This is a genomic window from Bacillota bacterium (genome assembly GCA_013178415.1).
GTDB lineage: Bacteria > Bacillota > SHA-98 > Ch115 > Ch115 > Ch115.
Genome location: JABLXA010000004.1, coordinates 115,343 through 173,013, shown reverse-complemented (window position 1 = coordinate 173,013; position 57,671 = coordinate 115,343). Strand labels below are relative to the sequence as shown.

The following is a 57,671-nucleotide window of genomic DNA, read 5'->3' as shown; positions in this document are numbered from 1 at the left end:
GAATGACGGGGCGCCGTTTTGGGGCACGACCGAAATAGACCTGGCAACGCGATTTCCAGGCATCTTGTAAAGATCTTTGCCATCAAGAAGACAGGTCCCCACCTTCGGTCGTAGAGCCCGGCTCATCGCACGGAGCAAGGTCGACTTCCCTGAACCATTCGGGCCGATTATACCTGTAACTGTATGAGACTTGATAGACAGGGAAACGTCCATCAAGGCTGGGTGCTCGTCGTAAGTGCATTCAATACCATCAACCGTAAGTAACATTGGCTTTTCGCCTCCGCAACAAATAGAGAAAGAATGGGCCTCCGGCCATGGAGGTTATTATGCCTACCGGTATCTCTGTCGGCGCGATCAGAACCCTGGCCAGCGTGTCCGCCAGCACAAGAAAGGCTGCGCCTGCTAGGATCGAGCCAGGCAATAACACCCTGTGATCCGGCCCTATTAGCAGCCTCATCACATGCGGGACCACAAGACCAACGAAGCCGATGATTCCGCTTGCCGCTACCGCAGCCGCCGTAACCATGGAGGCAACTATGATCAGCACCTTTTTCAAAAATTCTGTGTCAAGGCCGAGCTGCAGAGCACTCTCCTCCCCCAGGGCCAGCACGTTGAGATCTCTGGAAAAGAACCACATGATTCCGAAACCTGTTAATGCCCAGGGCAAGACCATATACACATCTCCCCAAGTCCTGCTTGAGAGACTTCCCATCAACCAGAATATCATTTCATGAAGAGCCCTTCCCGCCACTGTCATGAGGAAAGAGACCACTGCCCAGAAGAATGAACCAACCACCACGCCCGCCAAGAGAAAGGTATCTGTTGGAATATGGCCCCTCGCCCTGGACAAAGCTAAGACCGTATATACTGCAGCCATTCCGCCAAAAAAGGCGAAAATAGGTATTATAGCCCCGCTCATGACCCTGGCCACCCCGGCCTTTAATAGGAGAACCGGCAAACCCGTAATAATAGCCAGCACTGCGCCCAATGCGGCGCCGCTGGATACTCCTGTAATATATGGATCTGCCAGGGGATTTCTAAGCAGGCCTTGAAATGTCACCCCTGCCGCTGATAAGGATGCGCCTACAATAGCCCCGAGCGCTGTACGTGGCAGCCGCACCTCTATAATGATTGTCTGCCAGGCGAGGGGCACGGGACTGGTCCCATGCCCCAGTATCTTCGAGACAAGCAATGATATCACCGTTTTCGGAGGGATCATGACCGACCCGGTCACGATTGAAACAAGCCCGGCAGCAAAAAGACAGGCGCCGAGAATGATTGTGACAAACAGCAGCTTTACTGTGACGCTCGGATATCTCTCAGGCATCTAGCTACCTCCTCAAGGCCATCCACCAGCCTTGGACCCGGTCTTACCAGGATGTCAGGGTTGATCTCATATACCCTGCGATTCTTCACCGCAGAAATGTTCCTCCAGGTCGCCCTTCCCATGACTTCCTCGAGGTTGTTGCCTGTAAGCAAGATGACTTCCGGGTCCCGCTGTATCACCAATTCCTCACTGAATTGAGGCCACGGGTTCTTAGCATCAAATGCAATATTCTCCCCGCCAGCGAGACGGATGATTTCATCGATGAAAGTCCCGGGCCCGGCGGTCATAAGGGGTTTATTCCAGATTTCCACAAAGACCCTGACCTTCTTGGACCTGGCCTGTTTTGAGACTGAAGATTCAACCCGATTCTTCCTTTGGCGAAATGTATCAACAACTTCCTTCACCTTGTTCGGATCGGCCCCGGAAGCTCGGCCGATAAGCTCCATCGCCCTTGCGACATCATCGAGGGTCTGGGGATCCACAGCGACTACCGTGATTCCAAGCCGCTCGAGCTTTTCAATGGCAGTTTTTTGCAGGCTCGCTACAGCAAATACCACATCCGGTGATAGGGCTACAATCTTTTCGAAATTGAGCTCAGCGCCGCCCACCTTCTCCTTTTGCTTTGCCTGAGAAGGATAATCGCATGCTGTAGTAACCCCCACAATTTTATCTGAAACCCCTAGCGCGTACAGAATTTCAGTATTACTCGGGGCGATAGAGACGATTCTTTTTGGTGGAGCGGAGATCTTGACTTTACGCCCTAAATCATCCGTTATGGTACATGGAAAAGACTGTGGTTCCGAATCTGCAATAGCCTGTACACCTTGGATGGACCAAATCACGGGGACAATCGCCAAAATCAATATCAAAGCGAACCACAATAGCTTTAGTGTAAATCTGTCCGCATGAATATCTCCAAATCCGTGCTTCATAAAACGACGCATTGAAGCTTCACACCCTTTCTTTTTCACTACACTACTCAAGTTGATCAGAAAACGACAGCCTGCCATGTTTCTCCCCCCAGTCTCAAACGAGACGCCGGAGCTGGTCTAACAAGAAAGTCCTCTGACCTTCGTTGAAGATCAGAGGACTTGACATGCGGCCTTAACGCGCTCGGTCAAATCACCGGCGCCTCACTGCCACCCCCTTTCCACCGAAGGTTATCTGGCAAACGAGATGGGCAGGTCTCCTGGCTCCCGGATCATCGCCTGGATCATCATTGGAGGATCCACCTTCCCCGTCTTCCCTCATAGTCAAAAGAAGTGACGGCAGAAAGGCTCCCCGGATACAGTGGCGGGACCGCTGGCTTACAGGTTGCTCCTGCTGCCTATTCCCTGGTCGCCCACCCCGATATGATGCCGTTATTCATCAATCACGAATAATGTATTTTCAAATCTAGCTTGACCACATCCCCTGGCATTACGAGATAATCAGGAAGGTCTCGTTTGAGCCGCGAAACCACCTTTGATAGGGATTCGTCATCTAGGGCGGAAAGATGCACACCACTTGAATCCACTGCAATCTGAACATTTCTGGCGGCAATTGGGCCTCCGCCCTTGCCGCTAGCCTTTGAATATGAAGAAAGCTCCCAATTGAAGACGCCGCCCGTGGCGGATCTCTTCGCGCTGACTCCTCTCTGGGCTGACAAATATTCCATAAGAGTCTTGGGACTCCGCTTGCCCTTAAGCTTGATATTGCAAAGGATCAAGTGCGGTTCCCCGGAGGGATGGCTGAAAATATGAGAATAGCCTGCCCCATCCAGGAAAAAGACCCTTACCTCATCGGCAAACCATGCCCTGTCAGCGTCATCGTAAAGTTCAATGACATCCCATATAAAATCAGCCATCTTCCTCAATTTGTGCCATGGTATGCCCATGACGACGGGAAGAAAGCTTCCGAGGTCCCCCTTTGTAAGATCGCCGCCGCGAAGGCGCGCCACATCATAAAGGGATGCCACGGCCCATGTGATTGGATTTTCTATCAATGGCAGCGGAATATCGCAATATCTCAAGAAAAGATTCCATAACGTCATCGTTTCGCGAAATACATCTACTCCTGGCTTGATCAAACCTGAGATGGAAATGATCGCCCTCTCTACAGGATCAAACCAATGATCGGGGTTGGCAAGGGGTTCCTCAGGAAATTCCCCGGAATGCTGATCGAGTACCTCATATATGCGAAGCATTCTCTTGGCTTTATCAGAATAGACTGATCCGGGTGGCGCAACCTCCAGGAGTCTTTTAAGGTGCTTCGCCGCCTTATCGGCCCTATCTATCCTCACATAGGCGTCAGCGACTTGCAGGCGTGCCCCAAGGAGCCGGGGTTCCATCTCCAGCGCCGCGTCAAGGATACGGATGGCTTGCGGATAATTGCCCTCTTTCATCACATAGTTGCCCCATTCAGCTATCTCCCGGGGCGATCTCCCTGCCATATCCCCATCTATGAGGATAGCTTGCCTTGCAACTCTTTCAAATTCCTCAACCGATATGCGCTTTGGCTCTGGACTATCGACGGCAAAGAAGCCCTTTTCCTTAATTAATTCAAATCGTTGGGCCAGCTCGATAACCTGGCCCTTTCTGGCCAGCCACCTTCTTACCAGCACTGTCTCGGACCTTCGCCCACCTGACCTGCCCTGCCGATTTTTCACGCCAGGACTTCCTGTCTCATCTGACCCCCCAGCGCTGGCGACTATTTGACTGACCGCGGCAGGCAGTCGGGCAGCCTCAATCCTGATAGCCGACGGTCCATCTTCCTCGTCAAAGAGCAGATCATTGTCCTCAGGGGTTGCCCTCATATCCTGAGGAGTTTCCTTCAATTTGGCTATGAACTCCTGAATCGAACCGACCTTTGACCTGGCTTGAGCGCTCATAAGGTGGAATGCTAAATGGAAGTCACCTGTGAACAATGCACGATCAAAGATCAGGGCCACATCTACAGGGCCCATCGTATCCCCAATTAGACTCCTCAGGAGCTTTGCTATTTGGGCCGGCGAAAAATCAACTGGTTCAGTGAGAAGCCAGGCAAACCGCCGGAATTCCCGGTTACTGACGGCCTCCCCGGGGTGATTCCCCAGTCTTGCGGCAGACTGAATGAGATAAAGAGCCTCCTCGAGGGAGATCTCTTTGATGCCACTTCCCTCCGCCATCTCCCCATCCCCTGAAAGAGAATCCTCAAACTCCTTCTTGGACATGACGGGGAGTTGGGCAAAATCAATGATCCCGGTCGCCCCTAGCCAATACATGTACTCCAACTGAAGTGACACGACACTGAGCCTTTCCGCGGATTTCTCCCATGCGAGAAATAGAGTCACAAACCCATCTTCTCGGGTCTGAGAAGCGTATGCTTTATAGAAACGCCCTAATCCCGACGAGGCGCGGATTGAAACCACATTTACCGGCTCATGCCCCTTGTCTGGATGACTCTCTCCGCTTTTGTTTCCGTGTTTTGAGTCCTCCCCGCTGGCCGGCGGTCCTGAGGCCGGCACGGGAAATCTGACTATCTTGTTTTCGCCCATAAACAGACTTCCGCCTTCCACCCAAACTACCAGGCATCTGTAAATCAATTTCCCCTACTTCAGAATGGTTATTCGCTTAAAAATCCTGATTTCCTTCTGCCTGGGAAGACTCGCGCAAGTTATATGCTTCAGTATTTGGCATAATACCCTGAGCTGAATTTCAGTAGTTTATATATATTATGACGCATATCCCCGTCGCAGCGTATACTTTCCATACAATAATCGTTGATGATGGAGATGATGGGTAGACTCAGGATTTGAGATGCGGATAGGCAAAAGGGCTGATATCGACATCCGATATCGAGATCTGATATCGACGTTCTTGACGTTCATGCTGTAATACAGTATGATGTAAACGAGGTGGAGAATATGGAGAAATACAAATATAGAACTCAGCTTTATCTTGATGAAGCCCAATACTTATTTCTCAAGGAGAGCGCAGCGAAATATGGCAAAAGTATTGCAGAGGTAGTTAGGACTCTCATTGATAGGGAAATGGGGGCCGAGGATGCAGTTGCAGAAAAAGACCCGTTGTTTCATCTCGCCTCCACTGCCGTAAAGACTGGCCGCATTGATGGATCTACCGAGCACGATCGGTATATCTACCGGTCCGGAAAGCCTGATCGGTGCAGCCTAGTGCAGAATGGAGACTCAGACAGATGAAACGTACTATGGACTGGTTGTTTATTGATACATCGGCATTTATCGCCCTGCATGACGCGGGCGATCGCTATCATGAAGCCGCAAAGGGCTTTTTTACCCCTGAACAGATCAGGAGTCTCGGGGTCCGCTTGATAACCACGAACTTCGTCTTCGCCGAGGTATATTCCTATTTTTGCAGAAATCATACTGATGCTATAGCGGTAGGCGAATATATTAGGGGGAGCAGGATTCTTCATTATCTTCGCGCGGAACCGGCCGACGAAGAGGCCGCATGGCAAATAGCCAAGAGATACCATGACAAGGATTTTAGTTTCGTCGACTGCCTGAGTTTTGCCGTGATGTCCAGGATCGGATGCGACAAGGCGTTCACATTCGATTCTCACTTCGGGCAAATGGGTTTCAAGGTATTCCCGGTCTCCATACGTTAAGTCATACACACCTATTGCTGGGCCGCGCTATGCCATATTGCTGGGGCACGTATCGTTCCTTAGGTTCCTTATACATCTCCACCCAGCCTGGCGCCATAAGGGGGCGGCGCTTCCTTCCCAGCTTTGAAGACCGCAGCGCCTGGCGCCGCATAAAGGAGTGATATCCCATTTTTGAGGAGAAAACCATGTCGATAACCCTCACCACAAGATGGCTGGGGAAGGATCTCGCATATTTTGATAGTGTCACGTCCACAAACCAGATCGCTTCCGAGATGGCAAGTCGCGGCGCGCCGCACGGCGCTGTGGTGCTGGCGGATGCTCAGACCGCAGGCAGAGGGAGATATGGAAGGAAGTGGGTATCACCTAACGGGAAAGGTTTGTGGTTCTCCGTGATCCTTCGTCCTCAGATAGATGCCAGGGTGAGCCATCAGATACCAATGCTTGCCGCAATCTCAGTCGCCAGTGCCTTACGAGGGGAGCTATGCCTTCCGGCGGAGATCAAATGGCCCAATGACATCATGCTATATGGCCGCAAGATATGTGGTATCCTGGCGGAGACAAGGAATGGAACTGGATCTATTGAATTCATCGTGCTGGGCATAGGCGTCAACGTCAACCAGGACGGTGACGATTTCCCTCCCGATCTAAAAGAAAGCGCCGGGTCCTTGCTCATGGCGGCAGGGCATCCTTTTGACAGGATCTCGGTACTTCAGAGCATACTGACCAGACTGGAAACCTGGTACGATATCTGGCAAGAAAGAGGATTTTCGCCGATTCATCGAGAATGGAAGATTATGTGCCCTCTGCTTGGGAAGACCGTCAAGCTAATAGACAAAAAGGAAGAGATCATTGGGGAGGCCTTTGACGTTGATCATGAGGGCGCATTATTGATCAAAATGGGGGATGGCAGCATCCGCAGGTTCAGGTACGGCGAGGTAAGCCTGAGGGGAGGACCATAAATTGGGAGAGACAGAGCCAAAGGGCAAACATAAACCATCAAATGATCGTGTCCGCGAAATGATAATAGCGGCGCTATTCGCTGCGGTGATCGTGGTCTTATCGCAAATCTCTGTCGCAATACCAGTTTCACCGGTGCCCATCACGGGGCAGATGCTCGGAGTATTTCTGGCCGGAGGCATCCTGGGCTCAAGGCTCGGATCTTTATCTCTGCTGATCTATGTCCTCCTCGGCGCAATAGGCCTGCCAGTATTCGCGGGAGCGCATGGAGGAATCACCGTCTTGGTCGGACCTACAGGCGGTTACATATGGGGTTTCATACTAGGATCATATGTGCTCGGCTCCATTGTGAAACGCTGTTCGCCCACCGGTGACACTCCCGGGGCAAGGAAAGTGGCCTACATCAGCACCGCCTTGGGCATGTTGGCCTGTCTTGCCATAGTTTATCTCATAGGGACGATTCAATTGGCTATCGTAGTGGGAATAGGTCTCATGAGAGCCTTGGTGATCGGGGTTTTGCCATTCATTCCGCTTGATATTGCCAAGCTCTTGATCGCCACGGTCTTGAGCGTCAGCGTTCGCGGCATCCTGGTTCGCCAGCGACTCCTTTAGAGCTTTGCGGAACGTCAAGGGACTATGGCAGATCATCTGGACGGGAGGCCAGGAACAATATCCTGGCTATTCCACCCCAGTCAAATCAAATGCCGGGATAAAGCTTTCATCTGAGGCAGATTCCTCTTGGATATACCCATTATCGAGCCCGATGGCTAGCGCGTAGTCGACTACCTCGTCATATTCGGCCTTGGACAGCTTTCGGTTGATTTCAGGATGCTCGCTCGCCCGGTACATTGGAACATACTGGGACATAAGGCTTATATAAACGCCCGATGGCAGATTGGCTTTGATCCAATCTAGCACCCGCTTGGACTCCTCGACCATGCCAGGTAGGACCAGGTGCCGCACGATCAATCCTTTCCTTATGAGCCCGTCAGAGTCTAAGATTGGGGTGCCAACCTGTCTCGCCATCTCCAGGATAGCGCTAGTTGCGTGCCTAAAGTAATGGGGCGCGCTGGAATATCTAATGGCCACCTCGTCATGATAGTATTTGAGGTCCGGCAAATAGACATCGACAAGGTCGGTCAAGGAAGCCAGGGCATCGGGCTCCTCGTAAGCATTGCTATTATACACAACCGGGATCGTGAGCCCATTCTCTTTGGCTGCGATCAAGGCGCACTTCACTTGAGTGATATACTGGGTTGGGGACACCAGATTGATATTATGCGCCCCATCTGCTTGAAGCCGCAGGAAAATGCACGCCAGTTCCTCAGCGCTTATTTCTTTTCCAAATCCCTGGTGACTTATATCATAATTCTGGCAAAAAACGCACCTGAGGTTGCAGTGTGAAAAAAACACCGCGCCCGATCCCCTGGTTCCAGAAATGCAGGGTTCTTCCCAATGATGTTTTGCTGCCCGGGCAACCTTGACAGATAAACTTGCTCTGCAAAATCCCTTTTCCCCTGCAGAGCGGTCAGCGCCGCATCTGCGGGGGCAAAGATAGCACTTTGTGTCCATCTAACCCACCTTAAAATAGCCGCCGCAGCGGCATGGGGGTCTATTTTGAAAATGGTCCGCTGCCATTTTCATCCTTCGTTGGCACCGCCTTAGCTGCATGGCGGACTACCCAAAAATAGAACTGGCCATAATAAAATGGGATCATGGGAATCTCACTATGAATACCTGAGATTCCTGAATTTCTTCTACTGTGAAACTAGGCTGTGAGTCTGCGTTCTCAAGAGCCGCGATCATTTTTTCCCTATATTGAGGAATCACATGGTCAATAAAAGGCTCCACAGATTCAGCATTCATAAGGCTTATCGCGCATCCGCCAAATCCAGCGCCGGTCATCCTGGCGCCGAATACGCCATTTACCTGTCTGGCGAGCTCTACCATAACATCCAATGCTTCGCAGCTCACCTCATAAAACTTCCGCAGGCTCTCATGGGATTCGTTCATGAGGACCCCGAATCTCTCAATATCCCCATTTTTTAGCGCCTGGACGTTGGCTAGAACCCGTTCATTTTCGCTTATGACATGCCAGCAGCGATTGGCTATGACAGGCGGCAGTGCGCCTTTCACTTCCTCAAATTCCAAGGGTGAGACATCCCGCAAGGCGCGAATGCTCTCTTTCCGTCTCGGATCTCGCTGCCCTATCATTTCCCTTATCATGCCCACCCCGGTCTCGCATTCCTGCCTGCGGCGGTTATATTCTGACTGGGCAAGACCCCGCCTCACTCCTGTATCACAGATCGCCAGAGCAAGCCCCTGAAATGGGAGGCTTACCAGTTCATATGAATAGTCCCGGCAATCTAGAAATACAGCATGGCCAGGGCGCCCAAGTACGGATGCCATCTGGTCCATTATGCCACATCTGACCCCAACGAAGTCATTCTCCGCTTCCTGACACAATTTGGCAATCTCTACGGGGTCAATTGGCCCAATCCCTGATGCTGCAATGAGAACCCGAGCAGTGGCAACCTCGAATGCCGCAGAGGAGCTAAGGCCCGAACCCTTTGGCACATCGCCATGCACCACCGCGTCAATTCCGGGAAGAACGACTCCATATTTTTGAGGGAGCCCATGTTTCTGGAAAACATGGGCGACTCCCCTGAAGTAATTGCTCCATTTACATTTATCGTCATATTCGATGGCATCGAGGGAAAACTCCGCATACTGGCCGTAGTCGGCCGAATAAAGCCTCACAACATTGTCGTCGCGAAGCCGAAATCCGATGGCGATGTCCCGATCTATGGCCATAGGCAGGACAAACCCTTCGTTATAGTCTGTATGCTCGCCTATAAGGTTGACACGGCCCGGCGCCTTCTCGAACTTCATTTCACGGGCATCTCCGAAAGCCCTCGCGAATATTTCCTCTACCTCATTTCTGTCGATGGACACATAATCACTCTCCCTTGGGGTGCTGAAGCGCGCAGGCCTTTCTCAATTCCACAGCCTTTTCCTCCGGCAGAGTATCATTGATAAATGTGCCAGCGCCTGACTCACACCCAGCCAGATATTTCAACTTCGTCGCCGTCCTGTTGGGTGGGTAGAATTCCACATGGAAATGGTAATGATCATAGGAGCCACCATCAGTTGGAGCCTGGTGCATTATCATCATATATGGCAAGGAAAAGCCAAACAAATTGTCATATCCCACCATCACTACCTTCAAGATCTCGGCGAAGGCCCTCTTGTCTGCATCCTGAAATTCCAGGAAACTTGCGAGGTGCCGTTTGGGGAAGATATGAACCTCATAGGGATAGCGAGCGAAAAACGGAATAAATGCGACAAACCCATCATTCTCAGCTACGAGACGCCTCCCGTCCCTGAATTCCTCATTCAGGATATCACAAAAGAGGCACTTCCCCGTCCTGTCCATATATTTCCTGGCCGATTCAAGCTCCTTGGCAGGACGAGGCGGGATAAAGGGGAAGGCATAGATCTGCCCGTGAGGATGATGGAGAGTAACCCCGATCACATCGCCCTTATTCTCGAAGATCATGACGTATTTTATATAGTCGAGGCTCCCCAGCTCCCGGTACCTGTCTATCCATACCTCCACCAGGTCTGTTATTTTCTCGACGTTCTGCTGGGTCAGCGTCGTGTTATGCTCCGAGGTATAAAGCACTACCTCACAGACGCCTCTTGACAGGTCAACCCCATAGAGAGGTGTGGCCTCAACCGCTGGGGAAGGTGGATTTGGTTTGAAAGATGGGAACTTGTTTTCGAAGACAACGATCTCATAGTCCTCGGCCGGCACTTCTGTCGGAAAAGAAGGATCCCTTGTAGGGCAAAGAGGACAGAAATTCTCTGGCGGCTTATATGTCCTCTCCTGCCGGTGAGTTGCAGTGACTACCCATTCCTCCAAAACAGGATTCCATCTGAGTTCTGACATAATCTAGCAAGACCCCTTCTTAATGCTATTATCCTTGTGTTTGCTATAGCAGCTTTGATCTGATCCAGAGCGTCGGGCTGTATTCAGACTCTCAGCGCCACATGCACGCTCATGCGGTTGCTGGTGTTGTACTCCCTCCCCGGGACATGCGGAGTCGTCCTTGAAACAATAGTAAATCAGGTAACGACCATCTTCCTTCAAGATCCTTTTCTTCCTCATTGCCATGATCATGCCTCCCGAAATCTACCCCAAAATGAGCTGCTACCACTTTTATCCTTTCGATGGTGTCAGGCGACGTCCTGAATAACCGACTGCTGCGCAATATGAAATACGCGGCATGGGAAATCTATGCTTGGCAGACAAGGTAAGCCTCGATATGCTCTGTTGCCTATATTGTAACATACGCTTTTCGCCATTTGTATAAGGTACGTGCCAAAGTTCATGCCGAAACCCATGCCCCTTTGGGATCCCTATCCCCTATCTCACCGCTGAGTCAGCGGGCGACGAAGTTGAATAGCTGAGATATGCTACACATTGGGCCCGATGAATGAAATATGGAATAGATTAGGCCCGATAATTGGCATCTATCAGCATATATGCCCCAATGGCGGGGCATTAAAGCATATCCTTGAGAGAAATCGCGCTGTGACGCCCCATATCGCCTATTATGGGACCTTGTTATTGAGCCAATCCTATGCTATATTGACTTTAGCTAGATGGTTTTGTGGATTCTATTTGCGATCCCGATGATAAATATATGCATGAGGTTCGCGATGGAGCTCGCATTTCGCGCTGCATGGCAGCTAATAGCTCCTACCAAGGCGATGTCCTTGAGTAGGAGCTTTTTTGATGGGAAAGGAGGGAAGATATGAAGCAGGCAATCGAGACTATACCTATCTGGGACGCCTTTCAGGAGAATACAGAATGCCCGCTCTGTGTTCTCACGCAACAGATAGAGGATTCTTTCCTCACAAGTTACCTTGAGGAGCTAGTGATGGATTCTCAATACCGGAAGAAGGTAGTCCAGAATGGGTTTTGTAACGATCACCTATATAAGCTATTGAACCGGCGAGATAAGCTGGGACTGGCGTTAACGCTTGAAAGCATCCTTTCGGGCATCATCTCCTCGGATTTAGGCGCCATGAATGCTGCTCTGCCAGATAAAGCGCAACGAGTCGGTCAATGCTTTCAATGTCTTGCCTGCGAGCATATTGCTGGTTTTATTCGACAGCACTGCGAACTCATCATCCGGATGTACCGCGATGACAAGGAGTTTAGAGACGCGTTCGCGCGTTCAAAAGGATTCTGTATCCCTCATACCTTCGCCCTTGCAGAGAGCGTTAAGGATGGACCACGGTCGGACCGTAGCAAAGAAATAGTGACTCTCGCGTTCGACCTCCTTCGTGCCAACCTGGAACGGTTATCTGGAGAACTAGAGTGGTTTATCAAGAAGCATGATTATCGTTTTGCGGATGCGCCATGGAATGGCACTGAAGACTCGGTAGCGCGTGCGATACAAAAACTCGTTGGGCTCCGAGGAATAAAACTTTAACGACCGGCGATGGAGCTCGCCTAATGCCTGATATCGAGGCTGATAGCTCCTACCATGACTACCATGATGAGATTTCAGGGAGAGCGGTAGGGGCTTTTGGTTTGCCCCCAAGACCGCAAGGTTGCGGCCTTAAGTTCCCTGGGAGAACGAAACGGAGGGCTAAATCATTTATGGTGAACACCTGGCTTACGGCGAGTTTGTGGCTCGGGCTTGCTCTGGTCGGCGGCCTTGCTGCCGGGTGGACCGGCATATCCATATCACTGGTGGAGATCGTGGTAGGGGTAATCGGCGGCAACTTCCTGGGCCTTGCAACGACTCCCTGGGTTGATTTCCTTGCAGGTTTTGGCAGCATCCTTCTTACCTTTCTGGCAGGGGCTGAAGTAGACCCAAGGGTACTCAGGTCTAAATTTAAGGAGAGCATGGCTATCGGGATAATCGCCTTTATCCTCCCGTTCCTCGGAGCCTTTGCCTATGCGTATTACATACTTGGATGGACACTCCAGGCGGCCGAGATAGCTGGCATAGCCCTATCCACCACCTCGGTTGCCGTGGTCTATGCGGTGATGGTGGAGACCGGGCTCAACGAGAGCGAGATCGGCAAGATCATCCTGGCTGCCTGCTTCATTAATGACCTGGGCACAGTTGTAGCCCTTGGATTGCTTTTTGCGAATTTCAACGTCTGGATGCTCCTGTTTGCTGGAGTTACTGCCCTGGTCCTGGCTTTCCTCCCCCGCTTCACACGATGGTTTTTCAAGGTCTATGGCAACAGGGTCAGCCAGCTCGAGGTCAAATACCTCTTCCTGCTGCTCTTCCTTCTTGGCGGACTTGCCAATATGGCCAACAGCGAAGCTGTGCTGCCGGCCTATCTTCTGGGCCTAGGCGTCGCCGGGTTTTTCCTCCGGGAAAGGAATTTGCTCTTTCGTATGCGTAGCATGGCGTTTGCCTTTTTTACCCCATTCTACTTCTTGAAGGCCGGGCTTTTCGTTTCGCTCCCAGAGGTTGCCGCTGCCATAGGGGTTATCATAGTGGCCCTGCTTGTAAAGATAATCACCAAATTCATTGGGGTATGGCCCACAACCAGATTTTTCAAGTTTGTGCCTAGAGAGGGCATGTACACTACGCTGCTCATGTCCACCGGGCTCACCTTTGGCACGATTTCATCACTCTTTGGGCTAACGCATGGAATAATAACCAGGAACCAATATACCATTCTTGTAACGGTCGTCATCCTGAGCGCAGTGGTGCCGACAATGATCGCTCAGGCATTCTTCAGGCCCGATCTGGAACTATATGTGACTGAAGGGGCTCCGGAGACAAATCTCGATAAATGAGATGGAGGTTTGCATCTATGTTCACAAAAATCCTACTGGCCTATGATGGCTCACAACATGCCAGGGGGGCTCTGGCTTTCGCCCTGGATCTGGCTCAAAAGTACGATGCCAGGGTCTACGCGGTATCAGTAGCCCATGTCCCGGAATTTGCCGATACTCGTGACGAGGTAAATGGAGCGCTGGAGGATGCGCGCAACTTCTATGACAGGATGCTCAGCGAAGCCAGAGAGATGGCCCTGGGAAAAGGTGTTAAACTCGAAACTCGGGTGATTCCAGGCCATCCGGCAGACGCCCTGGCTCGTTTTGCCGAAGAAGAAGGCTGTGACCTGATAATTGTCGGGGCGCGGGGCCGGAGTGGGATCGCACGGTACATTCTTGGTAGCGCCTCAGAGGCAATTGTCAGGTATGCCCCCTGTTCAGTGCTGGTTATCAAGGATAAATCACTCCAAGGAGACTGATCCGGTGGTGAATTAAATGCTCGCGACCTATGCCGAAATGAGAAAGTCCACACTTGACAATCTAAAGATAATAGCCTCCCTCGCGCGTGAAAAAGGAAATCCAGAGATCGAGGACCGGGCATTAAAGGTTAAGGAAAGACTTGAGTCAAACCGGTTCCATCTGGTGGTTTTGGGACAATTCAAACGGGGTAAGACTACTCTCATTAACGCCCTCTTAGGGGCAGATCTTCTACCCACCGCAGTAGTCCCATTGACTTCAATAATTACTATGATCCGCTATGGCCGGAATTTCGGGGCTACAGTCTTTTTCAATGATGGAAAAACCAAGAATATCGCATTGGATGAATTATCTCTCTATATCACAGAACGAGAAAACCCCAATAATACAAAAGAGGTTAAGTATGTAGAAATAGTCCATCCTTCCCCTTACCTTGCCGATGGCGTAGTCCTTGTAGACACTCCGGGAGTGGGATCCTTATATCGCCACAACACTGAAGTCGCATATAACTTCCTGCCGAGCGCCGATGCCGCGATCTTTGTATTGGCAGTTGACCCTCCCTTAACCGAGGCTGAGGAGCAATACCTCAAGGAGATCAAGGAATATGTCCCCAAGATTTTCTTCGTGTTAAACAAAGTAGATTATCTGAACGGCAGCGATAGAGAAGAATCCCTTGCTTTTTCACGGCGTTCCATCGAAACAGCCCTCGGCAAAAATGAAATAAGGCTCTACCCTCTCGCAGCCAGGCTCGCCCTTGAGGCAAAGCTGACAGAGAATGTTGATGCACTACAAAGAAGCGGACTCCCGCAATTGGAAAAAGAGCTCTCTGAATTCCTGACCGGAGGCAGAGGCAGGATTGCGCTTGCTGCTGCCGCACGGCGCGGGAAGGACGCGGCGTCAGAGCTCAAAGGGTTATTAGCGCTTGAACGAAAGGCTGCCGAAATGTCGGTAATGGAGCTTCAGGATAAAATCGAGGCATTCGAAAATAATCTAGTTCAAATACTACAAGATAAAGAAGACGCCCTGCACATCCTCAAAGGCGAGATGGATCGATTGATCCAGACGGTCGAGCAGGATCTTGAATCCTTTAAGATTGCCCAAGTATCTTTGCTCAGAGAGAAGATTCCGGCCTTTGCAAAGGATAAGATGAACCTTCCGGCGAGGGCGCTCGTGAAAGAAATCGAGACATTCGTTGTTGAAACCCTTACCGGCGCTTTTGACGCTTGGCGAATGCAAGAAGAGGTGAAGATAGCTGCCCTCTTTGAGAAGATCCTCCGGAGATTTACTACACAGGTCAATGAGGTAATCGCGCGTATACGGGAATTATCTGCCGGACTCTTTGATATCAAGCTGGAGGGGTTTGTGGAGGTCGAATCCCTCACAACAGAAAGCAATTTCTATTATAAGTTTGGCAAGGACCATATGCTTCTTGCCATAGCGCCATCATCCCTTTTATCTCTTCTCCCCGGATATATTGGCCGCAGGCTAGTTATTGATAGGGCATTGAAAGACGTCCGAGAGGAGGTAGACCGAAACTGCGGTCGTGTGCGTTGGGATTTCCAGGAACGCAGCAATAAGAGCTTTCTTAGCTTCAGGTACTCCTTTGAAGAGAAAATAGAGACTACAGTTCAGGCAATTCGCCGGGCTCTCGAATACGCCCTTTCCAAAAAGGATAAAAGCGAAGAAGAAGTAAAGCGGGTGCTTGTAGAGTTAGAAGATCAGTATAGACAGGTAGAGGAGTGCAGAAAGTCCTTTCTGTCAATTGAGGAATGGGCATCCTCAGGGATCTAGGCGCTCTTACAGAGCAACCTGCCGTAGAAGAGGTAAGCTGCGTCATGGTCACCCATTTTTGCACCAATTGTTGGAAGACCGTCTCTGAGAATGATAGAGTCTGCCCATACTGCGGCTGGGCATTCGATAAGCCGAGCACATATGTGGAGAGACTAATCCTTGCGCTCGTTTCCCCTGATGGCGCTACTGCCCGGCGGGCTGCGTGGCCGCTTGGGCGGATCGGAAACCCCCAGGCAGTGCCAGCTTTAATCGAGCGACTGGACAATGGTGATGCATATGTCGCCGCTGAGGCAGTGATTGCTCTGGCGAGAATAGGTTCAACCGACGCGATTCGTGCCGTAATAAGCGCCCAGAAACACCGATTTGCAGTTGTACGCAGAATAGCAGATGCAGTCTTGAAAAAAGGCCTGGGAAACTCGGCAAAAGAAAATCTGGATGGTTCATAAAAAATAGAATTATCGCTGTTTTTATTGGTGAACCATGTGATGGAATCGCGAACTCGGTCGAGCGATTGATCTGCAATCAGGTCATGCTTCGTGGGATTAGGGGTATTCGAATTACTCCCAGATACTGGGTCTTAATAAAGAATTAATCGGCCTGATCGAGGGTAGTGTAACCACCGCAGTAAGCATCTTCAAGATACTATCGGGTATCATTTCAGATAGCATTGGCAAGAGAAAGAGCCTGGTTTTTATCGGTTACTTGCTTTCGGCGATAGGTCGACTATTTCTGTCGATCACCACGCAGGGGTGGTAGGCTTTGGGATTCAGGTTGGTAGATGCCGTCGGTAAAGGAATGAAGGATGCCCCGAGGGACGCTCTAGTAGCCAGGTCATCGTTAGTAAGGAGGATGGGGTTTTCCTTTGGTTATCAGCGTATGCTGGATACCCTGGGGTCCTTCTTGGGCCCACTGATAACCTTCGCCCTACTCAGGGTCCTGATGGGACGTCTGGATAGCACTAGATTCAAAACAATCTTCGTGATCTCCGGCATCATCGCCTTTGCCACGATATTATTGACAGGCCTCTACGTTAAAGAACGCCCTAATGCCGGAAGGAACTCTGGCAGGTTTATCTTGGATCTTTCCCTACTCAAAGGGAAATTTCTGCTATTCTTTATCGTTATGTTGATATTTACCCTTGGCAATTCCAGCGATGCTTTTCTTATCCTGCGGGCACAAAACGTTGGAATTAAGACCACCATTATCCCAGTCATAATCGCATTGTTCAACCTCTTCTATGCGCTTCTATCTGTGCCAGCAGGCATGCTGTCTGATAAGATGGGGCGTGCTCGTGTAATAACTTTGGATAGATAAATGAATAAAATAAAAACAAGTCAGGCAGGCGGTTCGTCAAGAAACACGACTACCACATCCGCAATTTTTCCCTGTCCGCAAAGTGAAAAGGGGCTCCAAACTGTGGGGGTGGGGCGGGGAATCTGTTCGGAGCCCCAAGGGTCATCATAGTTTGAATCTTGTAACGAGATTCTGAAGCCTCTGGGCCATCTCGGCAAGAGACTCCGCCGATGCGGACATCTCCTGGATCGAGGCATTCACCTCTTCTGTAGAGGCTGAGACTTCTTCCACTGCAGCCGCGCTTTCCTCAGATACAGCTACGGCATTTTCGATCGCCTTTTTGACCTCTTCTGCGCCCGCAGCCATCTCTTCAGCTGCCGCGGTATTCTCCTCAGCTATACTCACGATCTCATTTATGGATTTCCCCACATTGAGGGCCGCATCTTTCAAGGTCCTGGCAGAAGATAGGAGATTCTTGAGAAGCTGCTCAGCGCCGCTTGCCCCTGAGTATATTGCATCTAGCGCGCTGCCTGCTTCCTGAGCTATGAGACTCCCGGCTTCAACCTCTTTCGTGCCCGAATCTATAGCGGAGACAGCCTTCTCCGTAGCTTGTCTCACGCTGCCTATGAGATCTGCGATGGCCTTTGTCTCTCTGGAAGAACGTTCGGCAAGCTTCCTTACTTCATCTGCAACCACCGCGAAGCCTCTCCCATGCTCCCCAGCCCTCGCCGCCTCTATCGCCGCGTTCAGGGCCAGAAGGTTGGTCTGCTCCGCTATCTCATCTATGACCTCCAGGATCCTCCCGATCTCGCGGGAATGGTTATCCAGCTCCCTTATGCTCTCCGCGACATCTTCGGTGGTAGACCTTATCCTATCCATGCTGGTGACTACATTCTTGACAGATTCACTGCCCTTGGCCGCCGCCTTAGCATTCTCGCTGGAGACGCTGCCCACCTTTTCCAGCATACCAAGAACCTCGTCGAGGGATTTATCTGTCTCCCGCATGATTTTAGAAGCTGACTGAATGCTTTCAACCTGCGCCTCTGCGCCCTTTGCCACCTGGCCTATAGCCTGCGTGAGCTGATTGACGGAAGACGCGCCGTTTGCGATGGTCGCGCTCTGTTCCTGAGCCCCAGACGACACCTGCTGTAAGGCCTCTGAGATCTGCTGGATGGACTTCGCAGACTCCCCGGAGCTTGCGGATAGCTGCTCGCTTGTGGAAAATACCTGCTCGGCAGAGGAATGCAACTCCCCGACCAGATTACGGAGCCCCGATAGCATCCGAGAGAATGCCTTTGTTAGAACACCAACCTCATCCCGTGTACGAACCTCAGGCACGGCAACTGCGAGATTCCCTTCAGCCACAGCCTCCGCGACATCCGCTATACGGCGGAGGGGCCGAGCGATACCACGGGAGAGGATCACTGCAATGAAAACCGCCACGAGACCAACCGCCAGGATTGCCACGACCGAAATATCTCTCAAGCCCGTAATTGGTCTAAATAGTTCAATTGCCGGTACCGCGATTCCAATGCCCCAGCCGCTGCCCTTATAATCCCCATAGCCTGAGAGCGGAGCGTAAACAATGAGATTTTGCACACCTCCATAGATATATCTTGACATTCCTTCTTTACCGGCCAGCACGTTCCTGATTGCCTCCGTAAGCCCCGGAATGCCAAGCTCCGCAGGCTTTTCCTTGAATATCTTAGTCTTATCCGGATGATCGATTATCAAGCCATCTTTGTTGACTAGGAAGGCGTACCCGGACTGGATGATACCCTTCTGAGTCTTTTCCACCTCATCCATCATGCCCCGTATCGGCCCCATATCCACTTCTTCAACGATGACGCCAAGGAATCGACCATCAGGTGACATTATCGGCGCCGCTATCTTGATGGTAGGCCTACCGGCAGATTCGCTCATCGCGCAATCTCCAAAATAGAGGTCCCCGGACTGAATGGCGCTGAACCACGCCTCGCCCGCCACACTGCCGGGATCCAGCCCGCCTGCCGATGCCAGAACACTGCCCGCGGCATCTACGATATAAGCACAGGCGATTTCATCGCCCACCGCTTCATATAAGGCCGCCGCTTTTTCATCGAGGGGACGATCTTCTGATGTAAACACTGCCCGACGCGATAGCGTCATTAGCTCATGCAACTTTTCGTTAATATATCTATCAACCTGGAGACCAAGGATCCTGGCTTGTCCTGTAAGGTCCTTCTCCAGCTGCATAGTCAGAGCCTTGCTGCTATTCTGATATGAAACAACAGCGATGAGAATGGCTGGTGCCAGGGACATGATACAAAACCATACCAGCAGCTTCTGTCCGAGGCCAGAGCCCAACGAAAATTTCCTCATGAAAAGATCTCTCCCGATCCATAAGATATCAATGATTGCGCCCCACGCAAAGGCCCTAGCCAGGCAGTCTGCCTGGAGAACAGATGACGTCGTTTTAATCAATCGGTGGCGCCACCAAAGCGAAATGCGACAGCACCGCCAAGGTGACGTGGCAGACTGGCTGGGAAATGCAGGTGTGGCAATTTCGCGCCGCTGGGCCTGCGAAGACGAAATCTATGCAGCCCCAGATATAGAGCGGACGCGACCGGCAGCCGATTGAGAGGACCTCAAGAAATTACCCCTGGCAAATATCGCAGACCGTTATCTGGAATACCAGAACCCTATTCGACATGATTCGGCACTGGGTCCTAAAATCCTTCTTCAAAAATTATCATCCGAGAAATCATTTTAAGGAGCCGCACTGGGCGGCTCCTTATCTCTGAACCGAGCTGTTCAGATCACCTCGAGCCAATCCTTGCCTGGCAACGGAGGATGCGGCACGTGCGGCTCAGCCTGATACCAGAAAGCGACAGACGCGATATCGTCCTGCAGCGGCAGATAACGATGCCCCGACCGCCAGCCCAATGCCTGAATGGTCACACGGATGTCCTCTTCAAATCGAATCGGGTCCATGATATGCCATCTGTACATTCCGAATCTCTGCTGGCTCTGATAGAGTCCATCCGGCTTGATCACCTGAGGAAGGCCGAGGAAGTTAGTGGAGAAGACACCGTATTCACCTTTAGGATGCTCGAAGTTCCAGGCGCCCCCGAAATAATCCTCAGTCCCTGTCCCGCAAATGGTCGGGAAATCTTTGTCACCATCGAGGTAGAACTTGACCTCCCCTTCGCCCCACCAGCCGTTGTTATTGACTCCCCAGGCGATATAAGTCCCGACATAATGACCCTGCCCCTTTACCCCATCGAGAATGGTGTGAACCTCCTTGTACTTTAGAGGGTTATCCCTTCTCCATTCTGCGTGGAAGTATGCCACATTCTCCGGTATATCGGTAAGGCTATAATCTATCTGATAGTAGAGGATAACTGCCTCATCCGCCAGATTTTCAATAGTTATTCTGGCGGATCTGCGGAAAGGCATCGGCCAGTAGGAATTCATCCCGCCGGCTGGATTCACGACAACTGGCAAGGAGCTGATGTTGCAGCGCTGGCACCAGCCATTGCAGAAGAAATCCCCATATGGTGTTTCGATCGATGGGTTCTCCTCACCATCCCAGTAAAATCTGAGGACAAGGCTTCGCCAGACACCAGGAAAACATGTCATCCATATGTGATGGATGACACCTGGGCCAGCGATATCTGCCAGTGTGAATGTGCTGTGTGGCTGTATGCTGATGGACGGGGAAATCTTCCATCCCTGGCCCAATTCACGAGCGCATTCAGCGCCGGTCCCCTCCAACGCCATGCCGCCCTTGCCCTTTTCACCAGTGAAATTCTCAGCGCTGATAGAACGTGATTTCGCCCGCGATAATACAGGCAGAGCACCGAGTCCCAGGACCAATCCATTGAAACTATCGCTAAGTTGGGAATTAGACATGAACGCCCCCCTCTTCCATGTATAAATATTCAAGATCCCAGAGCATCTCCAAGTCTATGACTTGAACCTCTCCACACTAAAGTCGCGGGATTCTGCAACCCTTGACCTGGCCGCTTCATCATTGGCCGAAACTCATATCCATAGCCAGGAATATCGTGGACACAGCTATAGGCATCCTACGTCGTCAGAAGGTTAGTTCAATCATTTGATGCCCTTCTATCTTGGGAACGACAAAACTTACGCGATAATTCCGCCATTCGAAAGGCAATGCCTCCCCATCAGGCACACAAGTCACGGTCTTCACAGGCCGGCCGGTTCTCACCGAGGCTCTGACATCATATAGCGGGATTACGTCTTCAATGATGTCGATATCTTGAGAACGCCTTTCTGGAATATAGTGTAATAGATGAACTACCCACCTATTTTTGTCCGCCTGTTCATTCACAGTCGCGAGTATGGTGGATGGCCCATCATGCCGCAGCACTGGCTCCCCAAGCAGCATATCAATGGCATTAAGGAGGAGCATCTTGCACCACCTTGGCGCATTCATGTCATAAAGAGTGAAAATCGGGTGCGCGAAATAGATCGTATTGGCACTGCGGGTGATTGCGGGGGACACCACCTTGCCCGAAGATGGTGTCTGGCGGTGCGAACAGAAATGCTCCCATGTTCGATCAAAATAGGAAAGGACAACATCTGCAAGCACTTCAGTCCCCTTCTCCGCTTCAACATCCATTGCCTTCATATACATTACATGTTCTGTGGGAGGCAACCCTTTGCCGATGTCCCCCTTAGGAAGAATATAATCAGCATGCGCGAACCTGGCGCCCGCGCCCTGTTTCTCCCAGTAAGATGACCAGTTATTCCTCAACCTCACGCCAAGCGCTTTGAGCGCAAAGGCGCTTTTATCCATGTTCAATCCGGACTCGCCTGAGGCGATCAATTTTCCTCCGCTGGCGAGATAGCCCTCGAGTTTCGCGGCCAGTTCATCCGAAATGAGGATTCCATCAGGTAGAATGATGAGCTTATAGGGGGCCAGTTCGCTTCGCGAATCCAATATATCAAACTGGTGTCCCGCCTCCTGAAGCATGCGCACAGCGCCGGCCGCCGCAGGAGGAACGCGTTCCCAAGTAAATTCTTCCGGCGTGAATAAGCCAATATCAGTAATAGCCCTCGCGCCCTTGCACCAGGGTTCCTTTTTCTCAACCTCGGAATACACTGAGCCTATAAGGTCATATACATGCTTACTGATCTTTCCAGAAGGATGAAGTTGATCTCCAATGCCACATTTGGCATTGAGTGCAAGTGCCCGGAAACATTCAAACTGGAGGGCTGCTTTATTTTTGAAAGAATGAAAATCACCCCATGAGGTATGGAACTTGCCCGTCTGTCCCACGCAGTCGATGCCGAGGTTACGGGCGTAGCAAATCGTCAAGGGGAAATGAACATATCCCCATCCCCCACTAGGCAGGGATTCAAGCTCGAAATGCGTATAGGCTGGCAGAGATTCGCGTACATATGGCCCGATATGGCCAGCATTATAGAATATAGTCGTATCTGGTTTGAATTGCTTCACGAAGCCACTCATATCCAGCTTGAATTCATCTATCAACATCTTGGCATACTTCATCCTATCATCCCGTCTGGCAGGATCGAGCCCTTTCGCTTTCATTCCGGCAATACAGTATCTGCAGGAACATTCACGCGCATCAACGATGTCAAAGAAAAGGCCATCACCTGGCAGTGTCTCGAGGATTTCTTGAACAAGGGATTTCAGAAAATCCCTGTAGGGTGAATTCACGCAGAGTTCCTGGTAGAAACCAGCTTCATAGGGAGGGGTGCCCGCCAGCTTCCCCTCAGCTGTTATAATCCGCCATTCAGGATGTTCGCGTGCCGTATAGTAATCCCATTGCACGGTAACGTAGATTGGCACACGAATGCCTCGTCTGTGACAAGCTTCAATTTGCTCTTTCAGAAGATCGCGGTTTACCAGATGCGGATGAATACGTTCGGGAAATCGCTTTGAATCATAGTAAAGCCAGCCGTGATGGCAGCGAGCAAAACAGGTGATTGAGTCTACCCGGGCCTTTTCAAGGGTCTCGGCAAACTCCTCTGCATCGAATTGCGAGCCTACATCAGGGATATGCTCACTGGTATGGAAATCGAGGTGAATCTGACGGAAACGGAGGTCGGTCCTAGCCATGCATTGTCCCCCCTAGATATATATTCTGGTCTTATATGAAGGCTCATGAAAGCTCTCAATCAAAGCTAATTCCTCGACATCCATGGTCTCCGGGGCCTTATACACCTTTTCCCTTGGTATCGTGATATATTCCTGAAAACCTCCATCCCGATGAACCCCAAGGACCTCAAGGTCTTCACAGCAATTGTATCTCCCACGGGAACATGGATAACATCTTCCGCATCCGATAATATGGCTCAACAGTGACCCTATCGCCGGGCTTAAGATTCCGTTCTCCTGGATCTACCCTCGACAACCTCAAGTGCCAACTCATGTCCCAAAACCCTTGGGTATATAAGAGATGGCTGATTTCCTCTAAAGGCGTGAAGGTCAGATCCACATATTCCTGCCCAGATAGTCCGGAGCAGGACTTGCCCTGGAAGCCTCTCTGGGATGCCAATATTGGTCAACGTACGACATTCCAATACGACACTTGAGAAGCAATTCCCTGCATGGTTGAATAGAGATCTTGATGAAAAGTCAGCCGCCCACTCTGCTCCCTTGCGACCGCCCTCCAGGCCGAGTCGGGCCTTCTTTCGGTTCGGATCTCAGAGAGTTCAAGACATTACAAAGATCTATGTGATAGAATAGAGCAAGAGTAGATCGCGGCTAGCCTGAATGGCTGGCGGAAACCGATGATGATCATGCAGTTTTAATATGTTTCGCTGATTTGGCACACAATTTGATGCGGAAATATAGATTTCCATACATAGACGAAAGGATGACACATAATGAGACAATATGTTGCCACGGAACAAGACATCTCTCGAATTGTCACTGATTTCGCCACCTTTTGTAGCTTTCTTAAAGAAAAGACGCCCCTACTATCCAAAAGACACGCCCAACTGGGCAAGAACGATCTGTTTTCACTGAATTCGCTTCTTTCACGGCCCGTAGACGTATCAGGGCCGTATTACCTCCAAGCTAAATATCCAACTATCAACTTATTCTTTTATCTCGCAATGACCAGCGGCCTTTTTGCGTATGCATCCGGGCGCGGCAACAAAGCTTGCCTCGTTCCTACAGCAAAGCTAGAAAAATATGAGGCTCTCAACCTCTTTACGAAATACATGTTCCTTTTCCGTATCTATTGGACGAAGTTGGATTCTGAGGATCTCTACCCTGATGCATATCCTGGTCAAACCATCTATTTGAACGCTCCGGACCTCCTTTTTCAATTTATCGAAAACGCTCACCCTGGAGAGAAAATCACCCCGGGTATTAGCGGGCGCCAGAATGACATTATAGATCATTACCTTACAATCTTTTTTAATGTCGCTGGCGGTATGATCCATTGCTTGAGCGACTTCGGTTTCTGGGAATACGAGCAAACACAGTCACAAGAAAGATACCAGCGGAAATCCGACATTCTCGTGAAATCAATTATTCCAAGTGAATTTGGTCTCGCCATGGCCCGCGCCTGCCGCAATCGTCCTTATGCTTTATATAATGAACCAGCGCACGCGCGCGGCGAAGTGAGACCTGCTCCTAATTTCTTCTCTACGCCGGAAAATGGGTGGATTATACCAGATGAATCTGATGAATCTCCGGAAGAAGAGCTGATAAGGCCTTTCGAAGAAGTGTTTCTTCCTCTCTTCCCTGAAGATGCCATCAACTCCGCCGCGATTGATGAGCTTTTGGCTGAGGATGACCAACCCAAGAAACTCATGGCATATGTTTTCAAGGTTTCCTTAGACCGGAATTGCTGGCGCCGCATCAAACTATCGGCAGCTCATACGCTCGACGATCTGCATGATGCCATCCAATCCGCTTTCAATTTTGATAATGATCACCTGTATGCTTTCTTTATGGACGGACGAGCCTGGTCGAAAAAGGCCTACTGGGACCCAAGAGGCGAGGAGCCTCCCTATGCCAATGAGGTAAGACTGGATCAGTTGGAGCTTTGGGAAGGACGGAAATTCCTCTACCTCTTTGATTTCGGTGATGAGTGGCGGTTTGATGTTCTTGTGGAGGAAGTGCGGGAAGACGAAACGCCGCCCAACAGGCCGGTTATCATAGGTAAAAAGGGGGAAGCGCCAGAGCAATATCCAAGCTGGGAATAGATCCCTTACTTGGGATCCCTATAACTAACCGATTCCAGTTTCTTTCCAGGTGCAATCTCTTTTCCTTGACCGGAGCATTTATCCGCAAAATCTGGCGCATTCCTCCTCCCAATTCACTGGGGGAATGCGCCTCCGCCTCCTTCCCATCAGATCGCAACCTTTCCGTACACCCCAGCTTGGGACTTCAGTCCGGGGTGGTTGACTGGGTAGACCATGCCTGTATCTTACTAAACGCCATCTTCAGCGCCGGGAAGTTCTGTCTGATCTCCTCATAGATCCGGCGAGCAGCTGATTCGTTATAGATGTGGGAGGACTCATTTCGTGATCTCAACATACGAAGCCAGGCTTGTTCATCAGTAATCCAACCGGCCTGATAAGCATAGCGGAGAGCTTCCCTAGGCGTAGTAATCTCCAGTCCTTCGGCCTCCAGGATGGCTTTGAAGGTCTTCCAGAAGAGCTCAAAAGTGAATTCAAATCGTTGGATCGTTCCATCGATGAACAAAGGATTTTCTGGCGGCTCGCTCAAGGCTTCCTGGAGTCGGGCGATCGCATTTCCAAGGTTATTGAGCCTTTGCCGGATCCGCATTTCGTTCATAGATTGCCACCCCCTCCGCTCTGATCCGCTCTGCCAAGCCAGGCGGGGCTTGCTCCAAAAATATTATATCTACCGGGAGTAAGGTCTCGAGACTATCTCTGATCTCCATGACTCGCTCCCAGAGACTGATCGAATCAGCAGGCGCGTCAATAGCGAGGTCAATATCAGAGCGCGACCATGCATCTCCTCGAGCCCGAGAGCCAAAAAGGATCACGCGTCGGATTTCAGGCAAGGCTGACATCTTCTTGGCTATTTCGTCGCGAAGCTTGGGCGCAAGCTGCATAGAGCTATCCCCTTAGTAATGGCTATTGAGGCTCCAAAATCCTAGCAATCCCTTTCACCAGGACCGCTGCGATCAACCACTCTGCGATTCATTGAAATTCGAGATATCTTAGTAATCTTTTCCACTATAATCATACCAAACCGGCGTGGTCATGTAAAGCATAGCGTTGCGGTGTGAAGTGCTGCCGTTACCAGGGATTCCGCAAATTGATTTTGACCTGCCAGCATGTTTCTGACTTAACAAACGCCAGACACTGTCTATACTGTATATATAGGATATTTACCTGAAGACCCCGAGGCGTTGCACCTTGATGTGGAACGACGCGTGAAAGAGATGCGCAACTTTTGTCGGACATATATATTCATGGCAGAAGCATTCCCTTCTGTAGAAATTAATATCGGTCCGGTTTCTATGGCCACATACCTGGGGTCAGAGCCTCACTTCGCATGGGATACAGTATGGTATGCACCTTGTGTGAAGGAAGATTGGCGGCGATTTGGGCCACTGAAATATGATGCCGAAGCGCTCATGTCGAGATTTTGAGACGCGCTCTTGAGATAGAAGCTCTGGACCCCGGGGGTCGTCTATATTGACAGGCCTGATCGACACCCGTAGTACAGTGGACAAGCTGTCACCAAATGTGTTCATGAGGCAGAGGTGTGCCTATATCTCATGAGCCACCTTCATTGCCTCAAAGACCGCATGGGTTATTCTCCTGGGCCTTGAAGCATCACCAATGACATAGTAGTCTATGCCCGAGCCTTCGAGCTGTCTTGCGAGAGTATCCTCTGATTTTGACCCAACAGCCATCACGACTGAGTCGAAATTTGGCAGGGTTTCAGTATTTCCATCCCTTTCGACAGTTATATCCCGTTCTCCAATCGATGTGAGCTTCGCGCCTGTAATCACCTTTACCCCCTGCTTGCCAAGCCGGTCGAGTAGGAGCGCACCCACAAGCGGACCTACATCAGAAGCGATGCGAGGAAGCATTTCCACAATGGTTACTTCATGCCCCTTCTCCGCCAGAAATTCCGCCGTTTCACATCCCACAAGACCTCCGCCGATAATTACAACCCTCCTGCCAACGCTGGCTTTGCCAGAGAGGACATCCCACGACATAGCTACATTCTTGCCATTCACGCCAGGCACGTCAACTGTGGCAGGAACTGCGCCAGTCGCGATCACTACAACATCTGGCCGTTCAGATCGAATCGCATCAAGCGTTGCCTCTTTATTGAGCTGGACGTTTATCCTGAGTCGCCTCATCTCGTTCATGAGGAAATCCTTGAAGGTCATGATCTCGCCCTTTTGTGGAGGAGTCGCGGCAAGGGTCAGTTGCCCCCCAAGACTGGATGTCTCTTCCCAGAGAGTGACATTATGACCTCTCAATGCCGCCACCCGGGCAGCCTCCATCCCAGCGGCGCCACCTCCGACCACAAGGACTCTGCGCGGGCGCGAAGCCTTGGCAAGCGTGAATTGCGTCTCGAATCCTGTGCGGGCGTTGACAGTGCAACCAATCGGATGGTCTTGGAACAATTCATCGATGCATCCTTGGCAACATGCGATACATTTCCGGACCTCGTCAAGCCGGCCCTCTGAGATCTTCTTCGGCATCTCAGGATCAGTCAGAAGCTCGCGGCCAAAGGCTATAAGGTCGGCCTTCCCTTCTTCCAGGACCTTTTCGGCAACCTCGGGATCATTGTACCTTCCGACCGAAATCACTGGGATCTTGACAACTGATTTGATCCCTTTGGCGAGATCGGCTAGACATGCTCTGGGCATAGCCATGGGCTGTATGATCCACACAGCCGACTCATACACGCCAGCAGATACATGAAGAGCATTGATACCCTCCTGTTCGAGCCGCTGCGCAACGATCTTCGTCTCATCTAGTTTCAGCCCGCCAGGAACTTTCTCATCAGCGCTCATCCGGTAGAGGATCGGGTAATCAGGCCCCACCGCCTGTCTTACCGCCCGCACTACCTCCAGAGGAAACCTCATCCGATTTTCCAGCGAGCCGCCATATTCATCGGTGCGTTTATTTGCATAAGGAGACAGAAATTCATCAATGAGATAACCATGCGCGCCATGAACTTCCACTGCATCGAAGCCAGCAGCCTTTGCTCGCCTGGCTGCCTCTCCAAAGGCCTTAACAAGCTCTGCAATCTCTTCCTTTGTCAATTCCTTGGGTGTCTCGGGTTCAGTTGGATCGGGGATCGGAGATGGGGCTACTATGGGCTGACCGGTGACACTCGATTTCGTTTGCCTGCCGCCATGATAAAGCTGTATAGCTATCTTTGCGCCATGCGTATGGACGGCATCCACCAGACTTCTGAGACTAGCAATAAGCCTGTCTGAATAGATCCCCACCTCATTTTGGAATCCTCGTCCCGACAAATGCACATACGAGGCCTCGACTATTATGAGACCCACGCCGCCTTTCGCGCGCTCCACATGATAGGCGCGCAACCTATCGGTGACAGAACCGTCTTCATATGCATAATTCGTCACCATCGGAGGCATGACGATCCTATTTCGCAATTGCATATTCCCGATCTTGATTGGACTCATCAGTAGCTGGAAACTTCCCATGTGGCTATCGCTCCTTTCGCCGCCAGGCGCATCGAATATGATTCGCGCATGTATGATTCGTATGTATATGATCCATGCATGCATGGCCTACTCGTCGGTGATCTATGCCATGGCTTAGGATGTGCTGTACGGCCCACATATATGCCTATAATGTGTATGGGTCAGATGCGGATACGCCCGAGTCAGGCCCGAATACGCGGGGGAAACCGCAAAGTCCATTTCATCCTGCGCCATCCCTGCCCTCAAATTGGGATTTTGCGATATAATATAAGTGGGAATGATAACAGATTCTGCAAAGGCGCATTGTGAGGGTGGGCTATGATAAGCAGGGAAAAGAAGATAGAGGCGCTCAACAATTTCACGGCGATGGTAGCAAACAATCCGGCATTGACATACTTGATGGGATATCTGACAGGGCAGGTGGATCGTGTCCATTTTGTCAAGGATCTGACCTCAGCCGAAATCGCCGTCAGGATATCCCAAGACAGGCTTACAGTCTGGCCGGCTGAGCCATTTCGGGCCACTGTGTCAGGACTCATAGTGCTAAACCCGCTATCTTTCGCCGCTTCCGTGAGCAACATGAAAGACCCCATATGCGTCTCTCTAAACTTTGAGAATTCTGAGAATGCCCCCTGGTATCAGGAAGTCTTGCTTCCTGACGTCTCATACGTGAAGGGCGCAGAGGAGGCAGCGGAGGATAAGGCAAAGGAGCTCCGTTCCGAAATGGACAGGACCCTAGACATCTACAGGGAATGTAAGAGGTTGCTGGAATCAGACACAGGCGAAAGACGCAAGGAACTCGACTATTATCTCACTGTTGCTCAGAACCAACTGAGAGAACTAAATCGCCAGCTCGAGCAAGTCACCCTGGAGATCAACCGGCTTTCGGAAAAGTAAATGGGAGTTTTTCATGGCCATTTGCGGGGATAATATAGAGTGATCATTGTTGTTCATAAATGCGAGTTCAGAGCTTTCCGGAGCTTTCTGACGGACGATATAACGCGAGTCCGAAGCTTTCTGACGAAAGATTCGTGTGGGCAGGCCATCATCTCTTGGGCCTTGTCAGGTTCATTATTGGCACAGGAGGTGGTTAGCACCAGCAAGTCTACAATGCTCAAATGATCACATTATTCCAGTAAATGGAGGGATGAAAAGATGCCTGATTTGGTGCCATGGGATCCGTGGAGAGAACTTGTAGATTTCCGGGACGCCCTTGAGCATTTCTGGGCGCGAAGATTTCCCAGACGGCGCGGAGAGGGTTGGTTTACCGGAGGCTTATGGTCTCCCGCTGTAGACGTATATGACCGCGGGGATTCGATAGTAGTGAAGGCAGAAATCCCGGGTGTAAGTAAGGATGAGATCAACCTGACGCTCACTGAGGATGGCCTTACCATCAGTGGCGAGACGCGGCGTGACGAAGAGATCAAGGACCGGGATTATTATCGCCGTGAAAGGAGCTATGGGAGCTTCACGCGGACGATCCCGCTCCCGGTGGCGGTGCAGAAGGAAGGAGCCAAGGCCACCTTCAAGGATGGAGTCCTGGAGGTGACATTACCGAAGGTCAAAGGCGCCGGGCCGCGCGGCACGCAGATCAATATAGAGTAGCCGGTGATGGGCGGGCGATGACCCGCCCATAAACATAGTGCCAACTGGCCCTGTTATTCCGGCGAGGATAGTATCATCTGTCGCTACTGTTTCCGGCGGACAGTAGCGTTTTCTGCTACTATCCTTTGAGGACAGTAGCAGATATTGTCACTGTTTTTGGCGGATATGGGCGTCTGCTGCTACAGTTCAAGACGGATAGTGGCAACTACTGACACTATCCCCGGCTGATAGTGTCAGCTATGGTCACTGTTCTGGCTGGACGATGTCGATAACTGACACTATTCCCCTAAGCGGCGCCAAAGTCCCTATTCGTTGTTTGATATATGCAAATGTTCAGCTTGTGGAGGCTGAGATCTGCTACCCGTTAATCCAAGTATCATCCACACATGCTAATAGTTGGGTTAGCTTCCTAAGGTGCAACATGGGAACTGACGAAGATTTCGCCACTTTGGCGGGAGACCTGACAGATTTCTGGTCACCCTAGATCTATGGTGGCAGATTTTTCGTCAGGTTCTGGGCGCATCTGACGAGAATTTCGCCAGTTTCTTTCCGAGACTGGCGACATGGTCGTCAGGGCGAGCAAATTTTGGAAGGACCTGGATCCATTTTGGAAGATCTTAGGACAATTTTGCTGAGAAGTGGCATAAATCTCGTCAGGTTTTGCCGGCAGGTGACGGCGGCGTCGCCACATTAAAGGCAAACCTGGAGACAGACTCGTCAGTTGAGGCGCAAAGATTACATCATTTTCGTCGTCTGACCTTGCGGCGGCAATCTCATGCTGCCATGTGATTCCTCATTTGGGCCACAAAGAAGCTATATGCCCCTATGACACCAACAATCTTGACCTATTACCTCGTTAACACTACGATATAATTGTTGGGGTGAGATCTATGGAACAGGCAAGAATACGAAGGGTTAAGACTCATCTGAGCGAGTACCTACATAGGGTAAAAGGGGGAGAGGCCCTCATAATTAGGGAGCGCGGCAAACCGGTGGCATTGCTCACATCTGTCCAACATGAGAGACTCCCTGATAGGGCGCTAGACCTTCTGCAATCCGGCCAGGCAAAATGGCAAGAGGGTAAACCTAAGGGAATAGTCAAACCCTATAATCTTAGGGGACGGCAGACCTTGTCATCATTTGTGTCGGAGGACCGGTGATGATCTGCCGCATGGACACACGTAGAGGCTAATGGGGGCCTGGGAATATGGGACCGGCTGCCATGATGCCCTAAGATAAAAGATATCTTCCGCTGAAAATCTAGGCTCGCCTGACACCCGGTCCTCTGCGCTTTTCCTTGCGGAGCTTTACTTGCCGAATCTATCCTTCTGACACGAAGCGTTTGATCCCCTTGAGAATCCATTCAGGTGTAAGGTGGGCCTCGTCAAGCACTTCACCCACGGTACCGCCGGTGCGCCATCTGTTGTCCCAGTCAGAAGAGAGAGTATACCTCTCAGCTTTCTTATCATATATCCAGTCGTGCATCAGGCGCCTCGCCATGTTGGTTATGCACATAGAATGCGCCCAATCTTCTTCTGGGAGCACCATTTGTCGGTAATCCTCCGGCTGCCGTGTGAAAAGCTCATAGCTGATGGCAGCTATCACCTTTATGTTCAGCCCCTCCTCATCGAGCCTGGGAAGAATCTTGCATACGCCCTCGGTAGTGCTCGTCCCCTGGACAATGACAGTGCCCATCTTAGGTTTATCTGCTCTGAAATCCCTCATGACATAGGCTCCCCTGGCTGCTTCGAAGTGGGATGGAATACCCAGCGCCGCCCGGTCGGGGATAGAGATAGGTGGCCGGGTAAGATGTATCGCTATGATAGGAATGTCTTCCTCAACCGCCACCTGAAGGGCCCTGGCAAGAACAACAGGGACCTCATTATACTCCCATGGATGGACATTGATGATTTTGCCATCAGGGAAAAGCTGCGTGACCCCGGGCGCGAAGATCCCGAAATGGGTCCTCGAATCATCAGCGGTCTCAGGCCCGGAATGGCCGACAACCCACAGGACTTTTCCCGTTTTAATAGGGGAATCCTGGGCTAACTGGCTCAAGAGCCTCATCATGCCATATTTCAGATAAGAGAACGACCCATAAGTTGAGCATGCTCCCAAGAATCCATTGAAATCGCGGCGCTGTTCTTCCGAAAAGTTTGTCGTGGCAAGCCCGGCCATGATGCCAGAGTTTACAAACTCCGTGATCTCCTGAGGCAATATCACACCGTCTGGATTGGTATGACGATCATACCAACCATAACCCGGAAAATCACCCCACCCTTTTCCGAAACCGGATATGAGAGTTGATTCGGCAAGGTCTGCAGACGCCACCAGGAAGAGCGGTCTCCCATATTTTTTGTGGCACCAGGCATTGACCCATGCGCCCCAATTGCCGAGGCCCTGACGATTGGCGGCTGACGAACCTGCGGAGACATACAGCTTCTCGGGATACTTTTTGAAATCATACAATTCTGGGTCATGCAATGGGTTCTCGCTGAAAGACACTTTCATGCCAGGGATATCCTGCGGCACGCTTTCCCCTAATTCCACCAAAGTCTCGGAAACGTAATCGACTAGTTCCCGGTCGGAGCGGATGACTTCGGCCACGACCTCAAGGTTTGAGAGGAACTGGCGCTGGAGGGCGTCTGGGTCCGGCGGCGCAGATTTGCCATACCCCTCAAAAGTAACCCCATACTTGTCCATGAATGGTTTCTTGGTTTCCCAGAATATGTCGCTGTTGAGCTTGTGCGGAGTCCCGTGCGATTTGTTGTCGTAAACAAGGTATCCGCGCCCTTTTTGGGTCTTGAGCCATGCCATGCTTGGCACCCTGTCGGGGTTAGGCCCAAATCTCATCTCTATCAAGGTCCTGGCCACGCTTTCCCAGTCGTTCCCCTGCTCAGTGCCCACAGTCCGCCAGCCATAAGAAGCAAACCAGGTTTCGGGCGTCCCATAGATGACACGACTTATGGGATGATCATCTATGCCATAGTCGTTCCAATCGATTACAAAGAAAAGGTTGTCTAACCCCAGCCCCCACGCTGAGTTCTTGACCTCATGATAGATTCCGGCACTATGCCCTCCTTCTCCTTCAAAGGCAAAAACCTTCACGTCGCCGGCGCCGGCACGTTTCAGTGCAAGAGCCTGGCCGACTGCCGCAGAGGAGCCATGTCCTGAAGGTCCAGTATTGAATTTGAGGATCAGGGTCTTTTCATTTACCTCGGCATGTCCCGGAAGCCCGCCCCTGTGCCTGAACCCGACGAGTTCGCGAGCGTAGAGAGCCCTTTCTGGAGAGATGAAATATCTCTTATCCCCGGTCTTTTCGTATTTGGCGCGCATCGCTTCACACAGAGCAGCCATCGAAGCATACACCAGCGGGATGGTATGTCCCCCGACCAGGATGAAACGGTCAGCAAATCTCTTCTCGGGCTCGCGTATGTCCCAACGCATTATACCCGACAACAATGTAGCTACCATAGCCTGCATCTTAGACCGCGACCCGCCCGGATGCCCGCTCTGCCTGTAGTTGAGCATAAGATCAATGAACTGATCGATCGCATCACCGAGTTTCTCCCAATATTTTATATTGGATTTGGCCTTTTCAAACAATTGCACAGAAACGTCTGGGAATGCTGTCATCTGACCTCTCACTTCTCCTTTCCGGCTCGGAAGGCCTATCGCATCATTAGGCTGGACTTCAAAGATCTTACCGCTCCAAACCTCATATTGTGGAGTAGCAGAAATTCATGACGCCCAACTCAGCGCGAATATAATCCTAACAATTAGACAGATGGCGGTCCTATTCCTGCCTGATTTGATTCACTTATTACCAGAGGGGTATTTCTCGGTCAAGGTCGCCATTTGTCACCAGGCCTTGCCATCACGCTGTTTACGCTTCTGATAGATACGATATTCCTTTGCATTCAGAAAAACCCCTTCTGAGACAGCAAGGATTTCTGATCGCAAGACATTCGCGCCAATGGGGAACCAGTGAGGCTTCATACTCGGTATACAGGAAGATGCTTTGGAAAAGCGAAAATGACGTAAAATATAATGGCATATACAAGATAGATGCGTATCGCATTCCATAGGTCAGCATCCATTCCAGTAGTCCTGTAATGAAGTCGGGTGGCAAAAGGGGAGGGGTGGCAATGCAATCAAATCATAGATACCGGAAACGGGAATCTATCATCTCTCTAATCGTGGTATTTGCTGCAATGGCCTTGATGACTGGTCGCTTGTTTACACGCCCCCTAGACGATCCGGGATCCTCATACCGGATGCCCTCGATGATCCAAGAGACAGTGTCCCATGGATATCATGTCCCAATTCTCATGTACCACCATGTATGCCCAGTTTCAATAGGTTGTGGCCTCGGCCTCAGAGTTCGGCCTTCAGACTTTGACGCCCAGATGCGTTACCTTTCCGAACATGGATATCATGCTATTACCCTAGGGGAATTGGTGAAAAATATTCGGGGAGGCGGAAAGATCCCCAATAGCCCAATCGTCATAACCTTCGATGATGGTTATGATGACGTCTATCAGTATGCATTTCCGATTTTAAGGAAATATGGATTCACCGCCACTGTATTCCTCGTATCATCTTGGCTTGATTATCCAGGGAAATATAAGGTCCTATCATGGGAGCAGGCCCGAATTATGTCAGAATATGGCATCGAGTTTGGCTCGCATACGCTCAGCCATCCCAATCTCCTGCAATTGCCAACTTACAAGGCTAAGGAAGAGATTTCCGAGAGCCGGGCAGCGCTTGAACGCCACCTCGGAAAGCCTGTCATCGTTTTCGCTTACCCCTTCGGCCTGTTCAATCGGGATATAAAATCGTTCGTCGAACAGGCTGGATACGTGGCGGCGGTGACCACGATCCAGGGATTTGGCGATTTTCCTTGCGCCGATCTCTTGATGCTGAAGCGCATCAGGATAATGGGCTCGTATTCGCTTGGTGATTTCGTTCGGCGCCTGAATTACCCGGTGACGCTTATCTCTCCGCCTAAGGTTACGCAGAGACCGCTTCCTGGTTCCCCTGGATGGAATAAGGAGGAATCAAGGCTCACGAGCATTTTCAATTCTAGTTCTATAGTTCGCGGCAATCCGAACAGAAAAACCATAGCTCTCACATTTGATGATGGACCAAAACCCGGGATAACGAAATTATTCCTGGATGTCCTTGACGAATATGGAGTGAAGGCAACTTTTTTCCTCACCGGAACCATGGCGGAACGTTATCCAGAACTGGTAGCGGAGATAAATTCCCGTGGTCATGTGATTGGCGATCATGCCTATTCTCATCAAGATCTTACACAATTATCACATGACGCCATCCTCAATGAACTTCAAAACACGCGGATGCTGATCAGAGGAATCACCAACAAGACGATTCGCCTTTTTCGTCCGCCTGGGGGAGCGATCAATGAAACAGTTGTTAGGACAGCGGCTAAGGCTGGGTTCATAACTGTCCTGTGGACCATAAATGCCGATGATGTCACCCTTTCGAATGCTCAGGCGATTGCCGCGCACATATTGTCAAGGGCAGCTAATGGAGATATTGTGCTAATGCACGATGCGACCCCCGCCACAATTAAGGCTCTTCCCATTATCATCACAGGCTTGAAGGAAAGGGGATATCAGTTTGTGACCGTAGACGAAATGATTGTTGAGAATATGCGATCGGCTCGCCGTGGGATCATAAAAAAGATGATCGCAGCATTGAAGCAGCGATTGCCACGATTGCCGCGGGTCTCTTTCCGCTGATTCATATTTCCATATCAGTACGGGCCCCATGAAGGAGGAGACTTTGCCCGGGCTATGGCGGGCCATACGATCATGCGATCATGCTGTGATACTTGCATTTCCAACCTCCATAGGTTATATTTGATTTGCTCAGGAATCAACGATCCCCTTCTCAAGTGCATTTTTGCGTGAAACATCACGCAAAGCCTTGAGATACAGGATTTCGGAATCTGGCGGCTTCGGCTGGGAGAGTCCTGAGCTCGAAATACCGCGCAGGAATGCGAAAGGAGACAGCCATGAGGATCAGACCCGCAACCTGGATCACCGGTTCCCACACAGTTTTATAATGATAGGGTGAGACTGGCAGGTTGCCTGACTGATTCGCGAGGAGCGCAGGTGGAAGCGCGCGGCCGCGCTATGCAGCGTCTGGCGCGATTCTGCCCTGATTCTACGTCCCGGGCTGGTCCTGGTGCACGGATATCGGCGGCGACAGCTGTCGCCGTTTCTGATTTATATATCGCCCGCTTTCAGCGATGCAGCATATCACCATCGCCATATTAGCGACCATTACATTTGTCATCGGCCCCCGGTAGCGCATCTCAATCTGGGCATTTTGGCGGGACCAAACTGCGATACACAAAGACATCGCCATCGCGGCATAAACGGCCATCCGATCCAGCCTGACACAGGCATTCAAGAGACCTACATGATTTGATCATCCGGAATGCGACGACTGAAGGTTGAAGACAGTCTCACCCCCATGTTCTCGACAAGGGGGTTTTTCTATGAATAGACCTATACTCCAGGCGGTTGATATATGCAAATCCTATGGATTCCATGAGATTATAAAGGGGATCAATCTCATACTGCGAGAAGAAGAAAAAGTGGGCCTCGTGGGGCCAAATGGGGTGGGGAAATCTACCTTGCTCAAGATCCTTGCCGGCATTGAGGCTCCGACCTCTGGCTCAGTCAATGTGTTCAAGGAACAGCTGACCTTGGGGTATGTGCCCCAGGATCCGGCATTCGATCTGATGAAAACGTCACGAGAGATACTCACCGAGAAAGAAGCCATACTCGGACCTGCGGCCAGGTCATCCGTTGAGGAGGTCCTAAGTCGTTTCCGTCTTGCCGGGGACGAGGGAGATCTGTGTGTAGCGAATCTGAGCGGGGGCCAAAAGACCCGGCTGGCTTTGGCGCTCGTGTGGATGGAGCGCCCCGACATTCTGCTGCTCGATGAACCCACGAATCATCTAGACCAGGACGGCCTCGTCTGGCTTGAAAGATTTGTGCGCGATTATCCGGGGACGGTCATGGTAGTGTCACATGATAGGTATTTCCTTGATACCGTGATCTCCAGGGTCATCGAACTCGCGCCAGATCGTGCCACAGAATACTATGGCAATTATACGTCTTACAGGGATGCAAAGGCAAAGGCGTTCGCCGACCAGTCAGCGAGGTATGAGAGTGAACAGAAGGAGATTCGAAGGATCGAGACGGCCATTGACCGGCAGATGAGGTGGGTTGAAAAGAGCCACAGACATGCGGGTGAGGACTCGGACATTCGAAAGGGAGCCAAAGAGTTTTACAGAGCCAGGGCGAAGCGGATGGCGCGAAGGGCCAAGTCCACCATCAAGAGGCTCGAGGCCATGAAGAAGGTCAGCGTCGAAAAACCAGAGCCGGAGAAGACCATCTCCCTTGGCAGTTTCAAAGAGGGGGCCGTCGGGCGCAGGGTGATCCTGGCGGATGAAATCAGCAAATCCTTTGACAGGCTCCTGTTTGGCCCTTCCAGCTTCAGTGTTGCCCGGGGGGAAAAGGTAGGGATAGTGGGGCCTAATGGAGCCGGCAAGACCACTCTCTTGAGGATGATATCAAGCGAAGAACCCCCTTCTGGCGGCACCATATGGGTTTCGCCAGGAGTGAGGATCGGATACCTAGACCAGGAACTATCGGACCTCAATGCCGAAAATACTGTCCTCGAAGAGGTCCTTAGCGTCTTCGAAAGGCAGACATCGGGCCGCGCCCTGACGGCCAGGACCATTCTCAGCTGCTTCCTCTTTACCCCGGACGATATTGGAAAGCGCATCAAGGTGCTGAGCACAGGGGAACGAAAACGGATAGCGTTGATAAAGCTACTATTATCTGAATTCAACCTGCTGGTCATGGACGAACCCACAGAACATCTGGACCTCCCGTCCCGCGAGAAGCTCGAGGAGGCCTTGGTGGCATACGGTGGGACTCTTCTACTGGTGTCTCATGATAGGTACCTTCTAAGGAGAGTCTGCACGAAAATCCTCGCCATAGAAGGTCAAAGGATAAATACCTATCTGGGCGGATTCGAGGAATATCAACGAAAAAGGGCCGCCGCCGGGCAAGGGGAGGCATATCCTGGCGCTGACGGCTCCCTGACCAGGATGCCTGCATCGGCAGACGAACGGCTTATCCTCGAGATGAGGCTTGCCCGCCTGAATTCCGAGCTGGCCAGGATGTCAAGAGAGGACCCTCGATATTCGACGACGGAGGCCGAATTCTTTGCCATTGCGAGATCTCTGCGCCGGGGTCCATAACGCCGAGGCGGGCCTCCGCCTCCCTGAACTAACCGAACTATTCCGCATGGATAGTTCTAATTACGGACACCATCCCTGACGGACGATGCTAATCTCCTACACTATTACCAGCGAACGATGCAGACTACGGACACTTCGCATAACCTCAGGAGTGTGGAAGTCAATGCTCAACAAAGGGATTGCGAGCTTGTACGCCCTTGTACATCTGGCCGTCACTCAAGTCTTCGGTCCAGATAAGTTTACAGTCTAGCATCTTGGCACTGCAGATGATCAAAGCATCTAAAAAGGACACCCGATTCGTTTCCTGGATGCCAATCGCCTCCACTAGATCTGCCATCCCTGGTCTATGGATGTGCCAGCTCCCAAAATCCTGGATAATCTGGGTCACATCTGCTATAGGGAGAGACATGGGAATCTTCAAGGACACCAGACAGTGCCAGATATACATGTGGCCCAGGTTGTCCACCTTCTCCTAGATCTGGCGCACAAGCTCGGGATCTCCTTGAATATGAGGAAGATCCTTTGCCTTCTCTTCCCATGGTATGCAGACACCGGGCGCGGCCTTTGGGTTCTTGGATATGGGAATCGCATCGTCCGGGACGTAACCCATACTCCGCTCTCCCTGACTGCTAATGACATCGACAGTTCCATGGAGAGAACCGGTTGAATAAACACCATGTTCCCTGACGAAATCCGTCATGGCCTCGATATTCTCGATTTTAGCATCATTTTGGATAATGGCGCTAGCATCGAGGATGTAGCCTCCATCTTGCGCAACTTCATGAATTATCTTTTTGCAATAGGCACGGACCTCCTCCGGAGATCCTGCGGCTAGAAGGAAATTCGGTATGCCGCCGCTCAGGCAGAACTTGTGCCCGAGCTTCTTATGAACCTCAAGAATGTCACCCCGATCTACGTGATAGACGATGCTCCCATCCGACAATTCGGCGAACCGGTCGAGATGGCGATTCCAATCCCCTTCAGCGTAGAATAGGGTCTGATGCCTGCGCGCCCACAGCTCCTCAATTATCGGCTTCAAGGTCGACCAGTAATGCGAGTCAAACTGCGCGGGAGAGAAGAATGGGGCACATCCGCGATGCATCCAGAGGCCTATAGGGACATTCTTTTCTGGATCTGCGCCACTGAGGGCTACATGTAGCAGATGAGGCATCAGCGCCTCGCAGGCGGCGCGCACCTTGTCCGGCCGCTCAATCATGTCCATCGCCAGCCCTACATAACCCCGCAGTTTGTCCGCCAGAATATCAAACGGCGCCTTCAATATCCCGGAAATCGCAGAAACCGTTCCCGATTCCGATCTCAATCTTGCCCCTTGTTCGCCTAGGGCGCTGAAATACAGCATCATGGCCATGCCACCCTTAAGGAACGAGAGGTTGTTGCGATATGTGACAGGTGCGCCCGGGGGGACAACATCCCTCGAGACACGAGGCAGCCAGACATTAAATAGGAAACCCGTCGGATCTTCGATGAGCTGGTCATACTCATCAGCTTTCATGAATGCCTGTTCTTCCGGGGGTTCAAGGTATTGAAAGCCTGTATCTGGAGGCAGGTCGATCCCCGGAACAGCATAATACTTTAGGCCAATAGCCTGGGTAAGTCCGGTCCAGACATAGACCATATTCCCGACAACGGCATCCCAGTCAAAGTGCGCAGCACACTTGCGGACCGCATCGAAGGCCTTCTCATAATCATGCGTTACTTCCTGACAAGTATAGCCAGCGAATTTGGCCACAAATTCGGCGACAAAGAGACGAATAGGAATTCTGTCAGGCTTCCCATTTCGCATCGCGGTCACATAACGACGGAGCCTCTCCTGATAGACCTGCTCTGTATTCATCTGTTTCCCGCTCCCTTCCGAGTAGGATTTCGATCCACCACGGCGCCAGGTCCGATCCCCATGGACCCACATTTAGATGATTTCGGCCCCCAGGGATCTGTTTCCTTCCTCGTGTCAGAATTCAATAGCTCCACATGACTGTCCGGCCATAGATAGCCCTATAGCCGCCCTGTTTCCATCATATTGGACGGTCAGTAAAGAACATTCGCCGCCAGCCACAGCGCGCCTGATGCTATCCAGAAAATAGCGGCGCCCCCCTCGGGGGTTTTCGCCCTTCTGATGGCGCAGCGCAGCGGCATGGAGGTCTGTCCAGACACCCGCGTCTCTTGGCAATACGACCATCCATCGTTGCAATACGCCCTATCCATATCATAGACCAACCTGCTCTTTGCGGGACGGACCACATGCTGCAGTAGCATTGGTGTCCATTAAATAGACAGACCCAACTGATGCCTATCCATTTGATCGACACCTCTTGTCTAAATCTGTATGAAAGATAGACAATCAGCAACTCTTCTATGTAAGAATGGGATATCCGGTGGGATGCCCCGTTGCAGGCAAATGGCCAGCGGCTAGCCATCGAGGGGCAAAACATATCTCTGGAGTTATATGTGGAACGGTGGAAATCGAAAACCCGGGACTCAAACGAATCCCGGGTTCCTTCATCCTTCCTAGTCAGGCTTCCTGGTGGCGGCGTCGCCGCTATACCATCAGCCGGGCCCTCCATCAGGCATCAGCATTATTAGAACGGGATGCTAACGGAGAGCTTGTAGAAGCCATACCTAGTTCCCTCACCGCTGATGGTGCAGAGCCAGGCCCACGGCTTATCCTTATCATAGTCACCAGTGCAAGGATCGCCGAGTCGGGTCTCACCATAGCTCACCGTCATTGTGCTCGCGCCGAGTTTTACCTTGTATGCCGCGTAAATATTGCCGACGTCGTTCTTGTTGCTATACCCGACTGACACTGTGCTATTGGTCGAGAGATTATAGTCGACTCCGGTATATAGGATCTTGGTCAAGTCAGTATGATCCTCAGTCTTGCCATAGAGAAGGGCTGTCTTTGTTGACAGACGATCGTCGAGATTGACCTTGCCTTCACCATAGCCGACTATGTATGGCCCGCGCGTGCTATCAAGGCTGGCTCCGGAGGCAAGCACCACATCCACGCCCTTGACAGAGCCGGGCTGGAATGACTGCTTTGCCTCAACGTAGAGATGGCCGGTCGTCCTCGTCTGGGTTTCAGCCAGCGGCACCGAATTCGCAAAGTCATATTCACCTGTGGCATATGATGCGTCAGCGTTCGCCTTCACACCTGGTATAGGAGTTGCCTCCACGGAACCCGAGAGCTTCACGCCGCTGCCCTCCACGGCAAGTTTCTCCGCGCCAGTATGCCTGGCTTCGCCAGTGACTTTTATGGCATCGCTCATCTTGTACTCGACTTTGCCATACACACTGCGAGTATAGTCTCCTTCGTCATTGTCAGGAATCGCATTGACATCATCAAAATAGCTCTTGTATGACCCACCGACCGTGGTTGTAACCTTCTCTGTGGGTTTAAACACCGCCTCGGCAGTTACCTGATTAGAAGGATCGATAGCCGGATAGTTGACATCATAGTTGGTCCGATAATCATCGGTCACTGTCAGCGTTACTTCCTTGCCACCCAGATTGAGCGGGGTACTGACACTGCCCTTGAACTGCTTCTGACCACTGAAGGTTTTCACGTCGCTGGTATCAGCATCAGGAGCAACCGCCTCGAATTGCTTGTCAACAGCCCTTATGTCACCAGCCACCGTGAAGGCGCCAAGGTTGATATCCTTCACGCTGAGCAGGAAGGCATTCGCGTCGTCAGTCCAATCCCCGCCAGTTATCTTCTTCTGGCTCCGCGCGGCGGCTGCCGTCAAGGTAGCCTTCTCAGACACTGGCAGCGGACCGGTGAGATCGAGAGCGAGGTTACGAATATAAGTCTCGTCCTGAGCCGCAAGCTGGCTACCAGTCTCACGGGTGCCCACAGGGTTATTCGCTGTCGCTTCTAGCCCATAGATAGCTCCCAGGGTATACCCGCCGGGCAGACCATAGGTCAGACGAAGCAACTCATACTCGATATCTGCCCCATCTTTATATTGCCCTGCATCATCGGGAGTGGTACTATCATCCTTATTATAGTCAACCACATACCCCGTCACGCCAACGCCAAACGGCGTCCCGACGGCCTTGAACGTGTGGGTCGCGCCGTCGACGGTCTTCACGAGCCCCAGAGGATCGCCGAAGCTCTGGAACGCATAGGGTGAATCGCTCTTGGGATCCACATTGCTCAGGCTGAGCTTCAGAGGATCGCCATTGAACGCGAACCAGTACTTGTCCGCAAGGGCGACCTTCACAGGATTGCTGCTACTACCATCTGACGCCACTACTGTAGCCGCCGTCAGCTTCAACGGCAGATGCGCAACCATGAGTGAATCGCCTTCGCCATAGTCCAGAGTGAGCTTCAGAGTTGAGAAATCGAAGAAGTTGGTGGTTTTCGTACCATCGGCCGTCTCCAACTCTCCGTTTTCATACGCGGCAGTAAATTCATACGTACCGCTGACCTTGAGCGAGGCCGCCATCGTCGGCAGCGCCAGCCCCAGGATGAGAGCCATGCTGGCAAGCACTACAAGCAGTTTTCTCATTGATCTTCCCCCTTAAGGTTTATTTTTGATTCCTGTGGTAAATGTGGGCATCTTGCGGGAGAAGACATCATCGAGTCGCCTTGTTTCCTCGTGATCTTCAATCCGCGTTGACACCCTTTTGCAGATTCACTACAGCATCGTATGCAACGAAAAGAGATCGAAGTCTGGTCCGTAGTTCTATCTTTTAGCTTAGCTCCTGTAGACCTACAGGGTCTTCACCTCCTTTCCCGCTACAGGGCTAAAGGGAATCTCAAAGGTTACCTTTATTTACTACATAGCCATCACGTGGATATTTATTCTACACATCCCCGCATTTTCCTCCATACCCAGGGAATATTTTATGCGATTCAGCGTTTCCCTGGCAAGCCACGATTAGGGTAGATTCCTCTCGATAATCAATGCCCAAGTCCATAATCAATGTTCACATGGCATAAAGGTCCCCATGGCAAAGTATATTCAAACTGCGCCGGAAATTGATTCTACCGGGGGTTCTACATGAACAGTGGCAGAGGCGGCGAGATCATTGGCTATCAACTCTTCCACCTTATTGGCGATCTCGTGGGATTTGGCCACAGACATAGACTCATCCACCTGGATATGGAGAGAAACTATCCTCCGCCCGGCCCCATAGTCATGCACACTCACCTTATGAAGACTCTTGACACCCTTTACTGACTTAGCGATCTTGGAGACCTCATCGATGAATTCCTGCGGCGGGGCCTCTCCGATCAGGGTGCTCACTGCTGACCTGCCGAGACCATATCCCGTGTAGATTATGAGAAGGGAAACGGCTATCCCCAAAAAAGCATCGATTTGATGGTAGCCCACTAGGCTTCCAATCATCGCGATAGCCACCATGGCAGTAGCGATGGCATCAGTGCGGTGATGCCAGGCGTCAGCTATGAGGGCCGGGGCCTGGATCATCCTGCCAAGGCCAACGGAAAAGCGGGCCATCCACTCCTTGAACACAGCCGTTACCAGCAAGATGGCCGCGATGGTTAAGCTTCCCTCCACTAAAGCCCCCTTGAGGAGACGCCCTACCGAACTTACCATGAACTCAATCCCTACTATAGCCAGGAGCACGGCGATGATGAGCGTTGCTATCGGCTCAATCCTGCCATGCCCATATGGGTGTTCCTTATCAGCCGGAACCTCAGCGGCCTTGAACCCAACCAGCACAATGATGGATGTGATCACGTCGGAGGCTGTGTGAACCGCATCAGCCATCAAGGAAATACTATTCAACAGAATACCGAAGGTAATCTTGAAAGCGGCAAGCAACACATTCCCAATTATGCTGACCCACGCTTCAAGGAATGCCACTTTCGCCCTCACTCTGTGTACCTGGGCTATGTCATGGTTCCCATCATTGGCTCGGCCGGGCTCAAATCCACCTATGAATTTCTTTAGAAGATAACCAGTAATGCTCATATGAGTTCCCCCTCTATTGTTCCCGGCAGCCCATCTTATAGTACAAAAAAGCCCGGGAACCAAGTGTCAAAGCGCTTGGTCCCGCGGGCTCATCCGCTGCCATCAAGGCCCGGCCCCACTGCTTGAGTCATTCCCGATTCGCGTGGATGCCCCAAACAATCGCCTGCTCCAGAGACTCCATTTTAACATCTCGCTGCTTAGCTTACAGCCCATGCCGAATATGCAAGCATGAGGCCTAAACACATTGTAATTATATCAATCTTGCGCTAGAAGTTCCAGCCCCATTGAAACGTATTATCTTACCAATACGCACTCTCTGGCAATTTTTCGCCACAAAGCTCGTTTTTTTACAGGAATGCCAGGAGGCTCGCCCATATCGCGTCATATGCATCAACGGAACAGGAAGCTCACACCATTGGAATTACAGGTTGACCGGGCCGGTATCCAGCCAATTCGGACCCGCCTTTACATCCACCTTGAGAGGCACTGCAAGGGGCACCACATTCTCCATGATTCGTTTCACCATTCGCGCGATCTCCAGCACTTCCTCATCCGGGCTCTCGAATACCAGTTCGTCATGCACTTGCAGGATCATCATGGTCTTGAATCTTCCCTTTGATAGTTCCTTTGCTATCCTCACCATCGCAAGTTTGATGATATCAGCGGCAGTTCCCTGTATTGGGGTATTCATCGCGGTGCGTTCCGCAAATCTTCTTACCGGAGCACGGCTGCTGTTCAGATCGGGGAGATATCTCCTGCGTCCCATCAAAGTCGTGACATATCCTAGACTCCTGGCATCAACGATCGCCCTGTCCAGATATTCCTTGACGCCCTTATAATGGGCAAAGTATCTGTCGATGAAATCCCGCGCGTCTTTCCTTGAAAGACCGATCCCCCTGGCCAGTCCATAGTCTGTTATTCCGTATACGATTCCGAAATTGACAGCCTTGGCCCTGGAACGCATAGCGGAAGTCACTGAATCAGGGTCCACTCCGAATACGCTTGCTGCAGTGGCCGTATGGATATCCTCGTCATTATTGAAAGCGCGGATCAATTCCTCATCCTGTGAGAAATGAGCCAGGATCCTCAACTCGATCTGAGAATAATCAGCGCTCAGGATCTTCCATCCCTCTCGCCCTGGAACGAAAACTCTACGGATTCTCCTTCCTTCCTCACTCCTAACCGGGATGTTCTGCAGGTTCGGATCGCTGCTAGACAGCCTCCCGGTAGCAGTAATAGTCTGATGAAACGTTGTATGAATCCTCTTTGTTACAGGATTCACAAGGTGAGACAGGGCATCAGCATAAGTGGACTTCAACTTCACGAGTTCCCTATATTCCAGGATCCGTGCAGCTATAACATGATATTCAGCTAGCGCTTCCAGCACCTCCGCGTCGGTAGAATACCCTGTCTTGGTCTTACGGACCGGCGGCAACTTGAGCTTATCAAATAGAATGGCGCCAAGCTGCTTCGTGGAATTTATATTGAATTCCTCGCCCGCGAGGTCATAGATATCCTGGGCTATTTGCGAAATCCGCAGACCCAACTCAGATGAGACATCCTTCAGCGCATTCTCGTCGATGCTTACCCCTGAAGCCTCCATCTCAGCCAATACGCTCACCAGGGGAACTTCCACCTCACGTAGAAGGGTGTCCATACCATCGTGATGAATCAGGTTTTCCAACTCATGGGATAGCTTCATGAGCGCTGCCAGCCGATGCCCAACAGATTTTGCCATCTCGTCCGCCCCGCACATCCCCAGGTCAAGGTCGATAAGGCGGCTTTGCGAAGATCCAGATGGGGCATCTGGGGGCCGAAGTTCAAAACCCAAGTATTTTCTGCATAGATCCTGGAGATTCATCTCCCCTGCCTCTGGATTTAGCAGATATGCCGCAACCATGGCGTCCATCTGAAGACCGCGCACCTTGACTCCGCGCCTGAGAAGCATGGTGATGCCGGGCTTCCCATCATGAACGATCTTCTTGCATTCAGGATTCTCAAGGACAGGCTTCAACAACGTGAGAGCCTCTCCCTCAGGAAGACCGGGAGCGCCTTCATAGTAATGGCCAAGAGGTACGTAATACGTGTGACCATCTGGGAGGGCAAAGCCTATCCCGATGAACGGAGCTTCGACAGGTTTCCCTCGCCCTCTGATGGCCTCGAAGGCGCATATTCCTGCAGACAGGATCTCACATATGACCTTCTTGAGCTGCTCACCGGTTACAACACATTCAGCCTCATAGGGAAGCTCAAGGAAATCTTCCGCGGAAGCCGAACTCCGCGCACCTTCAGCCGGGCCCTGAACGACCTCAGCCGGACCCTGGGCGGCCTCAGTAGGGCTCCAGATGTCCTCAGCCTGGGTCCGGGCACTCCCGGCGGCTGCAGCAGTAGTATGCTCCGAGCCTTTGGCCTGTTCCTGCAACGGAGTCGGGCCGATCCGCCGCAGCAAGGATTTGAACTCCAATCGTCTGAAAAGCTCCGCCAACCGGGTCGAGTCCGGCGTGCCAATCTTGCAGGCAGATAAGTCTACCTTAATTGGGACCTCGCGGTCGATTGTAGCCAGCTGTTTGGAGAGAATCGCTGAATCACTACCCTGCTCAAGCAATTCCCTGACCCTTTTCTTCGAGACCTTATCCAGGTTGGAAAGCAGATTCTCCAGAGAACCGAATGTCGCTATAAGCTCATGGGCTGTCTTCTCGCCGATTCCATGAACTCCCGGAATATTGTCAGAAGCATCCCCAGCCAGTGATTTGATATCTACCACCTGGGATGGGGCGATGCCATATTTCTCCTTTACCTGATCCTCATCGAATACCTCGATGTCTTTTATGCCTTTCCTGGTGATCATAACTTTGACATGGGGGGAAATGAGCTGAAAGGCATCGCGATCGCCTGTTACTATCATCACATCATAGCCCTGCTCCTCGGCAAGCTTACTGATGGTCCCAATTACATCGTCAGCCTCGTATCCATCGATTTCGAATATGGGGACGCCGAGGGCCTCTACTACTTGCTTTGCGAGGGGCACCTGGGAAGCCAGCTCGTCAGGCATCTTCTTGCGATTGGCTTTATAATCCTCATAGGCGACATGGCGGAATGTGGGTGCTGGTCTATCAAAGGCAACCGCCAGAAGATCCGGCCTTTCCTCGTCCAGCAACCGGAAGAGCATATTGGTAAAGCCAAATACTGCGTTTGTATGCTCTCCGGAGGAAGTTGTCAATGGGGGAAGAGCGTAAAAGGCCCGATGAAGAAGAGAATTCCCATCGATTATGATAACCTTGCCTCTGTGTTCATGATCTCCCAACAAAATCGCCCCCGTACTATTGCCGGATTTCCACATCGTGCAGCGCCATGCCACATTATATGGACATCCATCACCTGTATTTACTATACCAAATCCATAGCATCGCGTCCAATGCCAGGGCAATTCTGGGCCAACGGCAATTCCGAGCCCGGGGCAATTCTAGGCCGCAGCCGATTCTGGGTCCCAGGCGATTCTGGGCGCATAACTTCTTTGTGACCGAGAAGATGAATTCACTAGTAAAATATTTCTTTGCGCCGCGCTGCTAGCCGCCTGGTGCGACAAGATTATCACAGAAGCTAGTTTAAAAACATCGAGATAGATGACGAATATGGCGTCACCCCTGAACGCAGACTGGCAAATGGCGAAACCATCGCCAGCTCTGCCCTCATCCTGGCCAGAATATCGCCAGTCTTGCCTTCAGCCTGATCGAAATATCGTCACCCTGGCCCAATATATACCATAAACTGTATTATACTGGATAATCACCTCCTTGAATCTTCCAATTTGGACATGAGGTGGCGAAGATTTCGCCATCCGGGAACGAAGACTGGCGGCATTGCCGCCACCTCTCGACAAGACCTGACGAGATTTCAGCCACCTGTAGGTAAAATCTACCCAAGATCTCCCAGAATCGCCCCGACCTGACGACTATTTCGCCACCTCTGAGAGGAGGCTGCCGAAATCCTCGCCATCTTCACACAGATCCTGCCTAAAAACACGCCACCCCTGATTTGAGCTGGCGAGGATTTCGCCATGTTTGCCCAGAAAGTGATGGAATTTTCGCCAGCCCATACTTTTGGATAGACTTCCATGCTGCCATGGCGGCATGGGGGACTACCCCGAACTCCCTGCCCAGCATGAAACCGATCTGAGATGCTCAATTTTCGTGATCTAGAAATCAGGCCTTGCAGCGTCCTTGAAATCATCGCATCCAGATTCCTCAGGTCTCGTGGAAGACTACCCTTCAGTTGCCATTCTAACTAGCACGAACCATGCCAACCACACATTACATAAAGGAGATATTTGGCTATCTGTAGAAAAAGACTAATAGCGCCGAAACGGGAGGTAATCTTTCACCATGAAGTTTTTTTTCTCAGCAAGGTATCACAAACTTATGATCGCAGCGCTTTCCACAGTTTTTGTCTTTATGTTCACGTCGGTTGTCCCAGCCGCTAGTAAGGGTTTTAAAGACACTGAATATAGCTGGGCAAGAGATGCCATAGAATCCCTTGCATCAGAAGGAATCATCGGGGGCTATCCTGATGGGTTATTCAGGCCGGAAGCAAATATAACCCGGGCGGAATTTGCCAAGGTTATCGCGCGTGCCTTTGCCATAAGGCCTTCCGGCGAACCTCGCTTCAAGGATGTAAAAAAGGATAGCTGGGCAAGGGGTTATATTGCTGCAGTGGATGATAGAGGCATCATGTCGGGCTATCCAGGCGGGAATTTCGGACCATCTAGGGTGGTCACCAGAGCAGAAGCCGCCGTGGCCCTCGCCAGGTGCATCAACCTCGCCGGAAAATTGCAGCCCAGGACCCCATGGCAACCTTCCTTTTCTGATGTAGCTCCTGGGCACTGGGCATTCGAGCCAATCGAGATCCTAAACAGGCTGGAAGTGATCCCGGTTCACTTTGGCGCGGTGTTCCAACCAGCTATCCCCGCCACCCGGGCAGAAGTAGCGTCGATGGTCAAGTCAATCACCGACCTCAAGATCAGCGACGGAAAGCTTTCGGATTTTGATTCTATGTACCGGACGGTCACCGTGAAGCTGCTGGGCGGGCGCGAGGAAACCATGAGTCTCGGTCCTGATACTGAGATATTCCGGAATTCCGTGGCGGCAGATCTTGATAACTTGCGCAAGGGGGATGACGTCAACATCGTCGCCACCGCATATGGTGAGCCTAAGTTCATCTCTGCCAAAGGGATCGTCACAAGGGAGGACCTGATGAACAAGGTGAGCGCCATATCAAAGGGGGCTCTGACACCGCAGCAGGTCAAAGCCCTTGCAGAGGGTCGCTGGAATTCCGTGAGGGATGATCTCAAACCAGCTCTGGAAGATAGGCTGCTGTCCTACGGTCTGACAGCGGAGGAGGCCGAGAGCCTCTTGAATCAGGATTGGACTCACCTAGGCACTTTGGCCAAAGAGAGGCTGGCAAGCGCGCTCTCCCAGGAGTTGGGAGTCTCTACTGACCTTGTAACAGCGGTAATGAGCAAGGATTGGCAAAAGGCTAAGACTTATGGAGAAATTGAGCTCGCAGGGCTCTTGCTCTCGAAATTCCTGAATATGTAGGACCTGGGGAGATGAATCTCCAGGATCTATATAGGACTTAAGGCTAATATGTGGCGCTACTTCTTGAAGTCACCCCTCCAAATCAGGGTATGGTTTCGGGCCCAAGTCCGGGTCTGAGTCTGGGTTTGAGTCCGAGGCCTGCCCTGATTCCATTTCACTATTCCATTTCACTCTCCGGTTCCAATACCCCCGGTTCCAATACACTCTGCGGTTCCAGCGCACCCTGCGGTTCTGATTTATTCTGCAGTCCTGGTTCATCCTGCAGTTCTGGCTCATTCTGTAGCCTCGGCTCATCCTGCAACTCTGGCTTATTTTGTAGTCCCGATTTATCTTCCGGTTTTGGCCCCATGATAGACGCCGGTGGCTGAGCGCCGGTTCCCTGCGGAGGCCCAGCGCCAGCAGCCGCATGAGGATTTTCAGGCGGATTCACCGGCAAATTCGCGGGTAGATCCAGATAAACCACAACCTTTGATCCCTGTCGTTCCATCTTATAGGTAGCGCCGGCGAAACCAGGGAGTTTGGCACACGCTTTCAGAGGAATATATGACCTCCCGTAGAGAGATGCTACCTGCGCTGGCAGAGCCCCTTCCTGCGCCTTCTTGCCGGCGTCTCCCCCGGCGGGTTCCTGAGCCAGCGCTATTCCTCCACTTGTCGGGATAGATGCTTCCCCTGAGCCACCTGGCTGTTTAGGGGCCTCGGGAATTTTCAGGGCACCGGTGATTTTCGAGGCGCCGGCGATTTTTGAAACGCCGATGGCTTTGGACATAGCCAAAAGATCCGCCACCGGCAGCATCGGTTCTCCTCTCTGCTGAAATCCTGTAGATTTGAGCTTCAACCCGTTGATCGCGATTTCTACCCGCTTCGGAAACACAGATGGCTTCCCCGATGCTTGTTTCAAGAGGTTAGACAAGATGAATTCATCGGGCTCCAAATTGATCCAGCCGGACAACGCCTTTATGGCGTTCAAAGCTTGAGTGAGAGTATTCGTCCCCATCTGGTAGATATCTGGAAAGACGGTTATATATGTCTCCTTGAGCATGGGATCTGTTGTCACCACTATTGTCTCATATATGAACTTCACCCTCGTGCCAATTGGGGCTATATCATAGAGTTCCTTGACATCTTCTTCATACATCCTGATACAGCCCAATGATACAGCTTTGCCAATTGATGATGGCGCATTCGTCCCATGGATGCCATAACCGCTTTTGTTCAGGCCAAGCCACCTGGACCCCACCGGATTATTGGGTCCGGGAGGAACCGGGGGCGAACCATCGGGCGGGTACCATGTGGGGTTCTTTGCCTTCCGGACGATTGTATATTCCCCCAGCATAGTCTTGGAAACCGTCTTGCCCACTGCAATAGGGTAATCCTTCACAAGCTGGTTCTGGCGATAGAAATAAAGTCTGTATGCCGGTATGTTTATGATTATCTTGGGCCCGGGGTCCGTGTCAAAGTCATAGGGTGATCCTGTCTCTGCACAGACTTGGCAGGGCATCAAAAAGCAAGGGACAAGAACCATAAGAAGTATGACCAAAAGAAGCTGAATAGCCGCAAATCGAACGGCGAGAAATCGGATAGTCATAGGTCTCATAGAATAAGGAAACACCGGAATCCCCACTCCTGTCTCGAAGTTACAGGTTACCTATATGCAGGGATCCCGGCGTGTATGACTCACCATTCATGACGCTCCGCTAGAGCCGCAAAGCGGATCTAGCCAATTCATAGGACCTTTTCCACAGGCCTCTTCAGCGCTTCCACCAGCAGCTTCACAGAATTTTCAACATCCTGATAGTCCACAATCTCATTTGGCGTGTGTATATACCTTGCGGGTATCGAGATGACGCCACTTGGGACGCCTTCTTTGGTGGTATGTATCGAACCTGCGTCTGTCCCGCCATACTCCAGTATCTCAATCTGATAAGGGATGTTCGCCTGCTTCGCCACATCCACGAGGAAATCCTTCACTTTTGGATGGACCATGATCGAACGATCCATGGCCTTTATGGCTGCGCCTCCCCCAAGCTTGACAGCCATCTTCAAAGATTCAGGGGTATCCCCGGTCCCGGTCACGTCGAGGGCGATGCCCATATCAGGGGAAACGCCATATGCAACAGTCCTTGCCCCGCGGGCCCCCACCTCTTCCTGGGCGGTAAAGGCGAAATAGACATCATTGGGCAGCTTGACGCCTTTGAGACGGCGCATCGCCTCGACGGCTACGGCACATCCGATCCTGTCGTCCATAGATTTCGACAGGAGCCTATCACCCAAGTCAGTGAACTCACGGTGATAGCCAGCAGTATCTCCGATGCTAACCTTTGCCTCAGCGCTCTTCCGATCCTTGGCGCCGATATCGATGAACATTTTGTCAAACCTGAGGTCCTTGATGTCATCTAATCTCTCCGTTCCAAAGGTGCCGATGGTTCCGTTCTTGAAGATCACCCTTGAGCCTAACAGGACATGCGGCCTCACACCGCCAACATTGGAAAACCTCAAGAAGCCGTTGTCATCGATGAAAGTCACGATGACCCCGATCTCGTCCATGTGGGCGGCTATCAAGACCCTGGCACCTGAACCTGTTTTATGCGCGATTAAATTGCCGAGTGGATCCACCCTCACCTCATCTACTAATCCCTCTATCTCACTCTTAATGGTATCCCTGATCCGTTCCTCTGAACCAGAAGGCCCATAAGTTTCCACGAGCTTCCGAATCAATTCCTTCAAAGTGGCAACCCCCTATCTTGAATGCTCCTCAGAAATTCATTGGTGAGCTTCACCGTGTTGTCAACATCGCTCAGGTCTACTACCGAGACCGGTGAATGTATATATCGAGTTGGAACTGACACCACCTCTGATGGAATGCCTTCCCTTTGGAGGTAGATCCGGCCCGCATCAGTTCCACCTGCGGTCGTTCGTCTAAATTGAACGGGAATCTCCTTTTTTTCGGCGACCTCGAGCAACCTCCTGGTTATATCCTTCTTCACCAGCACAGACCTGTCCATGAAGGTAAGCGCCGGTCCCTTGCCTAAAGTGGTGCAATATGCATGTTCTTTAGCTTCAGGAACATCAGATGCGGTGGTCCCCTCGAAGACCACGGCGAGGTCTGGATTTATGGCATAGGCCGCCACCGTGGCCCCCCGCCCTCCCACCTCTTCTTGGGCGGTGAACACTCCATAAATGGTGAAATCCCACCTCTCCTTGAGAACCTCCACCAGGACGGCGCATCCTACACGGTCATCGAATGCCTTGCCCTTGGCCCTGTTGTTTCCAATCTGCTGGTATCGCGTGGCGAACACCACAGCATCGCCAAGTTTCACGAGTTTTTCGGCTTCTTCCTTGTCTTTGGCGCCGATATCGACCAATAACTGGTCCAATTTGAAAGGCGTCTCCCTTTCCTCACGTTCCTGTAAATGAATGGCCTTGGCGCCAATAACCCCGGGAATCTTATCCTTGCCGACGAATACCGCCTTAGAAACCAGCACTCTCGGGTCGACAGAGCCAACAGGATGAATGCGAAGCATACCTGATTTATCGATATATGTAACCATCAGGCCCACTTCATCCATGTGGGCAGCGAGCATCACCCGAGTGTTGTTGTTTGCCTTGCTGCCCTTTTTCATGGCAATTAAATTGCCCAGGGCATCTACTTTAATCTCATCAACATAGTCCTTGATCTCATCCTTTATGGCATTCCGCACCTCAGACTCCCGGCCAGAGATCCCGGCGCATTCACTGAGCCTCGCTAGGACCATTTCAATCCCTCCATGAAAGAAGTGTCGATACTGGCAATAAAGGAGGCCAGTAATTGTCCACCCCTCTTGATGTCGTCCAGGGAAACGGTTTCTACCGAAGTGTGCATGTATCGCAGAGGGATGGAAATGAGCGCCGAAGGGACACCTTCCCGCGTTGTCTGAATAGACCATGCGTCGGTGCCGCCAGGGTGCGGCGATGATTCAACTTGATATGGTATTCCATCATCCTTGGCAACTTGAACAAGTCTATCATAGATTCCCGGGTGCACCTGAGGGCCAAACGCTATCGCCGGTCCCTTGCCAAGCCCCAAAGTCAAATATTCAGGCACATTTGGCGAATCTCCATGACCTACATCAATGGCTATGCCTATGTCAGGGGCCACACCATATGTGCTCACCATAGCGCCCCGGATACCGACTTCCTCCTGGACCGTGGCGACGCAGTAGACATCTGCCACATGCTTAATATAAGCAAGTCGCTTGAGGCACTCAAACAACATGCCGACCCCTGCTCGGTCGTCAAGCGCCTTCGCTGCTAGCAAGCCATTTTTCAGTAAGACTGGTTCCCGCTGAAATGTGATCAAATCTCCCACAGATACCAGCTTTTCCAGTTCATCCTTTGGCAAACCCACATCAATATAGAGGTTCTCCATTTTAACGGCCTTTTTCTGCTCGTCGGGATCTTGGATGTGTGGGGGCTTAGCGCCAATTACGCCTGGAAGATCCCGGCGGCCATGTACGATGACTTCCTGCGCCACCAGGACGCGTTGGTCTATCCCGCCCACCGTCGCGAACCTCAGCGCCCCTTCTTTTTCGATCATGGTAACCATCATGCCGATCTCATCCATATGGGCGGCTAACATGATCTTCGGGGCCGTGCCGCCACCTTGACCGCGCTTTAGGGCTATAAGGTTTCCGAGCTTATCATGTCTTATCTCATCTACGAGACCTTTCCAGAATCCATCTATGGCATCGGCAACCTTGAACTCATGGCCCGAAACACCCGTTTCAGTTAGTATTGTCCGCAAGAATTCGCTCAGTTCCACCCAGTCTGGCGCAGAGCACCTCCCAATTCTCATTGAGAGGGGAAATGCGCCTTTTCACTCCCTTCACCCTTGATTTTGTATTCCGCTGATAACGACGCCCCCTGGCGACATGAGCACCTACCATGGAACGGTTTGCCATTCCGCCCGCGAATGCTATAATTCGCGGACCATTCTTGATTTCCTGCCATCCTGTTATAAGGTTTCCAAGCCGGGGCAATCTAACACAGGGGGAACCTACATGGATACAAAAGCTTCTATAAGAGGAAAAGGCCATGCGCGATTACAAAGACCTCATAGTCAAAATCGGGGACAACCGCGAATTATCTGACCTCCTCTGGGCAAATCTCATCGACGAGGATCTTCATACCGCCTGGTTCGCCAATAAACTCAAATAGCTCGAGGAGACCGGCGCCGGGGAATAGCCGCCCTATGGGCAGTTTCCTCCCGGCGGCATTTCACCGATGTCAGATGCCAGTCATTGGTGTCATTGGTTCTGGCGGTCTATGACCTCGACATGAACCTTATCTTAAGCAACTCAGTACCTGCAAGAGGAATGAGGCTCATAAGCATGATTTCCTCCCATTCATGTCCAGTCAATGGGCTCATCTCAAACAATTCGGCGAGACCGCCAATAGTGATGGTCATTAGGATAAGGAGCGCGGAAAGCCCAATGGCTACCACTAGCTGTGGATTAGATAGAGGAGATAGAGTAAATACGAATCTCCTCTCCGACCTGCTCCCCAAGGCTCGCCATAGCTCTGCAAATCCCATTGTGGCAAAGGCCATGGTCCGCGCCCTCTCTACCGGGATGCCCCATCTTTCCGCAAAGAATAGTGGCGTTAACGTGGCGATGGCAATCAAGGCGCCAATGAAAACCAGGCGCGCGATCACAGGGCCATTAAGTATACCTTCCTTAGGATCCCTCGGCGGGACGTTCATGATCCCGGGCTCAGCCGGCTCAACACCTAGCGCCAGTGCAGGAAGTCCATCAGTCACCAAGTTTATCATCAAGATCTGGACCGGCACAAGAGGCCTTGGAAGGCCGGCCAAGATCGCGATGAGAAATATCAGGAGTTCCCCAATATTACAGGAGAGAAGGTAGATTATGAACTTGCGTATGTTTTCAAAGATGGTCCTCCCCTGCTCCACGGCGGCAACAATGCTGGCAAAATTGTCATCAGTCAGGATCATATCAGATGCGCCTTTTGCCACATCCGTGCCAGTTATGCCCATGGCGACGCCAATATCGGCCTTTCTCAGGGCCGGAGCATCATTAACCCCGTCACCTGTCATGGCTACCACTTGGCCTCGCCTCTTGAGAGATTCAACTATTCTCAATTTATGTTCAGGTGAAACCCTGGCATAAACCCTCACCTGTTCCACCAATTCATCCAACTCATCGTCGGAGATGGCCTCTAATTCTGGCCCAGAGAGCACCCTTCCGGATTCGCCAAGCATCCCAAGCTCTTTCGCAATCGCCCTGGCTGTAAGCGGATAGTCACCGGTGATCATGACTGGACGAATACCGGCTTGCTGGCACACCCTGACGGCAGGAGCAACATCCTGCCTTACGGGATCCATCATTCCTACTGCGCCGACAAATACCAGATCAATTTCGATCTCCTCAGGTTTTAATTCTTGCGGCACCTTATCAAGTTTACGATAAGCCATCCCCAGAGTTCTGAGGCCGGATGCCGCCATTTCCTCAAGATTCCGGGCAAAATCCTGTCGCTTAGTGTCATCTAGGCGCGCTATCCCGGTACGGGTCAAATAATGAGTCGACAATGACAGCAAGATGTCCGGAGCGCCCTTCACAAAGGCATATGTGGTCCCAGAATAATTGTGGATCGTGGTCATCCGCTTGCGGTGTGAGTCAAATGGGATCTCCTGGAGCCTTTGCGCCTTCTTCCTCAACTGATCAACTGAAATACCGCCCTTTTCAGCCAAGACCACAAGGGCTCCCTCCGTGGGATCTCCCACAATATCATAGGTGCCATCAGCTTTTTTCTGAATGGACGCGTCATTACAGGCCGCGCCGATCGTCAAAAGAAGCTTTAGCTCCTCATCCTCAAGGGGATTCACCGATTCCCGCCGCTTACCAGCCAGCTCTCCCTGACCATCAGACAGGCTCGGCTGGTCGTTAGCCACATTACCTGAAGCCTCGCGCAGGCGGGATTCACCAACTGCACCGCCGTCGGCCCCGCCGCCAGATGAGCGAGATAATCGAAATTCCCCGACCGGCTCATACCCCTTCCCTGTAACATCGAAAACCTCCCCAGACGCCAGATAAGCCTTAACAACCATCATCTTGTTTTCCGTAAGGGTTCCAGTCTTGTCGGAACATATGTAAGTCGCGCACCCCAGGGTTTCTACGGCCGGGAGACGCCTTATAATGGCATTTCTGGCTATCATCTTTTGAACTCCCAGGGCAAGGACCACCGTGACTATTGCCGGCAGTCCCTCTGGAATAGCG

General features: G+C 51.5%; 42 protein-coding genes, 2 pseudogenes and 1 riboswitch (2 of these 45 running past the window's edge). Of the genes and pseudogenes, 18 read left to right on the top strand and 26 right to left on the bottom strand.

The annotated features are described in order from the left end of the window. The 4 genes from HPY52_04885 to HPY52_04870 form a co-directional block, all read right to left on the bottom strand. Positions 1 to 267: the start of an ABC transporter ATP-binding protein gene (locus HPY52_04885; protein NPV79598.1), read on the bottom strand. Its footprint begins 531 nt before the window's first position; only the first 267 of its 798 coding nucleotides appear in the window; the start codon lies at positions 265 to 267; its stop codon lies beyond the left edge, outside the window. Continuing rightward, entirely contained in the window at positions 251 to 1,327 is a 1,077-nt protein-coding gene (locus HPY52_04880; protein NPV79597.1) for an iron chelate uptake ABC transporter family permease subunit, read from the bottom strand. Before HPY52_04880 ends, HPY52_04885 begins: the two co-directional genes overlap by 17 nt. Further along, positions 1,297 to 2,337, bottom strand: coding sequence for a cobalamin-binding protein (locus HPY52_04875; protein NPV79596.1), 1,041 nt, complete (start codon positions 2,335 to 2,337; stop codon positions 1,297 to 1,299). The genes HPY52_04880 and HPY52_04875 overlap by 31 nt, the downstream gene beginning before the upstream one ends. A 151-nt stretch (positions 2,338 to 2,488) precedes the next feature. Continuing rightward, positions 2,489 to 2,705: riboswitch (cobalamin riboswitch) on the bottom strand. Continuing rightward, positions 2,700 to 4,862: a tetratricopeptide repeat protein gene (locus tag HPY52_04870; GenBank protein ID NPV79595.1), complete on the bottom strand. Its 2,163-nt coding sequence runs from the start codon at positions 4,860 to 4,862 to the stop codon at positions 2,700 to 2,702. (Overlaps the previous riboswitch by 6 nt.) 348 nt (positions 4,863 to 5,210) lie before the next feature. Between HPY52_04870 and HPY52_04865 the strand changes: the two genes are divergently transcribed. From HPY52_04865 to HPY52_04850, 4 genes are all read left to right on the top strand, one after another. Next, positions 5,211 to 5,504, top strand: coding sequence for a hypothetical protein (locus HPY52_04865; GenBank protein NPV79594.1), 294 nt, complete (start codon positions 5,211 to 5,213; stop codon positions 5,502 to 5,504). Continuing rightward, on the top strand, positions 5,501 to 5,932 hold the full coding sequence (locus HPY52_04860; protein NPV79593.1) for a PIN domain-containing protein: 432 nt from the start codon (positions 5,501 to 5,503) through the stop codon (positions 5,930 to 5,932). Before HPY52_04865 ends, HPY52_04860 begins: the two co-directional genes overlap by 4 nt. Positions 5,933 to 6,117: 185 nt before the next feature. Then, complete coding sequence (locus HPY52_04855; protein ID NPV79592.1) at positions 6,118 to 6,891, top strand: biotin--[acetyl-CoA-carboxylase] ligase; 774 nt, start codon at positions 6,118 to 6,120, stop codon at positions 6,889 to 6,891. A gap of 1 nt (position 6,892) precedes the next feature. After that, entirely contained in the window at positions 6,893 to 7,501 is a 609-nt protein-coding gene (locus HPY52_04850; protein NPV79591.1) for a biotin transporter BioY, read from the top strand. Positions 7,502 to 7,567: 66 nt separating this feature from the next. Here HPY52_04850 and HPY52_04845 read toward each other — a convergent pair whose 3' ends face one another. The 4 genes from HPY52_04845 to HPY52_04830 form a co-directional block, all read right to left on the bottom strand. Beyond that, positions 7,568 to 8,461, bottom strand: coding sequence for a radical SAM protein (locus tag HPY52_04845; protein NPV79590.1), 894 nt, complete (start codon positions 8,459 to 8,461; stop codon positions 7,568 to 7,570). Between the two features lie 141 nt (positions 8,462 to 8,602). Next, complete coding sequence (galK, locus tag HPY52_04840; protein ID NPV79589.1) at positions 8,603 to 9,844, bottom strand: galactokinase; 1,242 nt, start codon at positions 9,842 to 9,844, stop codon at positions 8,603 to 8,605. Between the two features lie 4 nt (positions 9,845 to 9,848). Continuing rightward, positions 9,849 to 10,841: a galactose-1-phosphate uridylyltransferase gene (gene galT / locus HPY52_04835; GenBank protein ID NPV79588.1), complete on the bottom strand. Its 993-nt coding sequence runs from the start codon at positions 10,839 to 10,841 to the stop codon at positions 9,849 to 9,851. A 3-nt stretch (positions 10,842 to 10,844) separates the two neighbouring features. Then, on the bottom strand, positions 10,845 to 11,066 hold the full coding sequence (locus HPY52_04830; GenBank protein ID NPV79587.1) for a hypothetical protein: 222 nt from the start codon (positions 11,064 to 11,066) through the stop codon (positions 10,845 to 10,847). A 643-nt stretch (positions 11,067 to 11,709) separates the two neighbouring features. Here HPY52_04830 and HPY52_04825 point away from each other — a divergent pair. The 6 genes and pseudogenes from HPY52_04825 to HPY52_04800 all read left to right on the top strand — a co-directional run bounded on the left by HPY52_04825 (position 11,710) and on the right by HPY52_04800 (position 17,285). Continuing rightward, positions 11,710 to 12,393 (top strand): hypothetical protein, encoded by a 684-nt coding sequence (locus tag HPY52_04825; protein ID NPV79586.1) that lies wholly within the window; start codon positions 11,710 to 11,712, stop codon positions 12,391 to 12,393. A gap of 170 nt (positions 12,394 to 12,563) precedes the next feature. Continuing rightward, positions 12,564 to 13,724 (top strand): cation:proton antiporter, encoded by a 1,161-nt coding sequence (locus HPY52_04820; GenBank protein ID NPV79585.1) that lies wholly within the window; start codon positions 12,564 to 12,566, stop codon positions 13,722 to 13,724. Between the two features lie 17 nt (positions 13,725 to 13,741). Next, positions 13,742 to 14,182 (top strand): universal stress protein, encoded by a 441-nt coding sequence (locus HPY52_04815; protein NPV79584.1) that lies wholly within the window; start codon positions 13,742 to 13,744, stop codon positions 14,180 to 14,182. A gap of 37 nt (positions 14,183 to 14,219) precedes the next feature. Continuing rightward, positions 14,220 to 15,971: a hypothetical protein gene (locus tag HPY52_04810; GenBank protein ID NPV79583.1), complete on the top strand. Its 1,752-nt coding sequence runs from the start codon at positions 14,220 to 14,222 to the stop codon at positions 15,969 to 15,971. Then, entirely contained in the window at positions 15,950 to 16,417 is a 468-nt protein-coding gene (locus HPY52_04805) for a hypothetical protein (protein NPV79582.1), read from the top strand. Before HPY52_04810 ends, HPY52_04805 begins: the two co-directional genes overlap by 22 nt. A 121-nt stretch (positions 16,418 to 16,538) precedes the next feature. Next, positions 16,539 to 17,285 (top strand): annotated as a pseudogene (locus HPY52_04800) (MFS transporter). A 144-nt stretch (positions 17,286 to 17,429) separates the two neighbouring features. Here the strand turns inward: HPY52_04800 and HPY52_04795 are convergent. The 4 genes and pseudogenes from HPY52_04795 to HPY52_04780 form a co-directional block, all read right to left on the bottom strand. Next, entirely contained in the window at positions 17,430 to 19,625 is a 2,196-nt protein-coding gene (locus tag HPY52_04795) for a HAMP domain-containing protein (GenBank protein ID NPV79581.1), read from the bottom strand. A 432-nt stretch (positions 19,626 to 20,057) separates the two neighbouring features. Further along, a complete protein-coding gene (locus HPY52_04790) occupies positions 20,058 to 21,158 on the bottom strand; it encodes a DUF2961 domain-containing protein (protein NPV79580.1) in 1,101 nt (366 codons plus the stop codon). A 184-nt stretch (positions 21,159 to 21,342) separates the two neighbouring features. Next, positions 21,343 to 23,361: a beta-galactosidase gene (locus HPY52_04785; protein ID NPV79579.1), complete on the bottom strand. Its 2,019-nt coding sequence runs from the start codon at positions 23,359 to 23,361 to the stop codon at positions 21,343 to 21,345. A 12-nt stretch (positions 23,362 to 23,373) separates the two neighbouring features. Further along, positions 23,374 to 23,825: pseudogene (locus HPY52_04780) on the bottom strand (alcohol dehydrogenase catalytic domain-containing protein). 306 nt (positions 23,826 to 24,131) lie between these two features. Here HPY52_04780 and HPY52_04775 point away from each other — a divergent pair. Continuing rightward, entirely contained in the window at positions 24,132 to 25,463 is a 1,332-nt protein-coding gene (locus tag HPY52_04775) for a plasmid pRiA4b ORF-3 family protein (protein NPV79578.1), read from the top strand. 184 nt (positions 25,464 to 25,647) lie between these two features. Here the strand turns inward: HPY52_04775 and HPY52_04770 are convergent, their stop codons facing one another. The 3 genes from HPY52_04770 to HPY52_04760 form a co-directional block, all read right to left on the bottom strand. Next, positions 25,648 to 26,058: a nucleotidyltransferase gene (locus tag HPY52_04770; protein NPV79577.1), complete on the bottom strand. Its 411-nt coding sequence runs from the start codon at positions 26,056 to 26,058 to the stop codon at positions 25,648 to 25,650. Further along, positions 26,024 to 26,341, bottom strand: coding sequence for a nucleotidyltransferase domain-containing protein (locus HPY52_04765; GenBank protein ID NPV79576.1), 318 nt, complete (start codon positions 26,339 to 26,341; stop codon positions 26,024 to 26,026). Before HPY52_04765 ends, HPY52_04770 begins: the two co-directional genes overlap by 35 nt. A 663-nt stretch (positions 26,342 to 27,004) precedes the next feature. Further along, positions 27,005 to 28,933, bottom strand: coding sequence for an FAD-dependent oxidoreductase (locus HPY52_04760; protein NPV79575.1), 1,929 nt, complete (start codon positions 28,931 to 28,933; stop codon positions 27,005 to 27,007). Between the two features lie 318 nt (positions 28,934 to 29,251). Between HPY52_04760 and HPY52_04755 the strand changes: the two genes are divergently transcribed. The 4 genes from HPY52_04755 (at position 29,252) to HPY52_04740 (ending at position 31,698) form a co-directional block, all read left to right on the top strand. Continuing rightward, the gene (locus HPY52_04755; protein NPV79574.1) at positions 29,252 to 29,830 is read left to right on the top strand and encodes a hypothetical protein; all 579 of its coding nucleotides are present in this window, start codon (positions 29,252 to 29,254) and stop codon (positions 29,828 to 29,830) included. Positions 29,831 to 29,889: 59 nt separating this feature from the next. Continuing rightward, on the top strand, positions 29,890 to 30,027 hold the full coding sequence (locus HPY52_04750; protein NPV79573.1) for a hypothetical protein: 138 nt from the start codon (positions 29,890 to 29,892) through the stop codon (positions 30,025 to 30,027). A 61-nt stretch (positions 30,028 to 30,088) separates the two neighbouring features. Next, positions 30,089 to 30,538, top strand: a complete 450-nt coding sequence (locus HPY52_04745; protein ID NPV79572.1) for an Hsp20/alpha crystallin family protein — start codon at positions 30,089 to 30,091, stop codon at positions 30,536 to 30,538. A gap of 890 nt (positions 30,539 to 31,428) precedes the next feature. Then, positions 31,429 to 31,698, top strand: coding sequence for a type II toxin-antitoxin system prevent-host-death family antitoxin (locus tag HPY52_04740; GenBank protein ID NPV79571.1), 270 nt, complete (start codon positions 31,429 to 31,431; stop codon positions 31,696 to 31,698). 160 nt (positions 31,699 to 31,858) lie between these two features. On the opposite strand, the gene HPY52_04735 is transcribed toward HPY52_04740, so the two are convergent. Continuing rightward, complete coding sequence (locus HPY52_04735; GenBank protein NPV79570.1) at positions 31,859 to 34,174, bottom strand: transketolase; 2,316 nt, start codon at positions 34,172 to 34,174, stop codon at positions 31,859 to 31,861. Positions 34,175 to 34,686: 512 nt separating this feature from the next. Here HPY52_04735 and HPY52_04730 point away from each other — a divergent pair. Together HPY52_04730 and HPY52_04725 are read left to right on the top strand one after the other, a co-directional pair. Then, complete coding sequence (locus HPY52_04730; protein ID NPV79569.1) at positions 34,687 to 36,306, top strand: polysaccharide deacetylase family protein; 1,620 nt, start codon at positions 34,687 to 34,689, stop codon at positions 36,304 to 36,306. Positions 36,307 to 37,070: 764 nt separating this feature from the next. Further along, positions 37,071 to 38,849 carry an ABC-F family ATP-binding cassette domain-containing protein gene (locus tag HPY52_04725; GenBank protein ID NPV79568.1) on the top strand — a complete coding sequence of 593 codons (1,779 nt, stop codon included), beginning with the start codon at positions 37,071 to 37,073 and terminating at the stop codon, positions 38,847 to 38,849. Between the two features lie 160 nt (positions 38,850 to 39,009). Here HPY52_04725 and HPY52_04720 read toward each other — a convergent pair whose 3' ends face one another. From HPY52_04720 to polA, 5 genes are all read right to left on the bottom strand, one after another. Continuing rightward, positions 39,010 to 39,237, bottom strand: coding sequence for a hypothetical protein (locus tag HPY52_04720; GenBank protein NPV79567.1), 228 nt, complete (start codon positions 39,235 to 39,237; stop codon positions 39,010 to 39,012). Positions 39,238 to 39,321: 84 nt separating this feature from the next. Then, entirely contained in the window at positions 39,322 to 40,704 is a 1,383-nt protein-coding gene (locus tag HPY52_04715; GenBank protein NPV79566.1) for a hypothetical protein, read from the bottom strand. 742 nt (positions 40,705 to 41,446) lie between these two features. Further along, positions 41,447 to 43,375 (bottom strand): hypothetical protein, encoded by a 1,929-nt coding sequence (locus HPY52_04710; GenBank protein NPV79565.1) that lies wholly within the window; start codon positions 43,373 to 43,375, stop codon positions 41,447 to 41,449. 456 nt (positions 43,376 to 43,831) lie between these two features. Then, positions 43,832 to 44,806, bottom strand: coding sequence for a cation transporter (locus HPY52_04705; GenBank protein ID NPV79564.1), 975 nt, complete (start codon positions 44,804 to 44,806; stop codon positions 43,832 to 43,834). Positions 44,807 to 45,227: 421 nt separating this feature from the next. Next, positions 45,228 to 48,110, bottom strand: coding sequence for a DNA polymerase I (polA, locus tag HPY52_04700; GenBank protein NPV79563.1), 2,883 nt, complete (start codon positions 48,108 to 48,110; stop codon positions 45,228 to 45,230). A 1,078-nt stretch (positions 48,111 to 49,188) separates the two neighbouring features. On the opposite strand from polA, the gene HPY52_04695 reads away from it, so the two are divergent. After that, positions 49,189 to 50,400, top strand: a complete 1,212-nt coding sequence (locus tag HPY52_04695; GenBank protein NPV79562.1) for an S-layer homology domain-containing protein — start codon at positions 49,189 to 49,191, stop codon at positions 50,398 to 50,400. 157 nt (positions 50,401 to 50,557) lie between these two features. Here HPY52_04695 and HPY52_04690 read toward each other — a convergent pair whose 3' ends face one another. The 5 genes from HPY52_04690 to HPY52_04670 all read right to left on the bottom strand — a co-directional run. After that, a complete protein-coding gene (locus tag HPY52_04690) occupies positions 50,558 to 51,994 on the bottom strand; it encodes a L,D-transpeptidase family protein (protein ID NPV79561.1) in 1,437 nt (478 codons plus the stop codon). 128 nt (positions 51,995 to 52,122) lie between these two features. Beyond that, complete coding sequence (locus tag HPY52_04685) at positions 52,123 to 53,124, bottom strand: M42 family metallopeptidase (protein ID NPV79560.1); 1,002 nt, start codon at positions 53,122 to 53,124, stop codon at positions 52,123 to 52,125. Beyond that, a complete protein-coding gene (locus HPY52_04680) occupies positions 53,121 to 54,152 on the bottom strand; it encodes a M42 family metallopeptidase (protein NPV79559.1) in 1,032 nt (343 codons plus the stop codon). The genes HPY52_04685 and HPY52_04680 overlap by 4 nt, the downstream gene beginning before the upstream one ends. After that, complete coding sequence (locus tag HPY52_04675; GenBank protein NPV79558.1) at positions 54,143 to 55,231, bottom strand: M42 family metallopeptidase; 1,089 nt, start codon at positions 55,229 to 55,231, stop codon at positions 54,143 to 54,145. The genes HPY52_04680 and HPY52_04675 overlap by 10 nt, the downstream gene beginning before the upstream one ends. A 468-nt stretch (positions 55,232 to 55,699) precedes the next feature. Continuing rightward, a protein-coding gene (locus HPY52_04670; GenBank protein NPV79557.1) for a cation-translocating P-type ATPase crosses the window boundary here: on the bottom strand, positions 55,700 to 57,671 show its 3' portion. It continues 917 nt past the right edge of the window; 1,972 of the gene's 2,889 nt are visible here — the last part of the coding sequence; the start codon falls outside the window, past its right edge; it ends in the stop codon at positions 55,700 to 55,702.

Coding starts and splice junctions, on each gene's coding strand:
- HPY52_04880 (NPV79597.1), bottom strand. CDS start 1,327: ATGCCTGAGAGATATCCGAGCGTCACAGTAAAGCTGCTGTTTGTCACA.
- HPY52_04875 (NPV79596.1), bottom strand. CDS start 2,337: ATGGCAGGCTGTCGTTTTCTGATCAACTTGAGTAGTGTAGTGAAAAAG.
- HPY52_04865 (NPV79594.1), top strand. CDS start 5,211: ATGGAGAAATACAAATATAGAACTCAGCTTTATCTTGATGAAGCCCAA.
- HPY52_04860 (NPV79593.1), top strand. CDS start 5,501: ATGAAACGTACTATGGACTGGTTGTTTATTGATACATCGGCATTTATC.
- HPY52_04855 (NPV79592.1), top strand. CDS start 6,118: ATGTCGATAACCCTCACCACAAGATGGCTGGGGAAGGATCTCGCATAT.
- HPY52_04845 (NPV79590.1), bottom strand. CDS start 8,461: ATGGACACAAAGTGCTATCTTTGCCCCCGCAGATGCGGCGCTGACCGC.
- galT (NPV79588.1), bottom strand. CDS start 10,841: ATGTCAGAACTCAGATGGAATCCTGTTTTGGAGGAATGGGTAGTCACT.
- HPY52_04830 (NPV79587.1), bottom strand. CDS start 11,066: ATGGCAATGAGGAAGAAAAGGATCTTGAAGGAAGATGGTCGTTACCTG.
- HPY52_04825 (NPV79586.1), top strand. CDS start 11,710: ATGAAGCAGGCAATCGAGACTATACCTATCTGGGACGCCTTTCAGGAG.
- HPY52_04820 (NPV79585.1), top strand. CDS start 12,564: ATGGTGAACACCTGGCTTACGGCGAGTTTGTGGCTCGGGCTTGCTCTG.
- HPY52_04815 (NPV79584.1), top strand. CDS start 13,742: ATGTTCACAAAAATCCTACTGGCCTATGATGGCTCACAACATGCCAGG.
- HPY52_04810 (NPV79583.1), top strand. CDS start 14,220: ATGAGAAAGTCCACACTTGACAATCTAAAGATAATAGCCTCCCTCGCG.
- HPY52_04805 (NPV79582.1), top strand. CDS start 15,950: ATGGGCATCCTCAGGGATCTAGGCGCTCTTACAGAGCAACCTGCCGTA.
- HPY52_04795 (NPV79581.1), bottom strand. CDS start 19,625: ATGAGGAAATTTTCGTTGGGCTCTGGCCTCGGACAGAAGCTGCTGGTA.
- HPY52_04790 (NPV79580.1), bottom strand. CDS start 21,158: ATGTCTAATTCCCAACTTAGCGATAGTTTCAATGGATTGGTCCTGGGA.
- HPY52_04785 (NPV79579.1), bottom strand. CDS start 23,361: ATGGCTAGGACCGACCTCCGTTTCCGTCAGATTCACCTCGATTTCCAT.
- HPY52_04775 (NPV79578.1), top strand. CDS start 24,132: ATGAGACAATATGTTGCCACGGAACAAGACATCTCTCGAATTGTCACT.
- HPY52_04770 (NPV79577.1), bottom strand. CDS start 26,058: ATGAACGAAATGCGGATCCGGCAAAGGCTCAATAACCTTGGAAATGCG.
- HPY52_04765 (NPV79576.1), bottom strand. CDS start 26,341: ATGCAGCTTGCGCCCAAGCTTCGCGACGAAATAGCCAAGAAGATGTCA.
- HPY52_04760 (NPV79575.1), bottom strand. CDS start 28,933: ATGGGAAGTTTCCAGCTACTGATGAGTCCAATCAAGATCGGGAATATG.
- HPY52_04755 (NPV79574.1), top strand. CDS start 29,252: ATGATAAGCAGGGAAAAGAAGATAGAGGCGCTCAACAATTTCACGGCG.
- HPY52_04750 (NPV79573.1), top strand. CDS start 29,890: ATGCGAGTTCAGAGCTTTCCGGAGCTTTCTGACGGACGATATAACGCG.
- HPY52_04745 (NPV79572.1), top strand. CDS start 30,089: ATGCCTGATTTGGTGCCATGGGATCCGTGGAGAGAACTTGTAGATTTC.
- HPY52_04740 (NPV79571.1), top strand. CDS start 31,429: ATGGAACAGGCAAGAATACGAAGGGTTAAGACTCATCTGAGCGAGTAC.
- HPY52_04735 (NPV79570.1), bottom strand. CDS start 34,174: ATGACAGCATTCCCAGACGTTTCTGTGCAATTGTTTGAAAAGGCCAAA.
- HPY52_04730 (NPV79569.1), top strand. CDS start 34,687: ATGCAATCAAATCATAGATACCGGAAACGGGAATCTATCATCTCTCTA.
- HPY52_04725 (NPV79568.1), top strand. CDS start 37,071: ATGAATAGACCTATACTCCAGGCGGTTGATATATGCAAATCCTATGGA.
- HPY52_04715 (NPV79566.1), bottom strand. CDS start 40,704: ATGAATACAGAGCAGGTCTATCAGGAGAGGCTCCGTCGTTATGTGACC.
- HPY52_04710 (NPV79565.1), bottom strand. CDS start 43,375: ATGAGAAAACTGCTTGTAGTGCTTGCCAGCATGGCTCTCATCCTGGGG.
- HPY52_04705 (NPV79564.1), bottom strand. CDS start 44,806: ATGAGCATTACTGGTTATCTTCTAAAGAAATTCATAGGTGGATTTGAG.
- HPY52_04695 (NPV79562.1), top strand. CDS start 49,189: ATGAAGTTTTTTTTCTCAGCAAGGTATCACAAACTTATGATCGCAGCG.
- HPY52_04690 (NPV79561.1), bottom strand. CDS start 51,994: ATGAGACCTATGACTATCCGATTTCTCGCCGTTCGATTTGCGGCTATT.
- HPY52_04680 (NPV79559.1), bottom strand. CDS start 54,152: ATGGTCCTAGCGAGGCTCAGTGAATGCGCCGGGATCTCTGGCCGGGAG.
- HPY52_04675 (NPV79558.1), bottom strand. CDS start 55,231: ATGAGAATTGGGAGGTGCTCTGCGCCAGACTGGGTGGAACTGAGCGAA.